48 protein-coding genes and 1 tRNA gene (2 of these 49 only partly in view) are annotated in these 57,671 nt (G+C 62.8%); 34 read left to right on the top strand and 15 right to left on the bottom strand.

The genetic code is table 11. From position 1 onward, the window contains the following. Positions 1 to 812 carry the 5' portion of an ROK family transcriptional regulator gene (locus tag M2281_RS03545; RefSeq protein WP_280819716.1) on the bottom strand. 334 nt of this gene lie to the left of the window's left edge, so only the first 812 of its 1,146 coding nucleotides appear in the window; its start codon is at positions 810 to 812; its stop codon lies beyond the left edge, outside the window. A 330-nt stretch (positions 813 to 1,142) separates the two neighbouring features. Between M2281_RS03545 and M2281_RS03540 the strand changes: the two genes are divergently transcribed. The 14 genes from M2281_RS03540 (at position 1,143) to M2281_RS03475 (ending at position 22,549) form a co-directional block, all read left to right on the top strand. Then, positions 1,143 to 2,120: a sugar ABC transporter substrate-binding protein gene (locus tag M2281_RS03540; RefSeq protein ID WP_280821099.1), complete on the top strand. Its 978-nt coding sequence runs from the start codon at positions 1,143 to 1,145 to the stop codon at positions 2,118 to 2,120. 92 nt (positions 2,121 to 2,212) lie between these two features. Beyond that, entirely contained in the window at positions 2,213 to 3,295 is a 1,083-nt protein-coding gene (locus M2281_RS03535) for an ABC transporter permease (protein WP_280819715.1), read from the top strand. Beyond that, on the top strand, positions 3,295 to 4,077 hold the full coding sequence (locus M2281_RS03530) for an ATP-binding cassette domain-containing protein (RefSeq protein ID WP_280819714.1): 783 nt from the start codon (positions 3,295 to 3,297) through the stop codon (positions 4,075 to 4,077). The genes M2281_RS03535 and M2281_RS03530 overlap by 1 nt, the downstream gene beginning before the upstream one ends. Before the next feature lie 112 nt (positions 4,078 to 4,189). Next, positions 4,190 to 6,658 (top strand): glycogen/starch/alpha-glucan phosphorylase, encoded by a 2,469-nt coding sequence (locus tag M2281_RS03525; RefSeq protein WP_280819713.1) that lies wholly within the window; start codon positions 4,190 to 4,192, stop codon positions 6,656 to 6,658. Positions 6,659 to 6,748: 90 nt separating this feature from the next. Further along, on the top strand, positions 6,749 to 8,941 hold the full coding sequence (gene glgB, locus M2281_RS03520; RefSeq protein ID WP_425537660.1) for a 1,4-alpha-glucan branching protein GlgB: 2,193 nt from the start codon (positions 6,749 to 6,751) through the stop codon (positions 8,939 to 8,941). Between the two features lie 15 nt (positions 8,942 to 8,956). Continuing rightward, positions 8,957 to 10,222 carry a glucose-1-phosphate adenylyltransferase gene (gene glgC, locus M2281_RS03515; RefSeq protein WP_280819709.1) on the top strand — a complete coding sequence of 422 codons (1,266 nt, stop codon included), beginning with the start codon at positions 8,957 to 8,959 and terminating at the stop codon, positions 10,220 to 10,222. A gap of 9 nt (positions 10,223 to 10,231) precedes the next feature. Next, on the top strand, positions 10,232 to 11,683 hold the full coding sequence (gene glgA, locus M2281_RS03510; RefSeq protein WP_280819707.1) for a glycogen synthase GlgA: 1,452 nt from the start codon (positions 10,232 to 10,234) through the stop codon (positions 11,681 to 11,683). Further along, on the top strand, positions 11,680 to 13,308 hold the full coding sequence (locus M2281_RS03505) for an alpha-D-glucose phosphate-specific phosphoglucomutase (RefSeq protein ID WP_280819706.1): 1,629 nt from the start codon (positions 11,680 to 11,682) through the stop codon (positions 13,306 to 13,308). Before glgA ends, M2281_RS03505 begins: the two co-directional genes overlap by 4 nt. Continuing rightward, entirely contained in the window at positions 13,305 to 15,320 is a 2,016-nt protein-coding gene (gene glgX / locus M2281_RS03500) for a glycogen debranching protein GlgX (protein WP_280821098.1), read from the top strand. Before M2281_RS03505 ends, glgX begins: the two co-directional genes overlap by 4 nt. Further along, positions 15,320 to 16,954 carry an alpha-glucosidase family protein gene (locus tag M2281_RS03495; RefSeq protein WP_280819705.1) on the top strand — a complete coding sequence of 545 codons (1,635 nt, stop codon included), beginning with the start codon at positions 15,320 to 15,322 and terminating at the stop codon, positions 16,952 to 16,954. The genes glgX and M2281_RS03495 overlap by 1 nt, the downstream gene beginning before the upstream one ends. A 271-nt stretch (positions 16,955 to 17,225) precedes the next feature. Then, positions 17,226 to 18,818, top strand: a complete 1,593-nt coding sequence (locus M2281_RS03490) for a peptide ABC transporter substrate-binding protein (protein ID WP_280819704.1) — start codon at positions 17,226 to 17,228, stop codon at positions 18,816 to 18,818. A 69-nt stretch (positions 18,819 to 18,887) separates the two neighbouring features. After that, a complete protein-coding gene (locus M2281_RS03485) occupies positions 18,888 to 19,811 on the top strand; it encodes an ABC transporter permease subunit (protein WP_280819703.1) in 924 nt (307 codons plus the stop codon). Beyond that, positions 19,804 to 20,922, top strand: coding sequence for an ABC transporter permease (locus tag M2281_RS03480; RefSeq protein ID WP_280819702.1), 1,119 nt, complete (start codon positions 19,804 to 19,806; stop codon positions 20,920 to 20,922). The genes M2281_RS03485 and M2281_RS03480 overlap by 8 nt, the downstream gene beginning before the upstream one ends. A 4-nt stretch (positions 20,923 to 20,926) precedes the next feature. After that, positions 20,927 to 22,549 carry an ABC transporter ATP-binding protein gene (locus M2281_RS03475; protein ID WP_280819701.1) on the top strand — a complete coding sequence of 541 codons (1,623 nt, stop codon included), beginning with the start codon at positions 20,927 to 20,929 and terminating at the stop codon, positions 22,547 to 22,549. 27 nt (positions 22,550 to 22,576) lie between these two features. On the opposite strand, the gene M2281_RS03470 is transcribed toward M2281_RS03475, so the two are convergent. Next, entirely contained in the window at positions 22,577 to 22,834 is a 258-nt protein-coding gene (locus M2281_RS03470) for a hypothetical protein (protein ID WP_280819700.1), read from the bottom strand. Positions 22,835 to 22,932: 98 nt separating this feature from the next. Beyond that, a tRNA-Pro gene (locus M2281_RS03465) sits at positions 22,933 to 23,009 on the bottom strand. Between the two features lie 204 nt (positions 23,010 to 23,213). Between M2281_RS03465 and M2281_RS03460 the strand changes: the two genes are divergently transcribed. Both M2281_RS03460 and M2281_RS03455 read left to right on the top strand, forming a co-directional pair. Continuing rightward, positions 23,214 to 24,734: a phosphomannomutase/phosphoglucomutase gene (locus M2281_RS03460; RefSeq protein WP_280819699.1), complete on the top strand. Its 1,521-nt coding sequence runs from the start codon at positions 23,214 to 23,216 to the stop codon at positions 24,732 to 24,734. Between the two features lie 15 nt (positions 24,735 to 24,749). Continuing rightward, positions 24,750 to 26,984 carry a mannose-1-phosphate guanylyltransferase/mannose-6-phosphate isomerase gene (locus M2281_RS03455; protein ID WP_280819698.1) on the top strand — a complete coding sequence of 745 codons (2,235 nt, stop codon included), beginning with the start codon at positions 24,750 to 24,752 and terminating at the stop codon, positions 26,982 to 26,984. Positions 26,985 to 27,065: 81 nt separating this feature from the next. Here M2281_RS03455 and betB read toward each other — a convergent pair whose 3' ends face one another. Genes betB through betI form a run of 5 tightly spaced genes read right to left on the bottom strand, consistent with a single transcriptional unit; the run spans position 27,066 to position 33,330 of the window. Beyond that, on the bottom strand, positions 27,066 to 28,529 hold the full coding sequence (betB, locus tag M2281_RS03450; RefSeq protein WP_280819697.1) for a betaine-aldehyde dehydrogenase: 1,464 nt from the start codon (positions 28,527 to 28,529) through the stop codon (positions 27,066 to 27,068). 38 nt (positions 28,530 to 28,567) lie between these two features. Further along, a complete protein-coding gene (gene betA, locus M2281_RS03445; RefSeq protein WP_280819696.1) occupies positions 28,568 to 30,220 on the bottom strand; it encodes a choline dehydrogenase in 1,653 nt (550 codons plus the stop codon). Continuing rightward, on the bottom strand, positions 30,213 to 31,217 hold the full coding sequence (locus M2281_RS03440) for a threonine/serine dehydratase (protein WP_425537659.1): 1,005 nt from the start codon (positions 31,215 to 31,217) through the stop codon (positions 30,213 to 30,215). The genes betA and M2281_RS03440 overlap by 8 nt, the downstream gene beginning before the upstream one ends. Further along, a complete protein-coding gene (gene betC, locus M2281_RS03435) occupies positions 31,214 to 32,740 on the bottom strand; it encodes a choline-sulfatase (RefSeq protein ID WP_280819695.1) in 1,527 nt (508 codons plus the stop codon). Before betC ends, M2281_RS03440 begins: the two co-directional genes overlap by 4 nt. Next, a complete protein-coding gene (gene betI / locus M2281_RS03430) occupies positions 32,737 to 33,330 on the bottom strand; it encodes a transcriptional regulator BetI (protein ID WP_280819694.1) in 594 nt (197 codons plus the stop codon). Before betI ends, betC begins: the two co-directional genes overlap by 4 nt. Positions 33,331 to 33,541: 211 nt before the next feature. Between betI and M2281_RS03425 the strand changes: the two genes are divergently transcribed. The 5 genes from M2281_RS03425 to greA all read left to right on the top strand — a co-directional run bounded on the left by M2281_RS03425 (position 33,542) and on the right by greA (position 37,647). Continuing rightward, positions 33,542 to 34,708, top strand: a complete 1,167-nt coding sequence (locus M2281_RS03425; protein WP_280819693.1) for an acetyl-CoA acetyltransferase — start codon at positions 33,542 to 33,544, stop codon at positions 34,706 to 34,708. Beyond that, positions 34,705 to 35,433, top strand: a complete 729-nt coding sequence (locus M2281_RS03420; protein WP_280819692.1) for an SDR family NAD(P)-dependent oxidoreductase — start codon at positions 34,705 to 34,707, stop codon at positions 35,431 to 35,433. Before M2281_RS03425 ends, M2281_RS03420 begins: the two co-directional genes overlap by 4 nt. Before the next feature lie 38 nt (positions 35,434 to 35,471). Then, entirely contained in the window at positions 35,472 to 35,966 is a 495-nt protein-coding gene (locus M2281_RS03415; RefSeq protein WP_280819691.1) for a hypothetical protein, read from the top strand. A gap of 81 nt (positions 35,967 to 36,047) precedes the next feature. After that, on the top strand, positions 36,048 to 37,052 hold the full coding sequence (locus tag M2281_RS03410) for an asparaginase (RefSeq protein ID WP_280819690.1): 1,005 nt from the start codon (positions 36,048 to 36,050) through the stop codon (positions 37,050 to 37,052). Between the two features lie 121 nt (positions 37,053 to 37,173). Continuing rightward, positions 37,174 to 37,647 (top strand): transcription elongation factor GreA, encoded by a 474-nt coding sequence (gene greA, locus M2281_RS03405; protein WP_280821096.1) that lies wholly within the window; start codon positions 37,174 to 37,176, stop codon positions 37,645 to 37,647. Between the two features lie 10 nt (positions 37,648 to 37,657). Here the strand turns inward: greA and M2281_RS03400 are convergent, their stop codons facing one another. From M2281_RS03400 to M2281_RS03385, 4 genes are all read right to left on the bottom strand, one after another. After that, complete coding sequence (locus M2281_RS03400) at positions 37,658 to 38,044, bottom strand: type II toxin-antitoxin system death-on-curing family toxin (protein ID WP_280819689.1); 387 nt, start codon at positions 38,042 to 38,044, stop codon at positions 37,658 to 37,660. Next, positions 38,041 to 38,271, bottom strand: coding sequence for an AbrB/MazE/SpoVT family DNA-binding domain-containing protein (locus tag M2281_RS03395; RefSeq protein ID WP_280819688.1), 231 nt, complete (start codon positions 38,269 to 38,271; stop codon positions 38,041 to 38,043). The genes M2281_RS03400 and M2281_RS03395 overlap by 4 nt, the downstream gene beginning before the upstream one ends. Before the next feature lie 65 nt (positions 38,272 to 38,336). Further along, complete coding sequence (scpA, locus tag M2281_RS03390) at positions 38,337 to 40,463, bottom strand: methylmalonyl-CoA mutase (RefSeq protein WP_280819687.1); 2,127 nt, start codon at positions 40,461 to 40,463, stop codon at positions 38,337 to 38,339. A gap of 2 nt (positions 40,464 to 40,465) precedes the next feature. After that, a complete protein-coding gene (locus M2281_RS03385) occupies positions 40,466 to 41,902 on the bottom strand; it encodes a methylmalonyl-CoA mutase subunit beta (protein ID WP_280819686.1) in 1,437 nt (478 codons plus the stop codon). Positions 41,903 to 42,198: 296 nt separating this feature from the next. On the opposite strand from M2281_RS03385, the gene M2281_RS03380 reads away from it, so the two are divergent. Beyond that, a complete protein-coding gene (locus M2281_RS03380) occupies positions 42,199 to 43,713 on the top strand; it encodes a helicase HerA-like C-terminal domain-containing protein (protein WP_280819685.1) in 1,515 nt (504 codons plus the stop codon). A 78-nt stretch (positions 43,714 to 43,791) separates the two neighbouring features. Here the strand turns inward: M2281_RS03380 and M2281_RS03375 are convergent, their stop codons facing one another. Then, a complete protein-coding gene (locus M2281_RS03375; protein ID WP_280819684.1) occupies positions 43,792 to 44,538 on the bottom strand; it encodes a L,D-transpeptidase in 747 nt (248 codons plus the stop codon). Positions 44,539 to 44,750: 212 nt separating this feature from the next. Next, positions 44,751 to 45,419 (bottom strand): haloacid dehalogenase type II, encoded by a 669-nt coding sequence (locus M2281_RS03370; protein ID WP_280819683.1) that lies wholly within the window; start codon positions 45,417 to 45,419, stop codon positions 44,751 to 44,753. A gap of 154 nt (positions 45,420 to 45,573) precedes the next feature. Here M2281_RS03370 and M2281_RS03365 point away from each other — a divergent pair, with 154 nt between their 5' ends. The 4 genes from M2281_RS03365 to M2281_RS03350 all read left to right on the top strand — a co-directional run bounded on the left by M2281_RS03365 (position 45,574) and on the right by M2281_RS03350 (position 48,772). Next, a complete protein-coding gene (locus M2281_RS03365) occupies positions 45,574 to 46,452 on the top strand; it encodes a branched-chain amino acid aminotransferase (RefSeq protein ID WP_280819682.1) in 879 nt (292 codons plus the stop codon). A 168-nt stretch (positions 46,453 to 46,620) separates the two neighbouring features. Further along, complete coding sequence (locus M2281_RS03360) at positions 46,621 to 47,217, top strand: superoxide dismutase (protein ID WP_280819681.1); 597 nt, start codon at positions 46,621 to 46,623, stop codon at positions 47,215 to 47,217. A 151-nt stretch (positions 47,218 to 47,368) separates the two neighbouring features. Next, on the top strand, positions 47,369 to 47,809 hold the full coding sequence (locus tag M2281_RS03355; protein ID WP_280819680.1) for a c-type cytochrome: 441 nt from the start codon (positions 47,369 to 47,371) through the stop codon (positions 47,807 to 47,809). 9 nt (positions 47,810 to 47,818) lie between these two features. Next, complete coding sequence (locus M2281_RS03350; protein ID WP_280819679.1) at positions 47,819 to 48,772, top strand: cytochrome c; 954 nt, start codon at positions 47,819 to 47,821, stop codon at positions 48,770 to 48,772. 103 nt (positions 48,773 to 48,875) lie between these two features. Here the strand turns inward: M2281_RS03350 and M2281_RS03345 are convergent, their stop codons facing one another. Next, positions 48,876 to 50,996 (bottom strand): S9 family peptidase, encoded by a 2,121-nt coding sequence (locus M2281_RS03345; RefSeq protein ID WP_280819678.1) that lies wholly within the window; start codon positions 50,994 to 50,996, stop codon positions 48,876 to 48,878. Between the two features lie 299 nt (positions 50,997 to 51,295). On the opposite strand from M2281_RS03345, the gene M2281_RS03340 reads away from it, so the two are divergent. The 8 genes from M2281_RS03340 to M2281_RS03305 form a co-directional block, all read left to right on the top strand. Further along, positions 51,296 to 53,662, top strand: coding sequence for a putative monovalent cation/H+ antiporter subunit A (locus M2281_RS03340; protein WP_280819677.1), 2,367 nt, complete (start codon positions 51,296 to 51,298; stop codon positions 53,660 to 53,662). Next, positions 53,650 to 54,069, top strand: a complete 420-nt coding sequence (locus tag M2281_RS03335) for a Na(+)/H(+) antiporter subunit B (protein ID WP_280819676.1) — start codon at positions 53,650 to 53,652, stop codon at positions 54,067 to 54,069. Before M2281_RS03340 ends, M2281_RS03335 begins: the two co-directional genes overlap by 13 nt. Further along, on the top strand, positions 54,069 to 54,446 hold the full coding sequence (locus M2281_RS03330; RefSeq protein ID WP_280819675.1) for a Na+/H+ antiporter subunit C: 378 nt from the start codon (positions 54,069 to 54,071) through the stop codon (positions 54,444 to 54,446). The genes M2281_RS03335 and M2281_RS03330 overlap by 1 nt, the downstream gene beginning before the upstream one ends. Positions 54,447 to 54,448: 2 nt before the next feature. Beyond that, on the top strand, positions 54,449 to 56,023 hold the full coding sequence (locus M2281_RS03325; protein WP_280819674.1) for a Na+/H+ antiporter subunit D: 1,575 nt from the start codon (positions 54,449 to 54,451) through the stop codon (positions 56,021 to 56,023). Next, positions 56,023 to 56,496, top strand: coding sequence for a Na+/H+ antiporter subunit E (locus M2281_RS03320; RefSeq protein ID WP_280819673.1), 474 nt, complete (start codon positions 56,023 to 56,025; stop codon positions 56,494 to 56,496). The genes M2281_RS03325 and M2281_RS03320 overlap by 1 nt, the downstream gene beginning before the upstream one ends. Beyond that, on the top strand, positions 56,493 to 56,819 hold the full coding sequence (locus tag M2281_RS03315; protein ID WP_280819672.1) for a cation:proton antiporter: 327 nt from the start codon (positions 56,493 to 56,495) through the stop codon (positions 56,817 to 56,819). The genes M2281_RS03320 and M2281_RS03315 overlap by 4 nt, the downstream gene beginning before the upstream one ends. Next, on the top strand, positions 56,816 to 57,175 hold the full coding sequence (mnhG, locus tag M2281_RS03310; protein ID WP_280819671.1) for a monovalent cation/H(+) antiporter subunit G: 360 nt from the start codon (positions 56,816 to 56,818) through the stop codon (positions 57,173 to 57,175). The genes M2281_RS03315 and mnhG overlap by 4 nt, the downstream gene beginning before the upstream one ends. A 292-nt stretch (positions 57,176 to 57,467) precedes the next feature. Further along, a protein-coding gene (locus M2281_RS03305; protein ID WP_280819670.1) for a MucR family transcriptional regulator crosses the window boundary here: on the top strand, positions 57,468 to 57,671 show its start. Its footprint extends 222 nt past the window's final position; only the first 204 of its 426 coding nucleotides appear in the window; it begins with the start codon at positions 57,468 to 57,470; its stop codon lies beyond the right edge, outside the window.

Here is a 57,671-nt window from a genome sequence, read left to right as displayed (position 1 = left end):
AACGAGGTGTCGACGCCGCGTGCCAGCAGCTTCCTCTCCAGGAGCGCCAAGGAGGCGGCCTCGATGAGTTGTATCGGGCGACCGTTCGGGCCGGGAACGGGCATGGAGCCGAGCGCGCCAGCATTGCCGGTTCGCCCCGCAAACAGCGTACCGTTCAGCACGACGCCGCCGCCGGCGAAGGTGCCGATGTAGAAATAGATGAAGTCTCTCAAGCCCCCCGTCTGCCCGAAGACCAGTTCCGCGCCGCAGGCCGAGGTGGCGTCGTTCTGCAGATAGACCGGAAAGTCCTGGCGCGCCTGGATATCGGCGCGAATGTCGGCGCGGCGCCACTCGTCCATGATCTCGCGCGGCGCGCCAGCGGTGTCGGCCCAGTTCCAGAGCTCGAAGGGGATCGCGATGCCGAGCCCGGCGATGCGGCGGTCCTGCTCGGGGGAGAGACCGGCGCGAATGCTGGCGATGCTGTCGAGTGCAAACCGGGTCGTCTCACGCGGTGTCGGATGGCGATAGGACAGTTTGCGCATTGACCGAATGTTGCCGAGGAAGTCGATGAGCACCACGTCTGCGCTGCGCCTGCCGATCTTCAGGCCGAAGAAATAGGCGCCTTCCGGGTTGAGCGCCATCGGCACCGACGGCTGGCCTACCTTGCCACGCACGGGCTTCTGCCTCACGAGAAGGCCGTCCTCCTCCAGCTTGCGCATGATGACGGACACCGTCTGGATGGAAAGCTGGGACATTCGTGCAATGTCGGTCTTGGCCAGGCTGCCGTGGCGGCGCAGCAGCGAGAGCACGAGCCGCTCATTGTGGTCACGCATGCCGCTCTGGTTTGTGCCGCGGGGAAAGCTGACTTCTTCCGTTCCGGTCTGAGGGGACCGGACATCACCGACTTCCACGGAAAATCCTCCTGAAATCCAGGGCGGATAATGCGCCAGTTGGCGGCATGGGTCAATAATAATTCAGAGTGATTTAATTATTGACAGCATGGGGGTGCTGGTATTTGCTGATTGGAGACGTCGAAGGCGGGAGAGAGGTGCCTCGATGTCGGTGGGATTTCGATCCATCGAGCCCGTTTCAAAGGGAGGAACACCGTGAGCTACAGAACTGTCCTGAAGTCCACCGTCTGCGGTGCTGCCGCAGCCGTGCTTATGAGTTTTGCTTCGTCCGCTTCCGCCGCCGACATCGGCGCCTGTCTGATCACCAAGACCGATACGAACCCCTTCTTCGTCAAGATGAAGGAAGGTGCCGTCGCCAAGGCCAAGGAGCTCGGCGTCAACCTGAAGACCTATGCCGGCAAGATAGACGGCGACTCCGAAAGCCAGGTCGCGGCGATCGAAACCTGCATCGCCGATGGCGCCAAGGGCATCCTGCTGACGGCTTCCGACACGGCCGGCATCGTGCCGGCGGTGAAGAAGGCGCGCGATGCGGGCATCCTGGTCATAGCGCTCGACACGCCGCTCGAGCCGGCCGACTCCGCTGACGCCACCTTCGCCACCGACAATCTGCTCGCCGGCAAGCTGATCGGCCAGTGGGCGGCAGAAACCCTCGGCGACAAGGTCAAGGACGCCAAGGTGGCCTTCCTCGACCTGACGCCGTCGCAGCCGACGGTCGACGTGCTGCGCGACCAGGGCTTTATGATCGGCTTCGGCATCGATCCGAAGGACCCGAACAAGATCGGCGACGAGGATGATCCGCGCATCGTCGGCCATGACGTGACGAACGGCAACGAGGAAGGCGGCCGCAAGGCCATGGAGAACCTTCTGCAGAAGGATCCGGGCATCAACGTCGTCCACACGATCAACGAACCGGCTGCTGCCGGCGCCTATGAGGCGCTGAAGGCCGTGGGCATGGAAAAGAACGTGCTGATCGTTTCCGTCGACGGCGGCTGCCCGGGCGTCAAGAATGTCGAGGCCGGCGTCATCGGCGCGACCTCGCAGCAGTACCCGCTGCTGATGGCGGCGCTCGGCATCGAGGCGATCAAGAAGTTTGCCGACACCGGCGAGAAGCCCAAGCCGACCGAAGGCAAGACCTTCTTCGACACCGGCGTGTCGCTCGTCACTGCCAAGCCAGTGAAGGGTCTCGAGTCCATCGACGTAAAGACCGGCCTGGCCAAGTGCTGGGGCTGATCTAGCCCGATCCGATCGGACAGTCTCCGATACGTGAGGGGCGGATTTTTCGCCCTTCACCCATGCACATGGTTTTCCGGGAGGAGAGCAGGATGAGTGACGCGTCGGCGAATGCCCGGCAGCCGCAGGAGTTCGAAAGAGTTCTTGCAGGCAGCGACACATCGGTTGCCAATTTCGATGGCGAAAACCGCTCCACGTTGGAAAAGGCGCAGCAGTTCCTGCATTCCAACCCCGCTGCGGTGCCGCTGATCGTGCTTGTTGTGTCGATTGCGGCCTTCGGGGTGATCATCGGCGGAAAATTCTTCTCCGCCTTCTCAATGACGCTCATTTTGCAGCAGGTGGCCATCGTCGGCATTGTCGGTGCGGCGCAGACGCTGGTCATCCTCACTGCCGGCATCGATCTGTCGGTGGGCGCCATAATGGTGCTGTCTTCGGTGGTGATGGGGCAGTTCACCTTCCGCTACGGGCTCCCGCCGTCGCTCGCCATTCTGTGCGGTTTCGGGGTCGGTGCAATCTGCGGGTGGATCAACGGCGCGCTGGTGGCGCATATGCGGCTGCCGCCATTCATCGTCACGCTCGGCATGTGGCAGATCGTTCTGGCCACCAACTTCCTCTATTCGGCGAACGAGACAATCCGCTCGCAGGATATCGAGGAGCAGGCGCCGATCCTGCAATTCTTCGGCAATACGTTCCGCATAGGCGGCGCGGTGTTCACCTACGGCGTCATCGCAATGGTGCTGTTGGTCGCCATCCTCTGGTATGTGCTCAACCATACCGCCTGGGGCCGCCACGTCTATGCGATCGGCGACGACCCGTCCGCGGCTGAGCTTTCTGGCGTGCGGGTCAGCCGGACGCTTGTTTCGGTCTATGTGCTGGCTGGCCTGATCTGCGCGCTTGCGGGCTGGGCACTGATCGGCCGCATCGGCTCGGTATCGCCCACGGCGGGCCAATTCGCCAATATCGAATCCATCACTGCCGTGGTGATCGGCGGCATATCGCTGTTCGGCGGGCGCGGCTCCATCCTCGGCATGCTCTTCGGGGCGCTGATCGTCGGCGTCTTTTCGCTGGGCCTGCGCCTCATCGGCACGGACCCCCAATGGACCTACCTGTTGATCGGAGCGCTGATCATCGTCGCCGTCGCAATCGACCAGTGGATCAGAAAGGTTGCAGGCTGATGGCACAGGAACCGATCCTCACTGCACGCGGTCTGGTGAAGCGGTATGGCCGCGTCACCGCGCTCAACAATGCCGACTTCGACCTCTATCCGGGTGAGATCCTGGCTGTGATCGGCGACAACGGCGCCGGCAAATCCACTCTGATCAAGGCGATATCGGGCGCCATCACTCCCGACGAGGGAGAGATCCGACTGGAAGGCAAGCCGGTGAACTTCAAGTCGCCGATGGAGGCGCGCGATGCCGGCATTGAAACCGTCTACCAGAACCTGGCCCTGTCGCCGGCGCTTTCGATCGCCGACAACATGTTCCTCGGCCGCGAGATCCGCAAACCCGGCCTGCTCGGAAAGTGGCTCCGCATGCTCGACCGGCCGGCCATGGAAAAGCGCGCTCGCGACAAGCTGAGCGAGCTCGGCCTGATGACCATCCAGAACATCGGCCAGGCGGTGGAAACGCTGTCGGGCGGCCAGCGGCAGGGTGTGGCCGTGGCGCGCGCTGCCGCCTTCGGCTCCAAGGTCGTGATCATGGATGAGCCTACGGCGGCGCTCGGCGTGAAGGAGTCGCGCCGCGTGCTCGAACTGATCCTCGACGTGAAGCGCCGAGGCCTGCCGATCGTGCTCATCTCGCACAACATGCCGCATGTCTTCGAGGTAGCCGACCGCATCCATGTGCATCGGCTCGGACGGCGGCTCTGCGTGATCGACCCGAAGGAATACACGATGTCGGACGCCGTCGCCTTCATGACCGGGGCGAAGGCGCCACCGGAGGAAGCCATGGCGGCGTGAATTTGAGCGCTCCTCGGTCGATTGAAAATCCGGGTGGATTGGGTAAGTTGTCGGGCGGGAGGATGCTTGGCCTTGCCGCGAGGACGGCTACCGACAGCGCTCGAGAGGCGACATGAAGCTTGCATCCGAATCCGGACTTCCATCGCAGAATTCGCAGACATCCGATATCGAGGCGCTGGCCGCCGAAATCCTCCAGGCCCTGAAATACAGGGTCGGCAAGGACGCGACCGTCGCCACGCAATATGACTGGCTGACCGCCGCGATCCTGGTCGTGCGCGACCGCATCATCGACCATTGGGTGAAGTCGACCAAGAAGGCCTACGAGCAGAGCGCCAAGCGCGTCTATTACCTCTCGCTGGAGTTCCTCATCGGCCGGCTGACGCGCGATGCCTTCTCCAATCTCGGCATGATGGAGGACATGCGCTCGGCACTTGGCTCGCTCGGTGTCGAGCTGGACGTGATCGCAACGCTGGAACCTGACGCCGCTCTAGGCAATGGCGGTCTGGGCCGGCTCGCCGCGTGTTTCATGGAAAGCATGGCGACAGTCGACGTGCCCGCGCATGGCTACGGCATACGCTACGCCAACGGCATGTTCCGGCAAGAAATCTCCGACGGCTGGCAGGTGGAACTGCCCGAAACCTGGCTCGACCACGGCAATCCTTGGGAGTTCGAGCGCCGCGAGCGCTCCTTCGAAGTGGGTTTTGGCGGCACGGTCGAACAGATCGCCGCAAAGGACGGGCGCCTGGAGCGGCATGTCTGGCGCCCGCAGGAGCGGGTGCTGGCCGTGGCCTATGACACGCCGGTGGTGGGCTGGCGTGGCAATCGCGTCAACACGCTGAGGCTCTGGGCCGGCATGCCTATGGACCCCATCCTGCTCGACGCGTTCAATGCCGGCGACCACATAGGCGCGCTGCGCGAAAGCAACAAGGCCGATGCGCTGTCGCGCGTGCTCTATCCGGCCGATTCCAGCCCCGCCGGGCAGGAACTGCGGTTGCGGCAGGAATATTTCTTCTCGACCGCCTCGCTGCAGGACATCATCCAGCGCCATCTTAGCCAGTATGGAGAGCTGCATTCGCTGCCCGAGAAGGCCGCGATCCATCTCAACGACACCCACCCTTCCGTCGCCGTGGCCGAGCTGATGCGGCTTCTGATGGACGTGCATGGCATCGATTTCGACACCGCCTGGGGCATCACCAAGGGCACCTTCGCCTACACCAACCACACGCTGTTGCCCGAGGCGCTGGAAAGCTGGCCGGTGCCGCTGTTCGAGCGGCTTTTGCCGCGCCATATGCAGATCGTCTACGCGATCAATGCGCAGCTTCTGCACGAGGCGCGCGCGACCGGGCTTTTCGACGGCGAGCAGATCGCCCGCATTTCGCTGATAGAGGAAAATGGCGAGCGGCGCGTGCGTATGGGCAATCTTGCCTTTGCCGGCTCGCATTCCGTCAACGGCGTGTCGGCGCTGCATACCGAGCTGATGAAGGAGACGGTGTTTGCCGACCTGCATCGGCTCTATCCGCCGCGCATCAACAACAAGACCAACGGCATCACGCAGCGCCGCTGGCTGTTCCAGTGCAATGCGGGGCTGACAGGGCTGATCCGCGAGGCGATCGGCGACAGCTTTCTCGACGACATCGAGGCGCTGACGGAGCTCGATGCCCTTGCAGGTGATGCCGCCTTCCGCGAAAAATTCGCCGCGGTGAAGCGCGCCAACAAGGAGCGCCTGGCTGCCGTGGTTTCACAGCGCCAGGGGATAAGGCTTGATCCGTCGGCGCTGTTCGACATCCAGATCAAGCGCATCCATGAATACAAGCGCCAGCTGCTCAACATCATCGAGGCGGTGGCGCTCTACGATCAGATCCGTTCGCATCCCGAGCGCGATTGGATGCCGCGAGTAAAGTTCCTCGGCGGCAAGGCCGCGCCCAGCTATCACAACGCCAAGCTGATCATCAAACTCGCCAACGATGTCGCCAGGGTCATCAACCGTGATCCGGCTGTACGTGGCCTGCTGAAAGTGGTCTTCGCGCCGAACTACAATGTCAGCCTCGCCGAGCTGATGATGCCGGCGGCCGACCTTTCCGAGCAGATTTCGACGGCCGGCATGGAGGCGTCGGGCACCGGCAACATGAAGTTCGCGCTGAACGGGGCGCTGACCATCGGCACGCTGGACGGCGCCAATGTCGAAATCCGCGAGCATGTGGGTGACGAAAACATCTTCATCTTCGGCCTGACGGCGCAGGAAGTGGCCGAACGCCGCAATGGTGGCTACGCGCCGCGCGCCGTGATCGAGGCTTCGCCGGAACTGTCGCAGGCGCTGGCGGCGATCTCCTCGGGTGTGTTCTCGCCTGACGATCCGAACCGCTATCGCGACCTGATCTCCGGCCTGTACGACCACGACTGGTTCATGGTCGCGGCCGACTTCGACGCCTATGCGGCCATGCAGCGGCAGGTCGATGCCGTGTGGGGCGACAGCCCGGACTGGAACGCTAGAGCAATCCGCAATGTCGCGCGCATGGGCTGGTTTTCGTCGGATCGCACTATTCGCCAATACGCCCGCGAAATTTGGAACGTGCCGGCATGATTTACGATTGCAAGAAAAGGCCGATGGAGTAGCGTTAAAGTTGAAGGGGAGGGACGCGGGGATATGAGGGGGGCGCGTGCCGGGATCGCAATGACGGAATTGCCGGGGGCAGCCACGGCCGCCGATGTCATAGCGATTGTCGCCGGCACCCATGACGATCCCTTCGCCGTACTCGGTGTCCAGCAGGCCGAGAAGGCATTCGTGGCCCGCTGCTTCGTACCCCATGCAGAGTTCGTCACCGCCTTCACGCTTGCGGGCAAGGAGGCGGGGGAACTTACCCGACGCGACGAAGCGGGCTTCTTCGAAGGCAGGTTGTCGATCCGCAAGCGCCAGCCGCTGAAATACCGCGCCCGCAATGCCAGCGGCGAGTGGTGGCTGACCGACCCCTATTCCTTCGGGCCGGTGCTCGGGCCGATGGACGATTACTTCATCGCCGAAGGCTCGCATCTGAGGCTTTTCGACAAGCTCGGCGCGCATCTTATCCAGCATGAAGGTTCGGAGGGCGTGCATTTCGCCGTCTGGGCGCCCAATGCGCGGCGTGTGTCTGTGGTCGGCGATTTTAATGAATGGGACGGCCGCCGCCACGCCATGCGCCGCAGGCAGGATATCGGCGTGTGGGAGATTTTTGTCCCGGATATCGGCGCAGGCCGCGCCTATAAATTCGAGATCGTCGGTCCGGATGGCGAGACGCGGCCGCTGAAGGCGGACCCGTTTGCCTTCCGCTCCGAGCTTCGCCCCGCTACGGCTTCAGTGACAAATGCGCCGCTGTCGCATCACTGGGGCGACCAGAAGCATTGCGATTTCTGGAGCAAGGCGGACGCGCGACGCCAGCCGATCTCGATCTACGAGGTTCATGCGGGCTCCTGGCAACGACGTGAGGATGGCTCGCTCCTGTCATGGGACGAACTCGCCGACCGGCTGATCCCCTACGTGGTCGGAATGGGCTTCACCCATATCGAGTTCATGCCGATCATGGAGCATCCCTACGACCCGTCATGGGGCTACCAGACCACGGGCCTCTACGCGCCCACCGCGCGCTTCGGCGAGCCGGAAGGTTTTGCGCGTTTCGTGGACGGCGCTCATCGCGCAGGTATCGGCGTTATTCTCGATTGGGTGCCGGCGCATTTCCCGGTCGATGCACACGGGCTCGAGCATTTCGACGGCACCGCGCTCTATGAGCATGCCGACCCGCGAAAGGGCTTTCACCCCGACTGGAACACGGCGATCTACAATTTCGGCCGCCGCGAGGTTGTGTCTTATCTCGTCAACAACGCCCTCTTCTGGGCCGAGAAATACCATCTCGACGGGCTGCGCGTGGATGCGGTGGCCTCGATGCTCTACCTCGACTATTCGCGCAAGGAGGGTGAATGGATCCCCAACGAGAAGGGCGGGCGCGAGAACCTGGAGGCTGTCAGCTTCCTCCAGCAGATGAACAAAGAGGTCTACGGCCGCAATCCCGGCGTGATGACGATCGCCGAGGAATCCACCTCCTGGCCGAAGGTGTCGCAGCCTGTCCATGAGGGGGGCTTAGGCTTCGGCTTCAAGTGGAACATGGGTTTTATGAACGACACGCTCGCCTATCTGGCGCGTGAGCCTGTCCATCGCAAACACCATCACGAGGACATCACCTTCGGGCTGGTCTATGCCTTCAGCGAGAATTTTGTCCTGCCGCTATCGCATGACGAAGTGGTGCACGGCAAAGGCACGCTGCTCCACAAGATGGCCGGCGACGACTGGCAGAAATTCGCGACGTTGCGTGCCTACTACGCCTTCATGTGGGGCTATCCGGGCAAGAAGCTCCTGTTCATGGGGCAGGAATTCGCCCAACGCAGCGAATGGAGCGAGGCGCGCGCACTCGACTGGCAGCTTCTGGAATACACACCGCACCGTGGCGTGCAGCAACTGATCCGCGACCTCAATCAGGTCTACCGCTCGCGGCCGGCGCTGCATGCGCGCGATTGCGAGCCGGACGGCTTTTCGTGGGCAGTCGTCGACGATCGCCAGAACTCCGTCTACGCCTGGCTACGCAAGGCGCCGGGTGAAGCGCCGGTCGCCGTCATCTCCAATTTCACGCCGGTTCCGCGCGAGGACTACCGGGTGCCGCTGCCCCAGGCCGGCCGGTGGCGCGAAATCGTCAATACCGACGCGTCGGACTATGGCGGGTCGGGCAAGGGGAATGGTGGGTTGGTGGAGGCTGTGGCGGGTGCCGATGGGGACATCCACGCCGGGCTGCTTCTGCCGCCGCTGGCCACCATAATGCTGGAATTCGTTCGGGAAGGGTGACTTGGGAGGGTTACGATGGACACGACGAAAAGACCGCAGCCACTGGCGCGCGATGCCATGGCCTATGTGCTCGCGGGGGGCAGGGGCAGCCGGCTGAAGGAACTGACCGATCGCAGGGCCAAACCCGCGGTCTATTTCGGCGGCAAGACGCGCATCATCGACTTCGCGCTTTCCAACGCGCTCAATTCCGGCATTCGCCGCCTCGGCGTCGCTACCCAGTACAAGGCCCACTCGCTGATCCGGCACCTGCAGCGCGGTTGGAACTTTTTGCGCCCCGAGCGAAACGAAAGTTTTGATGTGCTGCCGGCCAGCCAGCGCGTTTCCGAGACGCAGTGGTATGAAGGCACAGCCGACGCGGTCTACCAGAACATCGATATCATCGAGTCCTACGGACCGGAATTCATGGTCATCCTGGCCGGTGACCATATCTACAAGATGGACTACGAGTTGATGCTGCGCCAGCACGTAGACGCCAAGGCGGACGTGACCGTGGGATGCCTGGAGGTGCCGCGCGCCGAGGCGACGGGCTTCGGCGTCATGCATGTCGACGACAGCGATACCATCATCTCCTTCATCGAGAAGCCGGCCGACCCGCCCGGCATGCCCGACAAGCCCGATTTCGCGCTGGCCTCGATGGGCATCTATGTGTTCCGCACGAAATTCCTGCTGGAGCAACTGCGGCGCGACGCGGCCGACCACAGTTCGAGCCGCGATTTCGGCAAGGATATCATTCCCCACATCGTCAAGAACGGTAAGGCGGTGGCGCACCGCTTCGCCAAATCCTGCGTGCGCTCGACCGCGGAATCTGGGCCATACTGGCGGGACGTCGGCACCATCGACGCCTATTGGGAAGCCAATATCGACCTGACCGACGTGACCCCGGAGCTCGACCTCTACGATCGTGACTGGCCGATCTGGACCTATGCCGAACTGAAGCCGCCGGCAAAGTTCGTGCATGACGAGGACGGCCGCCGCGGCTCGGCGGTGTCCTCGCTGATAGCGGGCGACTGCATCGTGTCAGGTGCTGGGCTGAAGCGCAGCCTCGTCTTCACCGGTGCGCGCATCAATTCCTATTCCTCCCTGGAGGAGGTGGTGATGCTGCCGGACTGCGTGGTGGGCCGCAATGCCCACCTCAAACGGGCGATCGTCGACCACGGCGTGCAGATCCCGGAAGGCCTCGTCGTGGGCGAAGACCCGGAGCTGGACGCGAAGCGTTTCAGGGTGTCTGAAAAAGGCATTTGCCTGATCACGCAGGACATGATCGACAGGCTGAGTAATTAGGAATCATCAATGCGGGTGCTTTCCGTCACGCCGGAGATTTTTCCACTGGTGAAAACCGGCGGGCTTGCCGACGTGGCGGGCGCGCTGCCGCTCGCGCTGGCCGGGCAGGGCGTTTCCATGCGCTCGCTGGTGCCCGGCTATCCGGCGGTGATGGCGGCGTTCAACAAGAAGAAGCCGCTGCTCGCCTACCCCGACCTGCAGGGTGGCAAGGCGGCGGTCTATGCCGCCGAGACTGCCGGCCTCGACCTTCTGGTGCTCGATGCGCCGCATCTGTTCGACCGCGTCGGCGGGCCCTATGGCGATCCCACCGGCGCCGACTGGCCGGACAATGCGCGGCGCTTTGCGGCGCTGGGTATGGTCGGTGCCGATCTGGCCGGCGGCAGGCTGGCCGGCTATGCGCCCGACATCGTCCATGCGCATGACTGGCAGGCGGCGATGACGCTGGCCTATATGCGCTATGGCCGCGCGCCTTCGGTGCCCTCGGTCATGACCGTGCACAATCTGGCGTTCCAGGGTAGTTTTCCGGCCGGCATCTTTCCGCAGCTCGGCCTGCCCGACAGCGCCATGACGCTCGACGGCGTCGAATATTATGGCGGCGTCGGCTTTTTGAAGGCGGGCCTGCAGGCGGCATCCGCCATCACGACCGTCAGCCCGACCTATGCGCAGGAAATCCGCACCCCGGCCTTCGGCATAGGGCTCGACGGACTTATCAATCTGCGCGCCGGCGATCTGCACGGCATCGTCAACGGCATCGATGTCGAGATCTGGAACCCGGAGACGGACGGGCATCTGGCCGCGACCTATTCGGCAAAGACGCTGAAGGCGCGGGCGGCCAACAATCGGGCAGTGGAGGAGCGCTTCAATCTCGAACGCGATGCCGGCCCCATCTTCTGCGTGGTCAGTCGCCTGACCTGGCAAAAGGGCATGGACGTATTGATCTCCATCCTCGACCAGATCGTCGCCAGCGGCGGCAGGCTGGCCGTGCTCGGCTCGGGCGACCAGGGACTGGAGGGCGCGTTGCTGGCCGCAGCTGCGCGCCATCGCGGTCGCGTCGGCGTCGTCATCGGCTATGACGAGGCGCTGTCGCATCTCATGCAGGGCGGCTGCGACGCCATCCTGGTGCCGTCCCGCTTTGAACCGTGCGGGCTGACCCAGCTTTATGGCCTGCGCTATGGCTGCGTGCCGATCGTGGCGCGAACCGGAGGGCTCGCCGACACCGTGATCGACGCCAATGAAGCCGCGCTTTCGGCGGGGGTGGCTACCGGTTTCCAGTTCACGCCCGAAAGCGGCGATGCCTTGCTGCACGCGGTTAGGCGCGCGTTGAAAGCCTATTCCGACCCCGCCGTTTGGCAGTCGTTGCAGCTTCAGGGCATGAAAGCCGATGTTTCGTGGGATCGAAGCGCGGCCAGATACGTTGAACTCTATAATTCACTGATTTCAAAACAGACGGCCGACCAATGAATATGACAATTGCCACCAGACCGTTCGACGACCAGAAGCCGGGTACTTCAGGCCTGCGCAAGAAGGTGCCGGAATTCCAGCAGCCGCACTATGTGGAGAACTTCGTCCAGTCGATCTTCGACGCCCTCGAGGGTTATCAGGGCAAGACGCTGGTGCTGGGCGGCGATGGCCGCTACTTCAACCGCGAGGTCGTGCAAAAAGTGATCGCCATGGCCGCCGCCAATGGTTTTGGCCGGGTGATCGTGGGGCAGGGCGGCATCCTGTCCACGCCGGCCGCGTCGAACGTCATCCGCAAATACAAGGCCTTCGGCGGCATCATCCTCTCGGCCAGCCACAATCCGGGCGGCCCGCATGGCGACTTCGGCATCAAGTACAATATCGAGAATGGCGGCCCCGCGCCGGAGAAGATCACCGACGCGATCTATCAGCGCAGCAAGGCGATCTCGCGCTACCTGATCGCCGACATTCGGCCCGTCGACATCGACAAGATCGGCAAGGTCGATGTGGCCGGCATGACCGTGGAGGTCATCGATTCCGTTGCCGACTATGCCGAGCTGATGGAAAGCCTGTTCGATTTCGACGCGATCAGGAAACTGTTCAAATCGGGCTTCAGCATGCGCTTCGACGCAATGCATGCCGTGACCGGGCCCTATGCCAAGGAGATTTTGGAAAATCGCCTCGGCGCACCGGACCACACGGCGCGCAACTACCACCCGCTGCCTGATTTCGGCGGGCACCACCCAGATCCCAATCTCGTCCATGCCAAGCACCTCTACGATGCGATGATGGCGCCTGACGCGCCGGACTTCGGCGCGGCTTCCGACGGCGATGGCGACCGCAACCTGATCATCGGGCGCGGCATCTTTATCACTCCCTCGGATTCACTGGCGATGCTGGCGGCGAACGCGCATCTGGCGCCGGGCTACAAGGCCGGGCTGAAGGGCATTGCCCGCTCCATGCCCACCAGCGGTGCGGCTGACCATGTCGCGGCCAGGCTGGGCATCGGCATCTATGAGACGCCGACCGGCTGGAAGTTCTTCGGCAACCTGCTGGACGCTGACATGGCGACCATCTGCGGGGAGGAAAGTGCGGGCACCGGCTCCAATCATGTGCGCGAGAAGGACGGGCTGTGGGCCGTGCTTCTGTGGCTCAACATCCTGGCCGTGCGCAGGGAGAGCGTGAAGGAGATCGCCGAACAGCATTGGGCGACCTTTGGTCGAAACTACTATTCGCGGCACGACTACGAGGAGGTCGAGGCCGATCGCGCCAACCGCATGATGGACGATCTGCGCGCCAGGCTGCCGAGTCTTGCCGGCACGATCGTGAACGGCATGAAGATCGAGAAGGCGGACGATTTCTCCTACCACGATCCCGTCGATGGCTCGACGAGCCAGCATCAGGGCATCCGGATACTGTTCGAGGGCGGCTCTCGCGTGGTGCTCCGTCTTTCCGGCACTGGTACCTCCGGCGCCACCGTGCGGCTCTATGTCGAGCGCTACGAGCCCGATCTGTCGAAGCACGGGATGGACACGCAGGTCGCGCTGGCTGACCTGATCGTGGCCGCGGACGACATTGCCGGCATCCACATCCACACCGGCCGCAACAAGCCGAGCGTCATCACCTGAGCGGGTCGTCGGTTCCGACTTATCCGCCTCGCTTCGGCGCCAAGCTTGGCGCCGATGGCGTCCGCTTTTCCGTCTGGTCCAGCGCGGCCAGCCGGCTCTGGGTCTCGATCTTCGATACGCAGGGCGAGCGCGAGCTGGGACGCATCGCCCTCGAACCACGGGGCGAGGGCGTTCATTCGGCCTTCGTGCCCGGCCTCACGGCGGGCGCGCGCTATGGCTTTCGTGCCGACGGCGACTACGCGCCCGAGCGTGGCCTGTGGTTCGATCCCGACAAGCTGTTAGTCGACCCTTACGCGCTCGCCATCGACCGCCCTTGCATCTATGACCCGCGGCTGACGGCAAGGCGCGGCGAGGGCGGTGACACTGCGCCGCTGATGCCCAAGGCGGTTGTGACGGAACTGCCCGCGCCACTCACGCCGCAACCGCCGCTGTTCAGGCCCGGCGGGCTGATCTACGAGGTGCCGGTGCGCGCTTTCACGCGTCTGCATCCGGATATTCCCGAGGCGCAGCGCGGTACGATCGGGGCGCTGGCGCATCCGGCCATCATCGAGCATTTGAAGAAGATCGGCGTTTCGGCCGTGGAACTGATGCCGATCACCGCCTGGATCGACGAGCGGCATCTGCCGCCGCTTGGGCTAACCAATGCCTGGGGCTACAACCCGGTCACATTCATGGCGCTGGATCCGCGCCTGGCGCCGGGCGGCATCGTTGAATTGCGGGAAACGCTGGCAGCTCTGCGCGCAGAGGGTATAGGTGTGATCCTTGATCTCGTTTTCAACCATACCGGCGAGAGTGACGAGCTTGGTCCGACGCTGTCGCTACGCGGGCTGGATGCGCGCGCATATTATCGCCACGAGGAGGATGGCCGGCTGGTCAATGACACCGGCACCGGCAACACGCTGGCTTGCGATCATCCCGTCGTGCAGGAAATGATCCTCGACGCGCTTCGCCATTTCGTGCGCTACGCCGGTGTCGACGGCTTCCGCTTCGACCTCGCGACCGTGCTTGGCCGAACCGCATCGGGCTTTGATGCCAATGCGCCCTTGCTTGCGGCCATGCGGACGGATCCGGACCTTGCCGACAGGGTGATGATAGCCGAGCCCTGGGACATCGGGCCGGGCGGCTATCGGCTGGGAGGGTTCCGGCCGCCCTTTCTGGAATGGAACGACCGCTACCGCGACGACATTCGCCGCTTTTGGCGCAGCGATGGCGGGGTAGGTGCGCTGGCGACGCGGCTCGCCGGTTCGTCGGATGTCTTTGTCGGCACTACCCAGACCCGAAGCGTCAATTTCATCGCCGCGCATGACGGCATGACGCTGGCCGATCTCGTCTCTTACGAGTGCAAGCACAACGGCGCCAATGGCGAGGACAATCGCGACGGCCACGACGAGAATTTGTCCTGGAACAACGGCGTGGAGGGACAAACCGCTGATCCAGAGGTGACGGAACGCCGGGCGCGCGACCTGCGCGCACTGCTGTCGGCGCTATTTGCCTCGCGCGGCACGATCATGCTGACCGCTGGCGACGAGTTCGGGCGCACCCAGCGCGGCAACAACAACGCCTATGCGCAGGACAACGAGATCACCTGGCTCGATTGGAGCAACAGGGATCTTGCGCTCGAAGAGCATGTCGCGGCGCTTGCGGAACTGCGCATAGGCGTGCCGGCGCTTTCGGCAATTGAGTTTCTGACCGCCCGGCCGCTTCCTGATCGCGATGTGCCGGATGTGGAGTGGTTTTCGGAGGCGGGAACGCCGCTTGAGGCAGCGGATTGGGAGAATCCTGAGCGTCGGCGTCTGACGATGCTTCTTGACGCTGGTGACGATAGTGGCTCGCGGCTCGCGATCCTTTTCAATGCCGATCGCCGCGCTACGGTGTTCGCACTGCCGTCGCACAGCGGGTTTATATGGAACGCGTCGCTGCCGGTCGACACAACTGCAGTGGAAGGTGGCTTGCTTGTGCCCGGCCGCTCGGTTGTATTTGCACGGGAAAGCGCGGTCGAAGGAGAGCGGTAATGATCGAGGCGAGTGATGCCAACTGGTGGCGCGGCTGCGTCATCTATCAGGTCTATCCGCGCTCGTTTCAGGACACCACTGGCGACGGCAGCGGCGACCTTAGGGGCGTCACGAAGCACATGGCCTATATCGCTTCGCTCGGCGTCGATGCGATCTGGCTTTCGCCCTTCTTCAAGTCGCCCATGGCCGACATGGGCTACGACGTGTCGGACTATTGCGCCGTCGATCCGATGTTCGGCACCATCGAGGATTTCGACGAACTTGTGACCGAGGCGCACCGGCATGGGTTGAAAATCATTATCGACCAAGTGCTGTCGCATTCGTCCGGCCGCCATCCCTGGTTCATCGAAAGCCGTGCGAGCCGCGACAACCCCAAGGCTGACTGGTACGTCTGGGCCGATCCCAAGCCCGACGGCACGGCGCCCAACAACTGGCTGTCGATCTTTGGTGGGCCGGCCTGGGAATGGGACTCGACGCGCCGGCAATACTATCTGCACAACTTCCTCGCCTCGCAGCCGGACCTCAATTTTCACAATTCGGAGGTGCAGGCGGCGCTGCTCGACACGGTGCGCTTTTGGCTTGATCGCGGTGTCGATGGTTTCCGGCTCGATACGGTGAATTTTTACGTCCACGACCGGCTGCTGCGCGACAATCCGCCAATGCCGCCGGGCGCTGCCAACGACGTTCCCGACACCAATCCCTATGGCTACCAGAACCACCTCTACGACAAGACCCAGCCGGAAAACCTGGAGTTCCTGAAGCGGTTTCGCAGCCTGCTCGATGAGTATGACGCCCGCGCCGCGGTGGGTGAGGTGGGCGACGGCACGCGCTCGCTTCAGACGGTCGCCGCCTATACCAGCGGCGGCGACAAGCTGCAGATGAGCTACACTTTCGACCTGCTGAGCCCGGAGTTTTCAGCAGCGCATGTGAGGAAAAGCGTCCTCGCTTTCGAGCAGGCAGTGAAGGACGGCTGGGTTTGCTGGGCCTTTTCCAACCACGATGTGGTGCGCCATGTCTCGCGCTGGGCAAAACCGGGCGAGGACACGGATGCGATCGCGAAGTTCGCCATATCGCTGCTCGCCTGCCTGCGCGGCTCGATCTGTCTCTATCAGGGCGAGGAGCTTGGGCTGACCGAGGCCGAGATCGCCTTCGAGGATCTGCGCGATCCCTATGGCATCCGCTTCTGGCCGGGCTTCAAGGGGCGAGACGGTTGCCGCACGCCGATGGTGTGGGAGGCCGGTGCGAGGAACGCCGGTTTTACAACTGGCAAGCCGTGGCTGCCGGTGCCGGCGGAGCACCTGTCCCATGCGGTCGATGTCGAGGAAGCCGATCCGGCGTCCGTGCTGTGGCGTTATCGAGCCGTGCTGGAATTCAGGCGGAAGCACCCCGCACTGATCGACGGTTCGATAGAATTCCTGGACGCGGAAGACGATGTTCTCGCCTTCCTGCGCCGATCCGATGGCGAGACGCTGCTTTGCCTTTTCAACTTTGCCGATACGCTGGCGCATTGGCCTCTGCCATCGGAGTTCAGGCGCGTGGAGACTGCCGACATGCCCGGCAGTGAGCCTGTGGTGATCGACGAAGACACGATTGCACTTCCTGCGCTGACGGCTTTTGTCGGCAGGCTGGCTTAGTCCCAGTTACTGCACCAATGTAACCCAAGGTTGCTTAGACGGTATTGGCAAAGGAGACCTTCGTGCCGAGCCGAATTCCTTCGGCTTACTTTGGGTGAGGGGGAGAGTCTGTTGAAATAAAAATTCTTGCTCGTTAGTGTCAGCGCCAGAACGGCGTCCTGGAGGGGCGTCGGCTCGCTCAACGAGGCCGAGGGAGGAGACTTCGGCCGAGGGGCGCCAAAGGCACTTGGTTTGTCATTTTGCGATGACGACAAGTTGGGAGAGAGACAAGATGCTCAAGAACTTCCTGAAAGCGACGGTATTTGCGGCCAGTGTATCGATGGCGGGCGGCATGATGCTGACGCCATCGCTCGCCGAGATGATCTATAACCGCGGCATGTCGGCCGAGCCTGAATCGCTCGATCCGCACAAGACCTCGACGGTTTACGAAGCCCACGTCCTGCGCGACCTGTTCCAGGGCCTGGTCATGCAGGACGAGAAGGCAAACCTCATTCCGGGCGCAGCCGAAAGCTGGACGGTCTCGGATGACGGCACCGTCTACACTTTCAAGCTTCGTGGCGACGGCGTCTGGTCCGACGGCACCCCGGTGACGGCCGATGACTTCGTCTTTGCCTTCCATCGCCTCGAAGACCCGGCAACTGCGGCCGAATACGCCTCGATGCTTTATCCGGTGGTCAACGCTGAGGAAGTGAACGGCGGGAAGGCGAAGCCCGAAGATATGGGCGTCAAGGCACTCGACGCAAAGACCCTTCAGGTTACGCTCAAGGCGCCTACGCCTTACTTCCTGGAAATGCTGACGCACCAGGCGACCTATCCGGTCAACAAGGCTTCGATGGACAAGCTGGGCGCCGATTGGATCAAGCCCGGTAACCTCGTCTCCAACGGCACCTTCACGCTTGCTGAATGGGTTCCCAACGATCACATCAAGCTGGTCAAGAATCCGAAATTCTGGGATGCGGGCAGCATCAAGGTTGATACCGTCAACTACATCATGACCGAGGATCGCTCGGCGGCGATGAAGCGTTTCGAAGCTGGCGAAATGGACAGCTACGACGATCTGCCGACCGAGCAGTTGGGCGACCTGAAGGCCAAGTTCGGCGATCAGATTCACGTTGGGCCGTATCTCGGCACCTACTACTTCGCCATCAAGACCGACAAGGAGCCGTGGAACAATCCGGAACTGCGCACCGCCATCTCCATGGCGATCGATCGCGATTTCATCGCCGAGAAGGTTTGGCAGAATTCCATGCTTCCCGGCTATTCCCTGGTGCCTCCGGGGATCGCTGGTTACACCTCGGCGGAGGCAACCTTCGCAAACGAATCGCAGATCGACCGTGAGGACAAGGCCAAGGAAATCCTGGCCAAGCTCGGTTATGGTCCCGACAAGCCGCTGAAGATGGAAATCCGCTACAACACGTCGGAGAACCACAAGAACACGGCCGTCGCCATCCAGGAGCAGTTCAAGCCGCTGGGCATCGAGGTGAGCCTACTCAACACCGACACCAAGACCCACTATGGCCACCTTCAGCGCAAGGGCGACTATGACGTCGCGCGTGCCGCCTGGATCGCGGACTACAAGGATCCCGAGACGTTCCTGGGCATCTCGCGCAAGGCCAGCGGCAACAACTACTCGAACTACGACAGCCCGAAGTTCGAGGAAGCGATGGACAAGGCGGCTGCTGCCGGCGGCAAGCCGGAAGAGCGTATGAAGGACCTGGCCGAGGCTGAACGCATCCTCATCGATGACGTCGGCCTTATCCCGATCCTGTACTACAGCTATCACAACATCGTTTCGTCGAAGCTTCATGGCTTCGATGACAATGTGATGGACATCCATCCTTCGCGCTTCGTCAGCAAGGACTAATTCCCGAGCCGAATCCCGCCGCTCCTCATGAGGGGCGGCGGGGTCGGTTCCCGACAGCGGGGAAAATCCATGCTGCTCTATGTCTTCCGGCGGTTACTGACCGCTATCCCGACGTTATTCGTCATCGTGACGCTGGCGTTCTTCCTGATCCGCGTGGCCCCGGGCGGGCCGTTCAATCAGGAGCGCGGACTAAGTCCGCAGATCCAGGCCAATCTCGAAGCCCAGTTCGGCCTCAACGATCCCCTGTGGATGCAATATCTGAACTATCTCAACAATCTGCTGCACGGCAATTTCGGACCGAGCTACGTCCTGCCCGACTTCACTGTGGGCGAGTTGTTCGCCAATGGCCTGCCGATATCGATACAGCTTGGCACCTCGGCCTTGATCCTGGCGCTGATGCTGGGCAGCACGCTCGGCGTGATTGCCGCGCTTAACCAGAACCGCTTGGCCGATTACAGCGTGATTGCGCTGGCGACCGCCGGCAGCACCATCCCCACTTTCGTCATCGCGCCGATCATCCAGCTGGTGTTCGGGCTCAGTTGGAAGCTGCTGCCCATTGGTGGCTGGGGCGATGGCGCGCTGATCAACAAGGTGGGGCCGGTTCTGACGCTGGCATTGCCGCAGATCGCGATCGTTGCGCGCCTGATGCGCGGTTCGATGATCGAGTCCTTGCGCTCGCACCATATCCGCACAGCACGCGCGCTCGGGCTTTCGGAATGGTCGGTGGTGGTAAAGCACGCGCTTCGTGGCGCGGTCCTGCCGATCGTCTCCTATGCCGGCCCGACCGCGGCGGCACTGCTGACCGGCTCGGTCATCGTCGAGACAATCTTCGCAATCCCCGGCGTCGGCCGATACTTCGTCGAAGCGGCGCTCAACCGTGACTACACACTGGTGATGGGAACGGTCGTCATGATCGCGATCTTCACCATCCTGTTCAACCTGATCGTCGACGTCCTCTATGCCTTCGTCGATCCGAGGGTACGCTATGACTGACGTTGCGATCGCCGCGCCCGTCGCCGGGCGTTCATTCTGGGGCGATGCCTGGGCTCGCCTCAAATCCAACAAGGCGGCCATGGTCAGCCTGTTCTACCTGGCTTTCATGGGGATCGTCTGTATCGTCGGACCCCACTTCGTGTCGCATGAGTACACCACCATCTATGCCGACTATGTGCGCACGCCGCCGAGCTTGTCGGCCTATCCCAAGGCCGACATGATCGAGGGCGCACTGCGCGACGCGGTCAAACGCATGCGCGTCGACATCGATGAATGGCACCAGGATGGCGACCGCGTCTTCGTGACGGTGAAGGCCTCCAAGCCGGTCGACGAGCGCAGCACGCGCTACATCGACCGCTCCGACACGTTCCACGACACCCGCATCGAAAACAAATCCGATGACGGGCTGAAGCTGACGATGAGTGCGGCGGTCACGCAGCAGTACTTCCTGTTCGGCACCGACAATACCGGGCGTGACCTGCTGGCGCGCACGCTGATGGCGGGCCGCGTCTCGCTGGCCATCGGCCTGTTGGCCGGTATCGTCGCGGTGGCGATCGGCGTGATCTATGGTGCCACGGCAGGTTTCATCGGCGGCAAGACCGACGAGGTGATGATGCGCATCGTGGATGTGCTCTATTCGCTGCCCTTCATCTTCTTCGTCATCATGCTCGTGGTGTTCTTCGGGCGAAACTTCGTGCTGATGTTCCTAGCGGTCGGCGCGGTGCTGTGGCTCGACATGGCGCGTATCGTACGCGGGCAGGCGCTGTCACTCCGCCGGCAGGAATATGTGCAGGCGGCCGAAGCGCTGGGCGTGACGCGCGGCGGCATATTAGTGCGCCACATCGTGCCCAATCTGCTCGGCGTGGTCGTCATCTACATGACGCTGCTGGTGCCGCAGGTGATCATCCTCGAAAGCTTCCTGTCCTTCCTCGGCCTCGGCGTTCAGGAGCCGATGACGAGCTGGGGCGTGCTGATTTCGACCGGCGCCAAGAACATCGGCTCAGCCAACTGGCTGCTGCTGTTTCCTGCCTTCTTCCTGGTCACCACGCTGTTTGCGTTGAATTTCGTTGGCGATGGCCTGCGCGATGCGCTCGATCCGAAGGACCGCTGAAGCCATGACGATCACTTCCCAACCCATCCTGTCAGTCAAGGATCTGCGCGTGCGCTTCCGCACGCTCGACGGCGAGATCGACGCGGTCAAGGGCATCAACCTGCACGTCAATGCCGGCGAAACGGTCGCCATCGTGGGCGAATCCGGCTCGGGCAAGAGCCAGACCATGATGGCTGCGATGCGCCTGCTTGCCTCCAATGGCGACGCGACAGGCGCCGTCGATTATCGCGGCACCAACCTGCTCGAACTCGACAGGTCGGCACTCAACGAGGTGCGCGGACGGAAGATCACCATGATCTTCCAGGAGCCGATGACCTCGCTGGACCCCCTCTACACGATCGGCAACCAGCTCATGGAGCCGATCCGCCGCCACCGCAAGCTCAGCGCGGCCGAGGCACGCAAGGAAGCGGTGCGCCTTCTGGAACTGGTGAAAATCCCCGATCCCGAACGGCGCATGAAGTCCTATCCCTATGAGATGTCGGGTGGCCAGCGCCAGCGTGTCATGATCGCCATGGCGCTTGCCAACGATCCCGACATCCTTATCGCCGACGAACCGACGACCGCGCTGGACGTGACCGTGCAGGCGCAGATCCTGGCGCTGCTTGCCGACCTCCAGCGCCGGCTTGGCATGGCCATCGTCTTCATCACCCACGATCTCGGCATCGTGCGGCGCTTCGCCGATCGGGTCTATGTCATGCGCTCGGGCGAGGTGGTGGAGGAGGGGAGCGCCGAAAAGGTCTTCGCTGCGCCCAAACACGACTATACCAAGATGCTGTTGGCGGCCGAGCCGACCGGCAGGAAGGCGTCGCCACCAAGCAGCGCGCCCGTCCTGCTCGAAGGCCGGAACGTCGAGGTGACGTTCAAGATCGGGGGTGGCTTTCTGGCCGGGGCGCCTCTCGTTCTGAAGGCCGTGGATCGTATTTCGCTGGCGCTCAAGCGCGGGCAGACCATCGGCATTGTCGGCGAATCCGGCTCAGGAAAGTCGACGCTGGGGCGGGCGCTTCTGCGGCTGCTGCCGAGCGAGGGGGGGATTCGGTTCGATCACCGCGACATCTCGGGAGCCGATACCGCGACCATGCGGCCGCTCAGGCGGGAGCTACAGCTGGTCTTCCAGGATCCGTTCGGCTCGCTGTCGCCGCGCATGACCATAGGCCAGGTTATCACTGAGGGGCTGCTGGTTCATGAGCCGTCGCTGTCATCGAGGGAGCGCGATCAGCGGGCGGTCGAGGCGCTGCGCGAAGTCGGGCTCGATCCGAATATGCGCAACCGCTATCCGCACGAATTCTCCGGCGGGCAGAGGCAACGCATCGCCATTGCCCGCGCGATGATCCTCAAGCCGAAACTGGTGGTGCTGGACGAGCCCACTTCTGCTCTGGACCGTTCGGTGCAGAAGCAGATCGTCGAGCTGCTGCGGCAGCTGCAGGTCGAGCATGATCTTTCCTACCTCTTCATCAGCCATGATCTGGCGGTCGTGCGCGCCATGGCCGACTACATCATTGTGATGAAGCAGGGAAAGATCGTCGAAGAGGGGCAGACGGACGAAATCTTCGACAATCCGCGCGAGGCCTACACGCAGGCGCTCATGAGCGCTGCAATCGACGTGAAGCGATTCCGCATGGCGGTTTGATGGAAGGCTGAAAAGCCGTCCCGGGAATCACCGGGGCGGCTTGATTCTCCCGACACCCATATCGACGGTAACGCTGCCGGATACCTTTACGTCGAAATCGCCGACCTTGAAGGTGCCCGGCTTTGAAGTCTGCTGCTCGTCCGGTTCGGGCTGCGGCGCCTGAACGATGGGATCGGGCTGCTTGACCCCGGGCAACGGCTGGCTGCCGTTCGCAAAAGCCTGCAAGGGCGCGATAGCACCTGCTGCGATGATGATTCCACAGAGGAAATGGAGTTTTGCGCTCATGGTGCGGCACCATAGCGGCAAGCTGTTCTGCGCGCTACTGACGAAACATAACACAAGTTTGTGAGGGCTCGATCGGCTCGGGAAGCGCCGGATTTTTCTGGTCGGAGTGGCAGGATTCGAACCTGCGACCCCCTGCTCCCGAAGCAGGTGCGCTACCAGGCTGCGCTACACTCCGTGACCAGACGGCGGGCTTATAGCCGTCGAAAAAAAACTCCGCAAGCGGCAAACTGGCTATCGAGTGAAGAAACTTCGCTTTTCTTTGCGTCAGCCCACACCTTTCGATTTTGTGCCAGCCGAAAGACGGATATGGAGGCTTAATGCGGCAGTAAGCCGTTGCTGCTATTGTAAAATCCGACCAGCTGAATTCGGAGCGGACCGCGTGACCTTCAAGATCGTTGGCGAGACCAAGCCCAACACATTTGCATTCGAGACCAGCGCGCTGGTGAAGCCGACTGGCTTTCGCGAATATGATGCACGCTGGTGGTTCGGCCATCCCGGCTCGGACAAGGTGCCGGAACTGAACCTCATCGGCGTGCAGGCGCTGGGCATGGGGCTCGGCACGCTGATCCACCGGCTGGGCGTTGGCCCCGACATCGTCGTCGGCCACGATTTCCGCAGCTATTCGCTCTCCATCAAGCTGGCGCTGACTGCAGGGCTGATGGCGGCGGGTGTACGCGTGAAGGACATCGGGCTGGCGTTGTCGCCCATGGCCTATTTCGCGCAGTTCGCGCTCGACACACCCTCGGTTGCGATGGTGACCGCCTCGCACAACGAAAATGGCTGGACCGGCGTGAAGATGGGCGCGGCGCGGCCGCTGACCTTCGGCCCGGACGAGATGAGCGCGCTGAAAAAGATCGTGCTCGAAGGCGATTTCGACCTCACCGGCGGCGGCGCCTATGAATTCGTGCCGGATTTCCGCAAAACCTATCTGGACGATCTGACCAAAGGCCACAGGATCTCGCGCAAACTGAAGGTCGTGGCCGCCTGCGGCAACGGCACTGCCGGTGCATTCGCCCCCGAGGCGCTCGAGCGAATCGGCTGCGAGGTGATTCCGCTCGATGTCGAGCTCGACCACAGCTTCCCGCACTACAATCCGAATCCCGAGGACATGCACATGCTGCATGCGATCCGCGACAAGGTGCTGGAGACCGGCGCGGATGTCGGCCTCGGCTTCGACGGCGATGGCGACCGCTGCGGTGTGGTCGACAATGAGGGCAATGAGATATTCGCCGACAAGGTGGGCGTGATGCTCGCCCGCGACATATCCGCGATCCATCCCAACTCGGTCTTCGTGGTTGACGTCAAATCGACGGGGCTGTTCGCCACCGATCCGGTTCTGCGCCGGAACGAGGCCCGCACCGACTACTGGAAGACGGGCCACTCCTACATGAAGCGGCGGGTGACCGAGATCGGCGCCATTGCCGGTTTCGAGAAGTCCGGCCACTATTTCTTCAACCCGCCGATAGGTCGTGGCTATGACGACGGGCTCGTCACAGCGATTGCCATCTGCGAGATGCTGGACCGCAATCCGGGACGCAGCATGGCCGACCTCTATCGCGACCTGCCGCTGACCTATGGCACGCCGACCATGTCGCCGCATTGCCCGGATGAGGTGAAATATGGCGTGGTCGACCGCGTTGTGGCCGATTTTGCGGCGATGAAGCAAAGTGGTGCCACATTCGCCGGCCAGAAGATCGTCGATCTCATCACCGTCAATGGCGTGCGCGTGGTGGCCGAGGACGGCACCTGGGGCCTCGTGCGCGCTTCTTCCAACAAGCCGGAGATCGTGGTTGTGGTGGAGAGCCCGGTGTCATCGGAGCGCCGGCGGGAAATGTTCAATGCGCTCGACGCAGTGCTGCGCCGCAGCCCGGAAGTGGGCGCTTACAACCAGACATTCTGAACGGGGGCAGTTGCCATGACAGAACGGATTGTCAGTTTCGTGATGAGCGGTGGCGTGGGCTCGCGGCTTTGGCCGCTGTCGCGCGAGGACAATCCCAAGCAGTTCCACGACCTGTCGGGCGACGGCTCGATGCTGGTCAAGACGCTGCGCCGGCTGAAGGCGCGGCCTCATGGTGAAACGCCTGTCTTCCTGATTGCCTCCGAGCGCCATGCCGGCCGCGTGCAGGACGACATCGCAGCAATCGATCTTGCCGGCGGCTCGGCGATCTTCGAGCCGGTTGGCCGCAACACCGCCGCCGCGGTTGCGATTGCAACGCTGCAGACGCTGGCGGCCTATGGCGACGGCATCGTGCTGGTGGTGCCGTCCGATCACCAGATTTCGACCGATGCCCAGTTCTGGGAGACCATCGAGAACGGCGTGCCCGCTGCTCAGGATGGCAGGCTGGTGGTGTTCGGCATCCGCCCGAACCAGCCGGAGACCGGCTACGGCTATATCGAGGTTGCAGGCAATGGCGCCGGCGTGAGCAATGTCTCGCGTTTCGTCGAAAAGCCCGATCTCGTAACGGCGCAGGCCTATCTCAAGGCGGGTAACTTTTTCTGGAACACCGGCATCTTCCTGTTCCGCGCGAGTACGATGCGCGAGGAATTCGCAAAGCATCAGCCGAAGATCTGGCAGGCGGCCGAGCGAGCCTTCAAGATGGCTAATGCGGACTTGTCTGGCCTCTACATGCCGCTGGAGCTCTATGAGGCCATTCCGTCGAACTCCATCGACTACGCGATCATGGAGCACGCGGCAGGCATTGCCATGGTGCCGGCGACCTTCCGCTGGAACGACCTCGGCTCCTGGCAGTCGCTGCTCGATGTCAGCCCCACAGACGGGCAGGGCAATGTCATTGTCGGCGACGTCGTCGCGATGGATTGCGAGAACTCATACATGCGCAGCGAAGGCCGGCTGCTTTCGGCGATCGGGCTGAAAGACATCGCCATCGTCGCCACCATGGACGCGACCTTCGTGGCGCCGGTCAGCCACAGCCAGGACGTCAAGAAGATCGTTGAACAGCTTGAAAAGAGCGGTCGCCTCGAAACCAAGTTCACGCCCTCGCACGACCGCGTGCTGGTGAGCGGCGCCTGGCGCAAGCGCGTGCAGCACTGGCTGTTCGAGGAGACGTTGCCGCTCTGGTCTACCGTCGGCGTAGACGATCGCCTGGGTGGCTTCCACGAGGCGCTCGGCTTCGACGGCAAGCCGCTGGTGAAGCCCAAGCGCATGCGCACCCTGGCTCGCCAGATCTATGCGTTCGCTGTCGCCAAGCTGCGCGGATGGGACGGCCCCGCCGATGCGCTGATCGCGCATGGCCTTGCCTTCATGTCCGGCAATGGGCGCACGGAGCGCGGCGGCTGGGTGCGGACGATGAATATCGACGGCAGCGTGGCCGACCCGGCGGAGGACGCCTACGACCACTCCTGCGTTCTGCTGGCGCTGGCCTATGCGCATATGTGCGGCAACCCGGACGCGTTGCGGCTCGGCGAGGAAACCCTCGCGTTCCTCGACAAGCATCTTGAGGACGAGCGGCTGACCGGCTTCATGGAAACGTCGGCGGGTGAGGGGCTGCGCCGCTCCAATCCGCATATGCATCTGCTCGAGGCGTTCCTCGCCTGGCATACAGCGACCGACGATCGCAACCATCTGCGCCGTGCGGCGCGGATCGTCGACCTGTTCCGCAACCATTTCTTCGATCCCGACAGCTGGACGCTCGGCGAATTCTTCAACGACGAGTGGTTGCCTGCTGCGGGCGAGAAGGGCACGTGGACCGAGCCTGGCCATCATTTCGAATGGGCTTCGCTGCTGGTCGACTTTGCCGCCAAGAGCGGCCAGAAGAACCTCACTGCCTATGCCCGCAAGCTCTATGCCTCGGCCGTTGCCAACGGGCTGAACCGGGCGACGGGGCTCGCCTATGGCGCCGTCTCGCGCCAGGGCATGCCGCTCGACCGCTTGTCGCGCAGCTGGCCGCAAACCGAAGCGATCAAGGCGGCCATCGCGCTCGATGGTGCCGAGGGACCCGACCTCAAGCCCGAGATCGAGGCGCGGGTGGGGCGGCTGTTCCGCTGGCATATCGACCCCGCACCGCTCGGCCTCTGGATCGACAGGATCGACGAGCGCGGCCGTTCGCTGGCGAGCGAAGTGCCGGCCTCGATCTTCTACCATCTCGTCTGCGCGCTGATGCAGTATCTGGACAGCACCAGCGAGAATTGAAAACGGCGGCATCTCTGATGCCGCCGTAAAAGCTTTTCTGAACAGTGTGTTGGAAGAGAAAAGAGATTCAGTTTGCGAGCCTCAATAGGGGCTCGCAACATCCCCCGTCTCGACATAGATCGACTTGACCTGCGAGTAATGGCCGAGCGCTTCGAGCGCGTTTTCGCGGCCAATGCCCGACTGCTTGTAGCCGCCGAAGGGCATTTCCACCGGCGTCAGATTGTAGGCATTGATCCAGCAGGTGCCGGCCTGCAGCTCCGAAATCACGCGATGCGCGCGCGCAATGTCCTTGGTGAAGACGCCGGCGGCAAGACCGAACTCGGTGTCGTTGGCGCGCTCGATCACTTCCTCTTCGCTGTCGAAGGACAGCACGCTCATCACCGGCCCGAAGATCTCCTCACGGGCAATGCGCATCTCATCGGTCACGCCGGTGAAGACGGTGGGCTCGACGAAGAAGCCGCCGTCAAAGCCCTGCAGCGAAGGCACGTTGCCACCGCAGGCGAGCTTCGCACCTTCCAGCTTGCCGATCTCGATATAGCCGACGACCTTGTCATGCTGTGCCTTGCTGACGAGGGGGCCCATCTGGGTCTCGGGATCGAGCGGGTCGCCGATCCGGATCTTCTTGGTGCGCTCGACGAGGCGCTCCACAAAACGGTCGTGCAGGGCCTTCTGGACGAAGACGCGGGTACCGTTCGAGCAGATCTGGCCGGTCGAGTAGAAATTGCCGAGCATCGCGCCGCCGATGGCGTTTTCGAGGTCGGCGTCGTCGAAGACGATGAGCGGCGACTTGCCGCCGAGCTCCATGGTGGCGTGTTTGAGCTTGGAGCCGGCGAGCGACATCACCTTGCGGCCGGTCGGCACCGAGCCGGTGACCGAGACCTTGGCAACGACGTCGTGGTCGACAAGCGCGCCGCCGACGTCACCATAGCCCTGCACCACGTTGAACAGCCCGTCCGGCAGGCCGGCCTCGGTGTAAATCTCGGCCAGCGCCAGCGCCGACAGCGGGGTGTTTTCGGAGGGCTTGAACACCATGGCATTGCCCATGGCGAGCGCGGGCGCGGACTTCCAGCCGGCGATCTGGATCGGATAGTTCCAGGCGCCGATGCCCACGCACACGCCAAGCGCCTCGCGCCGCGTATAGGCGAAAGGCCCGCCGAGATCGATGAAGTCGCCATTGTAAGCGCCGATGGCGCCAGCGAAATATTCAAGGCAGTCGGCCGCTGAGGGTGCGTCTGCGACGAGTGTTTCCTGGATCGCCTTGCCGGTGTCCAGCGTTTCGCGCCGCGCCAGCTCATCGTTGCGGGCGCGCAGGATGTCGGCGGCACGGCGCAGGATGCGGCCGCGCTCGACCGGCTTCAGCCGCGCCCAAGCGGGCTGCGCGGCACGGGCTGCTTCGATCGCCAGCTCGATCACATTGGGCGTGGCCGAATGCAGTGTGGCGATGGTTTCGCCGGTCGCCGGGTAGATCACTGGGATGGGCGCGCCGCGCTCGTCGTCGACGAAGCGGCCATTGATGTAGTGCGAGGCTTTGGGTTGAGCGCGCATAGTCGTCTCCGGAATCTATTTCGGCTTGATGCTCTAGCTTAACGGTCCGAAACCTGCCAGCGCGGGTTGATCCATGGCTCCTGATTGGACGGAGCGAGCGGGGTGCGACCGAGGATGTGGTCGGCTGCCTTCTCGCCGGTCATGATCGACGGGCCGTTGAGATTGCCGTTGGTGATGCGCGGGAAGATGGAAGAATCGGCCACGCGCAGGCCGTCGACGCCGATGACACGGCATTCCGGGTCCACCACCGCCATCGGATCGTCCGCGCGGCCCATGCGGCAGGTGCCGCAGGGGTGGAGCGCGCTTTCGGCATGGTCGCGGATGAAGATGTCGAGTTCGGCGTCGGTCTGCACGTGGCTGCCCGGCGAAATCTCCTCGCCGCGATAGGGATCGAAAGCTGCCTGGCCGAAGATCTCGCGGGTGAGGCGGATGCAGCGGCGGAACTCGGCCCAATCGTCCGGGTGCGACATGTAGTTGAAGCGGATGACCGGCTTTTCCTTCGGGTCCGGCGAGCGCAGCGTGACCGCGCCGCGCGATTTCGAGCGCATGGGCCCGACATGGGCCTGAAAGCCATGCGACTTTGCCGCGGCCTTGCCGTCATAGCGTACGGCCGCCGGGATGAAGTGATACTGGATGTCAGGATAGTCGATATTGGCGGCCGAGCGCACGAAGGCGGCAGCCTCGAAGTGGTTGGTGGCGCCCAGGCCGTTCTTGAACAGCATCCACTGCGCGCCGATCAGCGCCTTGGAGACGGGATTGAGGACGGAATTCAGCGTGATCGGCTTGATCGATTCCTGCTGAATGTAGAGTTCGAGATGGTCCTGCAGATTGGCGCCGACGCCGGGGCGGTCCGCGACGACCGCGATCCCATGATCCTTTAGGTGCTGCGCGGGGCCGATGCCCGACAGCATGAGGATCTTGGGCGAATTGATCGACGAGGCAGCAATGATAACTTCGCGCCGCGCCTTCACGACCTCGATCTTCCCGCGAGCCTCGATCTCGACGCCGATGGCGCGTTGATTCTTAATGACCACCTTTCGCGCGAAGCCATTGACCAGGCGAACGTTTTTCCGCTTCAGGGCGGGCCGCAGATAGGCATTGGCGGTCGACCAGCGGCGGCCGCGATGGATGGTCTGCTCCATCGGCCCAAAGCCCTCCTGCTTGGAGCCGTTATAGTCGTCGGTCAGTTCGAAGCCGGCTTGCTTGCCCGCCTCGATGAAGGCGGCGTAAAGCGGGTTGGCGCGCTTGCCGCGCTGCACATGCAGCGGCCCGCTGGTGCCGCGCCAGCCATCCTCGCCGCCGTGCGAATGCTCCATGCGCTTGAAGTAGGGCAGCACGTCGGCATAGCGCCAGCCCATGGCGCCTTGCTCGGCCCAGTGGTCGAAATCATGCGCATGGCCACGCACATAGACCATGCCGTTGATGGAGGAGGAGCCGCCCAGCACCTTGCCGCGCGGCGTGGCCAGCACGCGTCCGCCCAGATGAGGCTCCGGTTCGCTGGAAAAGCCCCAGTCGTAGAGCGGCATGTTGAGCGGTATGGAAAGTGCGGAAGGCATCTGGATCAGCGGCCCCATATCCGTGCCGCCAAATTCGATGACGATAACCGAATGCTTGCCGACTTCCGACAGCCGGTAGGCCATGGCCGAGCCTGCCGAGCCGGAACCAACGATGACGAAATCTGCCTCAAGCATCGGCAAGGTGCCTCATGTAATCATTCATGGAAACGTTTCCGCCGGTCGCGATGACCAGAACGGTTTTGCCGGCGAAGTCGAGGCCGCCATCGAGAAGGGCGGCGAGAGTTGCTGCGCCCGAAGGCTCGAGTACGAGCTTCAACCGCTCGAAGGCGATCTTCATGGCGTGGCGCACCGACGCGTCGTTGACTGCCATGCCGCGCACGCCGGCGGCGCTGACGGCGGCGAAGGGAGCCTCGCCCGGCTTGCGCGCCATCAAGCCGTCGCAGATCGAGGGCGAGACCAGCGGCATGGTTTCGATTGCGCCCTTGGCGAGCGAGGTGCCCATGCCGTTAAAGCCTTCCGGCTCGACGGCGATCACCTGCGTTTCGGGTGAGAGATAGTGGAAGGCGAGCGACACGCCGCCGATCAGGCCACCGCCGCCGACCGCGCAAAGCACGATGTCGGCCTTGGCGCCCTTGGCGGCCAACTGCTCGAGCGCTTCGAGGCCGATGCCGGCCTGGCCCGCGACGATCTCCGAGTCGTCGAACGGATGCAGCAGGGCAAGGCCTTCTTCTTTCGAGATTTCGCGGGCGCGCTCGGAGGCGACCTCCTCGCGGGGACGGCTGCCATGGTCGGTCAGCACCACGCGCGCGCCATAGCCCGCCGTGGCCTCACGCTTGGCGGCCGGCGCGTCGATTGGCATGACGATGGTGACCGGTATGCCGAGCGCCTGGCCGGCGGCGGCAAGGCCTTGCGCGAAATTGCCGGACGAATAGGCGACCACGCCACGCTTCGCTTCCTCCTGCGACAGCTGCTTCAGACGCCAATAGGCGCCGCGCACCTTGAAGGAGCCGGCCCATTGCAGCGACTCCGGCTTGACGAAGACGCGGGCAGCACCCGTCATCGCCGTAAGCGGGCGCGATTCCAGAAGCGGCGTCAGCTGGGTCACCTGCGAGGTGACGGCATAGGCGCGCTTGATATGGTCGAGAGTAGGGACGATCGGGGTAGCCATCATTCACCTCGCGGAAAGCGTTTCTGCTCTTCGAGCACGTTGAGATCCATGTGGTTGCGCATGTAGCGTTCGGAAGCCTGCCTAAGCGGCTGGAAATCCCACGGGAAGTAGGAGCCGTTCCGAAGCGCCGGATAGACCACCCAGCGCCGTGCCTGGCTCTGGCGCACCGCCCTGTCGAAGGCCGCCAGGTCCCAGCGCGCCCGGACCCTTTCCATGAAGCTGGCGACCAATGCGGCATTGGCCGTATCGGCGGCGAGGTTGGTGAGTTCCAGCGGATCCGATTCCAGATCAAAGAGTTGCGGCGGATCGATCTCGCAATGGACGAACTTGTATTTGCCGTCGCGGATCGCCACCAGCGGGGCATAAGAACCCTCGGCGGCGTATTCCATCAGTACCGGTTCGCTGCGCGGCCGGCCCTCTATCAGAGGCTTCAGCGACTGCCCGTCGGTCCACGGCATGATGTCGGCGATGTCGATGCCGGCGAGGTCGCAGAGCGTCGGGCAGATGTCGAGGTTCGAGGTCGGCGCCTTGATCAGGCCGGGCGTGACGCCCTTGCCCGCCACCATCAGCGGCACGCGGGCAGAGCCTTCGAAGAAGCACATCTTGAACCACAGGCCTCGCTCGCCGAGCATGTCGCCGTGGTCGGAGCAGAACAGGATGATGGTGTCATCCAGCATGCGGGTGCGTTCGAGCACCGAGATCAGCTCGCCCACCTTGTCGTCCAGATAGGATATGTTGGCGAAGTAGCCTTGGCGCGAGCGGCGCACCTGCTCGGACTGGATGTCGAAGCTGTCGTAGTCGCTGGCGAGATAGAGCCGCTGGGAGTGCGGGTCCTGCTTCTCCTTCGGGATGAAGCCGACCTCCGGCTCCAGCGCGGAGCAGTCTTCGTAGAGGTCCCAATATTTGCGGCGCGCGACATAGGGGTCGTGCGGATGGGTGAAGGAGACGGTCAGGCACCACGGGCGGCGCTGCGGATCGTCCGAGACGCGGGCGAAGTCGTAGAGCTTCTGCGCGGCGTGGAAGGCGACCTCGTCGTCATATTCCATCTGGTTGCTGATCTCGGCGACGCCTGCGCCGGTGACCGAGCCGAGATTGTGATACCACCAGTCGATGCGCTCGCCCGGCTTGCGGTAGTCGGGCGTCCAGCCGAAATCGGCCGGGTAGATGTCGGTGGTCAATCGCTCCTCGAAACCGTGCAACTGGTCGGGGCCGACGAAATGCATCTTGCCTGACAGGCAGGTGTGATAGCCCGCCGCACGCAGATGATGCGCGAAGGTTGGGATCGACGAGGTGAACTCGGCGGCGTTGTCATAGACCTCGGTGCGCGACGGCAGCTGCCCGCTCATGAAGGAGGCCCGGCCCGGCGCGCAGAGCGGCGAGGCGGTGTAGTTGTTGCGGAAGCGGGCCGAGCGGGCGGCCAACGCCTTGATATTCGGCGCGTGCAGGAAGTCGGCCGGACCGTCCGGGAACAGCGTCCCGTTCAACTGGTCGACCATGATGATCAGTATGTTGGGGCGGCCGCTCATGAGGCTGTCTTGTGCTGCTGGAGTTTCGTTTCGAGATAATCTTCGATCACCGCCACCGCGCTTGCCGCGTTCGGTGCACCGTCCTTGAGGGCGCGGCGGATGTAAAAACCGTCGATAAGGGCCGCGATGCCTTCGGCGACCCGGTCGGCTTCACTGCGCGGCATCAGTGCGCAAAGTCCGCTCATCAGGTTCGAATGCAGGCGGCGGGCATAGACGCGGAGCAGGCGCCGCAGGGCAGGCGACTTCTGCGCTTCGACATAGAAGGCAAGCCAGGCGGCAATGGTCTCGGCCTGGAACTGCTTGTCGGAAAAGTTCACTGCGATGACGGCCAGCACGCGCTCGCGCGGGCCCGTCGAGCCGGGCAGGGCGGCGCGCAGGTCGGTGCCGAGTTCCGACAGGAGATACCGCATGGTGGCCTGCAGCAACTCGTCCTTGGCGCCGAAATAGTGGTGCGCCAGCGCCGACGAGACGCCCGCGCGGCCGGCAATCTCCGACATGGTGACGTCCAGCGACCCACGCTCGCCAATCGCAGAGATCGTTGCGTCGATCAGCGCCTTGCGGCGCACGGGTTCCATTCCGACCTTGGGCACTTAAATTCCTCCAACGGCAAGCCTATTTTTAATTAACTGATCAATCAATAAAAATCCCGTCACCCGGTTTGGTGGTAGCGACAATTCACAATGAGGCGACGGAACCACGACCCTGTTGCCGGCCCGCGCCTGGCGCATTATGTTCATGATTGAACAGTTACGCTTGCATTCTTAGTATGCTAGGAATGTCCCCCGGAATTCGGAGAGTCTCATGACTGCTTGTATCGTCGGATGGGCGCATTCGCGCTTCGGCAAACTCGAAGGCGAAACGCTCGAAAGCCTGATCACCAAAGTGGCGGCCGAGGCGCTCGACCACGCGGGTCTCGGTCCGGACGACGTCGACGAGATCGTGCTGGGCCATTTCAACGCCGGCTTCTCGGCTCAGGATTTTACCGCAAGCCTCGTGCTGCAGATGGATGACCGGCTGCGCTTCAAGCCCGCGACGCGCGTGGAAAACGCCTGCGCGACCGGCTCGGCAGCCGTGCGGCAGGGCATTCGCGCTATCGATGCAAAGGCGGCACGTGTCGTTCTGGTAGTTGGCGCCGAACAGATGACGACGACGCCGGGACCGGAGATCGGCAAGAATCTCCTGAAAGCTTCCTATCTGCCGGAAGAAGGCGACACGCCGGCGGGCTTTGCCGGCGTCTTCGGCAAGATCGCGCAGGCCTATTTCCAGCGCTATGGCGACCAGTCGGACGCGCTGGCGATGATCGCGGCCAAGAACCACAAGAACGGCGTCGAAAACCCTTATGCTCAGATGCGCAAGGATCTCGGCTTCGAGTTCTGCCGCACCGAGAGCGAAAAGAACCCCTTCGTTGCCGGCCCGCTGAAGCGCACCGACTGCTCGCTTGTATCGGACGGCGCAGCGGCGCTGGTGCTGATGGACAGCTCCGACGCGCTGTCGATGCGCCGGGCGGTAGCCTTCCGGGCCAACGAGCATGTGCAGGACTTTCTGCCGATGTCCAAGCGCGACATCCTCGCCTTCGAAGGCTGCGAGCAGGCATGGAAGCACGCGTTGAAGAAGGCGGGCGTAACGTTGGACGACCTCTCCTTCGTCGAGACGCATGACTGCTTCACCATCGCCGAGCTGATCGAATATGAGGCGATGGGGCTGGCCAAGCCGGGCGAGGGCGCGAATCTTGTGCTGGAGGGCTTCACCGCCAAGGACGGCAAGCTGCCGGTCAATCCTTCCGGTGGCCTGAAGGCCAAGGGCCATCCCATCGGCGCCACTGGTGTTTCCATGCATGTGCTGACCTCGATGCAGCTGACCGGCGAGGCCGGCGGCATCCAGGTGCCCGGGGCAAAGCTCGGCGGCATCTTCAACATGGGCGGCGCTGCGGTCGCCAACTACGTCTCGATCCTGGATCGCATCAGATGAGGCATTCGGCTGTCGTCACCGGAGGCGCATCGGGTATAGGCATCGCCATTGCTCGCCGGCTTCTGGATGACGGCTGGCCGGTGGCGATCATCGACATCGACGAACAGGCGTTGATCGCGGCCGAGGATCTCTTCGCCGACGAGAACGCCATCTTCATCCAGGCGGATGTTACCGACGAAGACGAGCTCGACGCCGCCTTCGACGAGGTGGTGGACCGGCTCGGCTTGATCGGCGGGCTGGTCAATGCGGCGGGCATTGCGCGCGATGCCATGGCCGAGGAAACCAGCGCCGAACTGCTGCGCGAGCTTCTCGACGTCAATCTGGTTGGCGCCTTCATCGCGGCCAAGGCGGCGCTGGAGCGGATGGGGCAAGCCCTATCGGTCGTCAATATCTCCTCGGTTTCGGGTATGCGCGCCAATCGCGGCCATCTGGCTTATGGTGCTTCCAAGGCCGGCGTGAAGCTGATGTCGGAGGTGTTGGCGCTGGAATTCGGCAGCCGCGGCGTGCGGGTCAATTGCGTCGCGCCCGGACCGACGGACGACGCGGGCTCCATCGAAGCCCGGCGGCTGTGGGTCGGCCGCGTGCCGCAGGCGCGCTACGGCGAGCCCGAAGAAGTGGCGGCCGCGGTAGCTTTCCTTCTGTCGCCCGAGGCAAGCTTCGTCAACGGCCATACGCTTGCCGTCGACGGCGGCTTTCTGGCTGCGGGAGTGACTGCCGAGGCCTAGATCTATCTGCCGCTGGCCGGCTTGGGAGAGGGGATCGAATGCGACTGAACGCCATCTTCACGGCCATGTGCTTCACGGTCTGCGGGTTGTCCAACGCCCTGGCAGCCCAGTCCGCCGCCGAGCTTGCCAAAGCCTTCTGCCAGACGCGGGTGGAGGATAATGCGGCAGGCGTCCGCAATCTGCTCACGCCGTCGTTGCGAGACGCGGTCGCTGAGGCAGAGAACCGCAACGATGCCATCGCCAAGGCCAATCCGGACGACAAGCCGCCATTCGGCGACGGCATTCCCTATCAGACCTATCCCGACCTGGCGCCGGTCTGCGAGCCGGGGGCGATCACCGACACGGGTGGCCGCACCCTGGTTGAGGTGAGCTACAAGTTTCCCCAAACGCCCGAAGCCGGCTGGACTGATCGCATAGCGGTGGTATCCACGCCTGATGGGTGGTTGGTTGATGACGTTCTGTATGAAGCGCCCGCCGACCAGACCGAGGCGCTAACTTTGCGAATGGTTCTGGAAAGCGCCTTCGAAGACTGAGGCCACCCGTATTTCCTTTGCATCGTCTCGCTTTGCGGCTATCAAGTCGGCCGCAATCGCAAGTTTCGAGGTCAATACTCCATGTCGAATCCGGTTCTGGTCGAAGTCCTGCGCGGCGATATCGTTGAGAGCAGGCATCGCGGCGCGATCGCGGTTTTCGATGCGGACGGCAAGGCCGTTCTGGAAATCGGCGATACGCAGCGGCCGACCTTTCCGCGCTCGGCGGTGAAGTCGATCCAGGCGCTGCCGCTGGTGGAAACCGGCGCTGCGGATGCCTATGGCTTCGGCAACAAGGAACTGGCGCTGTCCTGCGCCTCGCATGATGGCGAGGCCGGGCATGTGGAACTCGCCAGCGCCATGCTGGCCAAGGCTGGGCTGGATGAGCAGGCGCTGGAGTGCGGAACGCACTGGCCGTCGTGCCAGCAGGCGACCATCGACCTGGCGCGCAGCGGCGGCACGGCAAATGCCCTGCATAACAATTGCTCGGGCAAGCATTCGGGCTTTTTGTGCGCCTGCTGCCATGCCGGCATCGAGCACCGCGGCTATGTAAACGCCGGACACCAGTATCAGCAGATGCTGTGCGAAGCGCTTGAGAACGTCACGGGTGCGGCGCACAACGCTGACAATCGCGCCATCGATGGCTGTTCGATCCCGACCTATGCGGTGCCACTGCGCAACCTCGCGCATGGCTTTGCTCGGATGGCGACTGGTGTTGGGCTCGGAGAAGAACGCGCCAAGGCGGCCCGGCGTCTGTTTGCTGCCTGCATGGCCGAACCGTTTTATGTGGGAGGCACTGAGAGCTTCGACACCCTTCTGATGCGCAGCGCGGCCGGCCGGCTGTTCGTCAAGGTCGGTGCGGAAGGGGTGTACTGCGCGGCGGTGCCCGAACTCGGCCTCGGCATCGCACTGAAATGCGATGAGGGCGCTTTCCGCGCGGCGGAAGTGATGGTCGCAGCGGTCATGGCGAAGCTTTTGGCCGGCGACGAGGCGCTGACCGAGAAACTGCGCGAGTTCATAAATCCGGTCCTGACCAACCGAAACGGCATGGTGGTCGGGGGTTTGCGGCCTACGGCAGCGCTGGCCTAGTGCATTTTCTCGGCCGCCAAAGCTGCGGCTCGGTTGCCGCAGCAAGCATGCCGGCGGTTGCGTGCTCTCACCACCTATTGGAGAGCTTGTGCGAAGTATTGCCAAAGCATAAGCTCTCATGATGAGCAGAGCTTTTACCCGCGAAGAAGACAGTGAGAAAGCGATCGCAGACATTGGCGAACGGCCGGTCAGCGAACACCGCAACCTCGTGACCGAGCATGGCCTGGCCATGATCGACGCCAATCTCGCCGCGCTGCGCGAGGATCTGGCGGAGGCAGAGCGCGAGGGCAATCGCGAACGCATCGCCCTGGTTTCGCGAGACCTTCGCTATTGGGCGTCCCGCCGCGAGACAGCGGAACTGTCAGTTCCCGAACCCGACAGTGACGTGGTTCGCTTCGGCATGACGGTGACGATCGAGGACGAGGACGGCCAGTCCAAGACCTGGAAGATCGTCGGCGAGGACGAGGCGGAGCCCGCCAAGGGGACCATCTCGCATGTGTCGCCCATGGCGGTGGCGTTGTTCGGCAAGGGCGTGAGGGATACCGCCACCGTCAACGGCAAGGAATGGGAAATCACCGAGATGAAGGTGGGCTGATCCCGAGGGATCAGCTGGATATCGGTTGCGTGTAGTCGCGAAAGAAGGCTGCCACGCCGACTTCGTCAATTTCGCCGGCGGCCACCATCACTACAAGCTGTATAATGTCTTCTTGCTCAGCCTCGAGGCTGAGGCCATTGAAATAGAGAAAAAGGTCGGCCGCGGCAAAGCCCGTCCGCTTGTTGCCATCCACGAAGGGGTGGTTTTTGACGATCCCGAACAGATAGGCGGCTGCAAGTTCGCACAGATCAGGCTCGCCATAGGCCTCCTTCTCCAGAGATCGTGCAAGAGCCGATTCCAGCATTCCTTCATCGCGAATACCAGCGGCACCACCGTGAAGACGCAATTGTTCCGCGTGCATCGCCTCAACGAATTCCCGCGAGTGGAATTCGGTCATTTGGCGAGTGCCCGGTAGGCAACCTCGTATTTCTTCATTCGCTCACGTGCGATTTTCATCTTGCGCTCGAATTCCTCAGGCGCGTCAGAGGCGGGCCGAAGTTTCAGGTCGTTCCCTTCCTCGATCAGCACGAGCGTGTCGCCGGCACGAAGGTTGTGCCGGTCGAGCACTTCCTTGGGCAGGATCACGCCCTCGGAATTTCCGATCTTTCGCACCACGACATTCATCGCTGCCTCCGTCATTGTTATAACGGAAGATATAACACTCGCGGCACCCTGCTACAAGCAGAGGCCTAGTTCGGCTGGATCAGCCTCTCCAGCAGCCGCTCCGCAGCTTCTGGAATGACCGTGCCGGGTGGGAAAATTTCGGTGGCCCCTGAGCTGAGCACGGCGTCATAGTCCTGCGGCGGGATCACGCCGCCGGCGACGATCATGATGTCCTGGCGGCCGAGCCGTTTCAGCGCGTCGCGCAGTTCGGGGATCAGCGTCAGATGGCCCGCTGCCAGCGACGACGCTCCGACGATGTTGACATCGTTTTCGGCCGCGAGCTTGGCGATCTCTTCGGGCGTCTGGAACATGGCGCCCACGGTCACGTCGAAGCCGAGATCGGCAAAGGCGGTGGCAATCACCTTCTGGCCGCGGTCGTGGCCGTCCTGGCCCATCTTGGCGACCAGGATGCGCGGCTTCGAACCGGTCTTTTTCTCGAAAGCTTCGACCAGCTTCTGCACGCGGTCGGCAGTCGGGTTCTCACCCATCTCGGCGCGGTAGACGCCGGAGATGGTCTGCACGGTCGCAACGTGGCGGCCGAAAGCCTTTTCGAGCGCAGACGAGATTTCGCCGACGGTCGCCTTGGCGCGCGCAGCGCGGATCGCAAATTCGAGAAGGTTGTCATTACCCTGCGCGGCCTTGGTCAACGCGTCCAACGCGCTTTCGACCGCGGCAACGTCGCGCGTACCCTTGAGCTCCTGCAGTTTGGCGAGCTGGCGGGCGCGCACCTCGGCGTTGTCGACCTTGAGTACGTCGACCTCGATGTCCTGCTCGGGGCGGAAGGCGTTGACGCCGACAAGGGCTTGCTCGCCGGTGTCGATGCGTGCCTGGGTGCGGGCGGCGGCTTCCTCGATGCGCAGTTTTGGAATGCCCCGCTCGGTCGCGGCTGCCATGCCGCCAAGGCTCTCGACCTCCTCGATATGCGCAAGCGCGCGCATGGCTAGATCGTACGTCAGCCGTTCGACATAGGTCGAGCCGCCCCACGGGTCGATGATACGGGTCGTGCCCGACTCCTTCTGGAGGATCAGCTGGGTGTTGCGGGCGATGCGAGCCGAATGGTCGGTCGGTAGCGCCAGCGCTTCGTCGAAGGAATTGGTGTGCAGCGACTGGGTATGTCCCTGTGTCGCCGCCATCGCCTCGATCATGGTGCGCATGATGTTGTTGTAGGGATCCTGCGCGGTGAGCGACCAGCCAGACGTCTGGCAATGGGTGCGCAGGGACAGCGAGCGCTGGTCCTTCGGCGAAAAATTCTTCTGCATCAGGCTCGCCCAGAGCAGGCGGGCGGCGCGCATCTTGGCGACTTCCATGAAGAAGTTCATGCCGATGGCCCAGAAGAACGACAGGCGGGGCGCGAACTTGTCGATGTCGAGGCCGGCGGCCACGCCGGCGCGGGCATATTCGATGCCGTCGGCAATGGTGTAGGCCAGCTCCAGGTCCGCCGTCGCCCCCGCTTCCTGCATGTGGTAGCCGGAAATGGAGATCGAGTTGAACTTCGGCATGTGGTGCGAAGTGTAGGAAAAGATGTCGGAAATGATCCGCATCGAGGGTTTTGGCGGATAGATATAGGTGTTGCGCACCATGAACTCTTTCAGAATGTCGTTCTGAATGGTTCCGGCGAGATCCTTCTGCGCAACGCCCTGTTCTTCCGCCGCCACGATGTAGAGCGCCATGATGGGCAGCACCGCGCCGTTCATGGTCATCGATACGGTCATCTGGTCGAGCGGGATGCCGTCGAACAGCTGCCGCATGTCCAGGATGGAATCGATCGCCACGCCGGCCATGCCGACGTCGCCGGCCACGCGCGGATGGTCGCTGTCATAGCCGCGATGGGTGGCGAGATCGAAGGCGACCGAAAGGCCCTTTTGGCCGGCAGCCAGATTGCGTCTGTAGAAGGCGTTGGACTCTTCAGCGGTCGAGAAGCCCGCATATTGCCGGATCGTCCAGGGCTGCTGGACATACATGGTCGGGTAGGGGCCGCGGATATAGGGCGCGATGCCGGGATAGCTGTCGAGATAAGGCAGGTCGGAGAGGTCATGTGGGCTGTAGCGATGCTTGACCGCAATGCCCTCCGGCGTGTGCCAGATCTCCGCCTCGGTGCCAGCCTGCTCGGGGCACGGATCGGACCAGCCGAGCTTGGAAAAGTCGGGAATCATGCTCAGGCTCCGATCAGTTCATCAAGCCGTGCGGCGGGCAGGTGCTGGCAGAAAACCGTGCCGTCGGCCGGTGCGGGGCGGCGCGGGGCGGCAAGCGTCTCGACTGGCCGCTCGGCGGCCAAGGGATAAACGGTCGTTCCGACCAGCGCGCGTTTGCCTTCGCGGTATTCGGCCACGCGGCGATCGCGCGCCTCGAAGACGCGCTTCTGGACATTGCCCTTGGCGAGGCTGTGCAGCAGGCCGCCTTCCGTCTCGATGAGCTGGAATTCGGTCCAGGCAGCCTCGCAAAGCTCGGCGGTGAGGGCTTCGACGCCGCCCGAACCGGAAGCCGGGTCGGCGACGAAACCAAGATGGCTTTCGCGAGCCATGATCAGCTGTGTGTTGCGGGCGACGCGCCGCGCAAAGGCATCGGGCAGGCCATGTGCAATCGTGTGCGGCAGGATAGACACCGAATCCGCCCCACCGACCGCTGCGGCGAAGCTTGCCAGCGTCGTGCGCAGGATGTTGGTCTCGGGATCCTTCAGCGTCATCATCCGGTAGGACGTCTCGGCGTGGATCGTTGCCGGGCTGGGCTGGATGGAGCAGCTTTGCTGGACACGGGCCCAGAGCTTTCTTAGCGCCCTGATCTTGGCCATTGAAAAGAACTGGTCCTGGTCGACGCTGAGCGAGAAGCCGATATGCGGTGCTGCATAGACCAGCGCCTGCCGAGCGTCCTCGAACAGGCGCAGATGCGCAACAGCCGAGGCCAGCATCACGCCCAGTTCCTGCGCTTCGGTGGCGCCGGCATTGTGCAGCACGCGGCCATCCGCCTCCAGCAGTACGCCGGGCACGCCAAGCGCGAAGAAATGCGCCAGCGATTGCGGCATCGAGGCCTGCAGCGCCTCGATCGACATGCGCAGCCGCCCGGTGCCGGCAAAGATGGCCGCCGGATCGATGCCGAAGGACAGGTTGAGCCTTGATGGATCGACGCGGCGCTTGGCGAGGATGGCCACCAGCCAGTCCGCCATGGCGCGGCTCGAGGGGTGCACGTCGACGCGCAGATAGGTGCGGTTGAGGGCTACGCCTTCGAGAACCGTTTCGAGCACTTCTGCCGAGGAGGGGAGGCCGTAGCCGAAGGAATTGGGAGCCCCCTCGAACACCAGCGCAAGACCGGTCGCGCCTTGCTCGATCTCATGCAGCGCCTGGGCATTGGCGCGAACGGGATCGGTGTCGTCGATGCGCTGGGCTATGATCCAGGGCGTGTCGGGATTCTTCCTGGCCAGGAACTCGGCGGTCTTCGGCCGATCGTAGAGCGGCTCGATGCGCAACCCGTCGTCGGTGTGCGAAACCAGAGTTTCCTCGAAAGACGCGCCAGCCAACGCTTTCTGCGCCAGGGCCAGCCACCGGTCCCGATCGCTTGGGGGAAATTTGACATCGCTGAAAACGTTTCGCGCGTCCATCCTGGCTCCTCTAACCTGACCGATCCAGACAAGCTGAACTTACGGTCGCCGCCTCCCTGCCGCAATGCAACATAGGTTGGGCACGGCGACAAAATATGACACGGAAATGCACGCCATTGCATGACCATGACATTCCATCTTTGGATTGCCAAACCAACCGAGCGACTGCAACCCTCAAACGGTGAAATCGTTCGATCGCCGTTGTCGCGCTGTGCTCGCGCAACTATACCATTCAAATGGCTTTGGGCTGCGCAGCGCTTCCCTGGTCGACTGTGGAATCCGGAGATAGAGAAAATATGGCACAGGAAGACAGACTTTTCATCGGTGCCAGTCGCAAGCCAAACGACAGCTATCAACGGCGCGAAGATCTGCTCCTGAAATACGGCAATCGCCACGGGCTGATCACCGGCGCGACCGGCACTGGCAAGACGGTGACGCTGCAGGTCCTGGCCGAGGGCTTTTCAGAGGCCGGCGTTCCGGTGTTTTGCGCCGACGTGAAGGGTGATCTGTCGGGAATCGCCTTGCCGGGCGAGCCGAAGGACTTTTTGCTCAAGCGCGCCGAGGCGGTGAAGCTGGAGCCATACGAGTTCCGCGAGACGCCGACGATCTTCTGGGACCTGTTCGGCGAGCAGGGGCACCCGATCCGGGCCACGATCAGCGAGATGGGGCCGCTCTTGCTGTCACGTCTGATGAACCTCACCAACGCGCAGGAAGGCGTGCTGAACATCGCTTTCCGGATCGCCGATGAGGAAGGGCTGCTTCTGCTCGACCTGAAGGACCTTCAGTCGATGCTGGCCAATATGGCCACGCGCGCCGACGAACTTTCGGCACGCTACGGCAATGTCAACAAGGCCTCGGTGGGAGCTATCCAGCGCTCGCTTCTGGTGCTGGAACAGCAGGGCGGCGCCAACTTCTTCGGCGAGCCGGCGCTGCGGATTCCGGATATCATGCGCACGGCTCGGGACGGGCGTGGCATGGTCAACGTGCTCGCCGCCGACAAGCTGATGACCAATCCGCGGCTTTATTCGACCTTCCTGCTCTGGCTGATGTCCGAGTTGTTCGAGCAGTTGCCGGAGGTCGGCGACCCCGACAAGCCGCGTCTCGTCTTCTTCTTCGACGAGGCCCATCTGCTGTTCAACGAGGCACCGAAGGCCCTGCTCGAGCGTATCGAGCAGGTCGTGCGACTGATCCGCTCGAAAGGCGTGGGCGTCTATTTCGTCACGCAAAATCCGCTCGACGTGCCCGAAACGGTGCTGGCTCAGCTGGGCAACCGTATCCAGCACGCGCTGCGCGCCTATACGCCGCGCGAGACCAGTGCGGTGAAGACGGCCGCCGATACGTTCCGGCCCAATCCCGATTTCAATACGTTCCAGGCCATCACCAACCTCGCCACCGGCGAGGCTCTGGTCTCCACGCTCGAGGAAAAGGGCATCCCGTCGATGGTGCAGCGGACGCTGATTCGCCCGCCATCCTCGCGCATCGGTCCGCTGACGCCCGAGGAACGGCGGCGCGTGATGGATGCGAGCCCGGTTGCCGGCCAGTACGAGCAGATGATCGATCGCGAATCGGCGTTCGAAATTCTGCAGAAGCGGGCCGGTCAGTCGGCTCAGGGCAGCGCGCCGTCAAATGGCGGCGGGTGGACGCTGCCGGACTTCGGCAACAACCGCAACGGCGATCAGCGTACGAGCCAGCCGCGCCCGTCGAACCGACAGACGGTGACGGAAGCTGCGGTGAAGTCGGTGGTGAGGTCGGTGGGATCGACCCTCGGCCGCGAACTCGTGCGCGGCATTCTCGGCATTCTCAGGAAGTAGAAACAAAAATCGCGGCGCCGGTTGCCCGGGCCGCGATCTGTTATTCCTCATCCCTGTATCGGGATCGCGAGGCGTGGCTCAGACCACGCCGCCGCCAACGCTGCCCGTCACTACGATCGGCGTCTTGTTGGGGACGCGATCGTAGAGATCGATGATGTCCTGGTTCATCAGGCGCACGCAGCCCGAGGAAACGGACTTGCCGATCGAGAACCACTCCGGCGAGCCGTGCAGGCGATAGAGCGTGTCCTGGCCATCCTTGAAGATATAAAGGGCGCGCGCACCGAGCGGGTTCATGAGGCCCGGCTGCATGCCGCCATTGGCCGCGCTGTACTTCTGCAGTTCCGGCTGGCGGCCGATCATTTCATCCGGCGGCGTCCAGGTCGGCCACTTGCGTTTCCACTGGATGACGGCGCGGCCCGACCATTCAAAGCCGGCACGGCCGAGGCCGACGCCGTAGCGCATAGCCTCGCCACCCTCGCGCACGAGATAGAGGAAGTGGTTGGTGGTATCGACCACGATGGTGCCCGGGCGCTCGCCAGTCGGGTCCTGCACGACCTGACGCAGGAAGCGCTTGTTCATCTTCTTGATCGGAATAGCGGGCAGCTGGAACCCTTCATCTTCCAGCGGGCCATACATCATGGCGTAGTCGCCGAAGGCCGGGTCGACGCTGGCCTGGGGCGCGTAACCTACTGGCCCGCCGCCCTCGACATAGTTGGACCGCGAGACTGTACTGCAGGCGGAAACTGCAAAAGAAGCGGCACTGACGGCTGCCGCCCCCAGAAATTTGCGACGGCTAAGCCGGGGGGAAAAAATCGAGTCGGTCATGGATGCCCTTCTAATTCCGAATGCCGAATTGAATAACTAACGACATTGCAAAAAACCGTGAACGCTCCGCGAGCGGCGCGTTGTCCCTCCCTCATAAGATTGGGCGCGATAGATGGTTCCGAATCTGGCGTCAGGGTGATGAAAGAAAGGCAATGGTGTGACCGCCAAGTCACTGTGATATTTGGGTCACTTTTTGTGGACCAGGGGTCAGGCTAGTCCCGCTCGTCGGTCAGCAGGCCGTTGAGCGAAGGCAGGATCAATCCCGGCTGCAGGTCGCGATATTCGTCCGGCTGGTTGGTCCGGTTGATCCAGACGGTGCGAAAGCCGAATCGCGTGGCCCCGGCAACGTCCCAGCGGTTGGACGACTGGAACGACACTGCGTGCGGATAGAGCCGCCAGCCGGTCGTGACCATGTCGTAGACTTCGGGGGCGGATTTGAAACGGCGAACGGCGTCGACCGAGAAGATGTCGTCGAGAACCTGGTCGAGGGCGGCCGATTTGACGGCTGCCTCCAGCATCGCCGGCGAGCCGTTGGAGAGGATGGCAAGCCGTGCTCCACTGTCCTTCAGCGACTTGAGGACAGCGGGAACCTCCGGGTAGCAGTCGAGATGCCAATAGGCGTCGAGCAGTTCCTGGCGCAGGTTGCGGTCGGCGGAAGGCACTTTGAGGAAGGCGAAATCCAGCGCCTGCTCGGTCAGTTGCCAGAAGTCGACATAAGATCCCATGAGCGAGCGCACCCAGGAATATTCGAGCTGCTTTGCCCGCCAGATGTCAGACAAAAGCTGCCCGTCCGGGCCGATTGCGGCGGCATGCCGCCGGACCGCCGCATGCACGTCGAACAAGGTACCGTAGGCGTCGAAGACAAAGGCGGTGTGGTGCATGGGACCTCTCGTCCGCCATCAAGGCGCAAACGCAACGCAAACCACCTTATTGCGCACAACCGCTGGCATCAACATTTCCGGCGGGCGGCCGGTTGACGGGGGCGACCAAAGCGTCTTCCATGCCGGCTCCAAGGGTCAGAAGACGGATAATCCCATGTCACTTGCAGCTGCAGCGCAGACCAAAACCTGGACCTATGTCGACGGCGATTGGTACGAAGGCAACGTTGCCGTCATCGGGCCGCGCAGCCATGCCATGTGGCTCGGCACCACGGTTTTCGACGGTGGCCGCTGGTTCGAGGGCGTGGCTCCCGACCTCGAACTGCATTCGGCGCGGGTCAACAGGTCGGCGACGGCGCTCGGCCTCGAACCGACCATGACCGCCGATGAGATCATCGGGCTCAGCTGGGACGGCTTGAAAAAGTTCGACGGCAACACGGCAGTCTACGTCCGTCCGATGTATTGGGCCGAGCATGGCGGCTACATGGGCGTGCCGGCCGACCCGGCCTCGACGCGATTCTGCCTGTGCCTCTACGAGTCGCCGATGCAGCCGCCGTCCGGCTTTTCGATCACGGTCTCGCCCTTCCGCCGTCCGACCATCGAAACCATGCCCACCAATGCCAAGGCGGGCTGCCTCTACCCGAACAATGCGCGCGCCATTCTCGAGGCCCGCAAGCGCGGCTTCGACAATGCGCTGGTGCTCGACATGCTGGGCAATGTTGCCGAGACCGGCTCGTCCAATATCTTCCTGGTCAAGGACGGGCATGTGTTCACCCCGGCGGCCAACGGGACGTTCCTTGCCGGCATCACCCGCTCGCGTACCATTTCGCTGCTCGCCGACTACGGCTTCCGCACCACCGAGAAGGTACTGACCGTCAGCGATTTCATGGAGGCCGACGAGATTTTCTCGACCGGCAACCACTCGAAGGTCATTCCGGTGACCAGGATCGAGGGCAGGGAACTGCAGCCAGGTCCGGTCGCCCGGAAGGCGAGGGAGCTCTATTGGGAGTGGGCGCATTCCACGCCGGCGGTGTGAGCATTTTATTGTCGAAATGCCCCAGGTGACGGCAGGAAACAGGCTGCCACTTTTCGTGATGATGCTCTAGAAGGAGCGGACGACGACCGGGGGTTGTTCGGGAACGATTTAAACATATTTGTGTCCGGTACGACGCGACCGGCGATTGCCAACGAGGGAGTATGACCGATGGCTTTTGAACTGCCCGCCTTGCCCTATGACTACGAAGCGCTTCAGCCCTTCATGTCGAAGGAAACGCTCGAATACCACCACGACAAGCACCACAAGGCCTATGTCGACAACGGCAACAAGCTTGCTGCCGAAGCCGGCATGGAAAACCTGTCGCTCGAGGAAGTGGTCAAGCAGTCCTTCGGCAAGAACGCAGGCCTCTTCAACAACGCTGCCCAGCACTACAACCACGTCCATTTCTGGAAGTGGATGAAGAAGGGCGGCGGCGGCAACAAGCTGCCGGCTGCGCTGCAGAAGGCCTTCGACAGCGATCTCGGTGGCTACGACAAGTTCAAGGCCGATTTCATCAACGCCGGCGTCACGCAGTTCGGTTCGGGCTGGGCTTGGGTGTCGGTGAAGAACGGCAAGCTTGAAATCTCCAAGACGCCGAACGGCGAGAACCCGCTGGTTCACGGCGCGACCCCGATCCTGGGCGTCGACGTGTGGGAGCACTCCTACTACATCGACTACCGCAACATGCGCCCGAAGTACCTCGAGGCCTTCGTCGACAACCTCATCAACTGGGACCACGTCCTGGAACTCTACGAAAAGGCCTAAGCCTTCTCGATAGGAAAAACCCCGGCCTGGCCGGGGTTTTTTGTTTTCGGCAGAGGGTGTCGCCGATAACGAAACCGTGAAGAGCATGTCAGGACGTTTTCGTCCAACTTCCGCCTTCCAGGCAGCTGATTTGCAACTCGGAGGTTATTTGATGAGACGACTGATACTTGCCATCTCTGCTGTAGCACTTGCCGCGACGGCAGCTCTTGCGGACCCGATTTCTGAGCGCCAGGCGATCATGAAGTCGAACGGCAAGACCCTGAAGAGCATTTCCGCAATTGCCAAGGGTGAGCAACCCTTCGATGCCGACAAGGTGCTGGTTGCCCTGAAGGCGCTGAACGACGATGCCCAGAAGTTCGACGTTCAGAAGCTGTTTCCGGACGGAAGCCAGACCGGCGGCGACACGACCGCTTCGCCGAAGATCTGGGAGGACACGGCCGGTTTCCAGAAGGCCGTGGACAAGTTCAAGGCCGACACCGCTTCGGCCGTCTCTGCCTCGCCCGCCGATCTGGACCAGTTCAAGATCGAGTTCGGCAAGGTGGCGAAGAACTGTGGTTCATGCCACGAGGCTTTCCGCATTAAGAAGGGGTGACACTGCCCGATGGGTGTCGTTGCCAGACTCGCCGTTGGTGCGGTTGCGCTGTGCGCTCTCGGGGGTGCCACGTTCTGGTACCTGACCGCGCCGGTGCGGCTCGACCCGATCCGGCTGGCCGGGTTGGGGACGGGTGACGCCGCCAAGGGCGAGCGCATCTTCTGGGCAGGGGGCTGCGCCTCCTGCCACGCCCGGCCGAAGGCGGAGGGTGACGCCAAGCTGGAATTGGCCGGCGGCGTCGAACTGAAGACGGCCTTCGGCACCTTTGTGGCCCCGAACATCTCGCAGGATCCGAAGGATGGCATCGGCGGCTGGTCGGAGGAGGATTTTGCCAACGCCGTCATGAAAGGCGTCTCGCCTTCGGGCGAGCATCTCTACCCTGCCTTTCCCTACACCTCCTATGCGCGCATGAAGGTAGGCGATGTGGCCGATCTCTACGCCTACGTGAAGACGCTGCCGGCCGTGACCGGCAAGGCCCCTGACCACTCGCTGCATTTCCCCTTCAACATGCGGCGGGGGCTGGGCCTTTGGAAACTGCTCTATCTCGACGACGATCCGGTCGTGACCTTCCCCGAGACCGCGCAGGAACCAGTGCTGCTTGGCCGCTATCTCGCCGAGGGGGCCGGCCATTGCGGCGAGTGCCACACGCCGCGTCAATTCACCGGCGGCACGGACGACGGCAAATGGCTGGCGGGCGCCGCTGCGGCGGAAGGCGACGGCATCGTCCCGAACATCACCTCGGGGCAGGGCGGCATCGCCGCGTGGTCCGAGGCCGACATCTCCAACTATCTCGAAACCGGCTTCACCCCGGACTTCGATTCGGTCGGCGGCACGATGGTAGAGGTCCAGAAGAACATGGCCAGGCTGACGCCCGAGGATCGCGCCGCGATCGCCGCCTATCTGAAGGCGATACCGGCGCACGCGAACGGCTACCCGCCGCGCAAGGCAAAGCCTGGGACCTAGAGCCCGGTCCCGAAAAGTTGCAGACTTTTCGGGTAAAATCATGAATCAAAAACAAAGCCTTGGAGCGAGAATCTCACTCCAAGACCCGTAAGTTTTGCGACGGTCAGGGTTTGGCCGGTTCGACCGATACCTTCCCGGTGACCTTCAGCGCAAAGGCGTAGATGTAGGCAATCTCCTCGAGCCGCGAGAAGCGGCCGGAGGCGCCCGCGTGGCCGGCATCCATGTTGATCCGGAACAGCACCGGATTGGAGTCGGTCTTCAGCTTGCGCAGGCGCGCGACCCATTTGGCCGGTTCCCAATAGGTGACGCGCGGATCGGTGAGGCCTGCAACTGCCAGGATCGGCGGATAGTGCATCGCCTCGACATTGTCGTAGGGCGAATAGGCCGAAATCGTCTTGTAGTCGGCTTCCGAGGCGATCGGATTGCCCCATTCGGGCCATTCCGGCGGCGTCAGCGGCAGGGTGTCGTCGAGCATGGTCGTCAACACGTCGACGAAGGGAACTTCGGCGATGATGCCGCCGAAGGCTTCGGGCGCCATGTTGGCGATCGCGCCCATCAGCATGCCGCCGGCCGAGCCACCCTCGGCGACGATGCGGTCGTGCGAGGTGTAGCGCTCCGCCACCAGATGCCGGGCCGCGGCGATGAAGTCGTGGAACGTGTTGGTCTTCTTTTCCCGCTTGCCGTCTTCGTACCAGGCATAGCCCTTGTCCTTGCCGCCGCGGACATGAGCGATGGCATATACGAAGCCGCGATCGGCCAGCGAAAGGCAGTTGGTGTTGAACGAGGCAGGAATGGTGATGCCGTAGGAGCCGTAGCCGTAGAGAAGGCAGGGCGCGGAACCGTCGAGCGGCGTGTCGCGGTGGTAGATCAGCGAGATCGGCACCAGTTCGCCGTCATGCGCCGGCGCCATCAGGCGACGGGTGACGTAGTTTTCGGGGTTGTGGCCCGAAGGCACTTCCTGCGTCTTCAGCAGCACCCGCTCGCGCGTGCGCAGATTGTAGTCGAAGAGCTGGCTGGGCGTCGTCATCGAGGAATAGGAGAAGCGGATGACGTCGGTGTCGTATTCATAGGAGCCGGAAAGGCCGAGCGAATACGCTTCCTCCTCGAAGGCGATCATGTGCTCTTCGCCGCTGTTGCGGTCGCGAATGACGATGCGGGGAAGGCCGTCCTTGCGCTCCAGCCTGACCATGAAGTCCTTGAAGCCGAGCACAGAAAGGATCAGGCGGCCGGGCTCGTGAGGAACCAGGTCCTTCCAATTGGCGCGGACCGGGTCGGAAACCGGCGCCGTCATGATCTTGAAATCGGTGGCGCCGTCGGCATTGGTCAGGATGAAGAAGATGTCGCCGCCTTCCTCGAGGTCGTATTGCAGGCCCGTCTGCCGCTGTGCCACGAGCAGCGGCTTGGCCATCGGGTCGGCCATGCTGAGCAGGTGGTATTCCGATGTTTCGTGGTCGTTGATGCCGATGAAGATCCAGTCCTTGCGGCGCGAGCCGGCGACATTCATGAAGAAGCCGGGATCGGTTTCCTCGTGGATGAGACGGTCCTCGGCGGGATCGGTGCCAAGCGCGTGGAAGAATATCTTCGAGGGGCGATGGTTCTGGTCGAGACGGGTGTAGAAAAAGCCGTCATTGCCGGCATTCCATACGCCACCGCCGCCGGTGTCCTCGATCTGGTCCACAAGATCCTTGCCGGTGGTCAGATCGCGAACATGCAGAGTGAAAAACTCGGAGCCCTTGTCGTCGAATGCCCAGAGCAGGCGGTCATGGTCTGAGGAGTGATCGAGCCCGCCGATGCGGAAATAGGCCTTGCCTTCGGCTTCCAGGTCGCCGTCGAGGATGATTTCCTCCGGCCCGCCGTCGCGCGGGGTGCGGAAATAGCGCGGCTGCTCGCCGCCCTTCTTGAATGAGGAGCCGTAGGCGTAGGGGCCGTCCTTCATCGGCACGGAGGAGTCGTCCTCCTTGATGCGCCCCTTCATCTCCTGGAACAGCGCCTTCTGCAGCTCGACCGTGTCGGCCATCAAGGCGGTCTGATAGATGTTCTCTGCGTTCAGATGGTCGCGGATCGCCGGCTCGAGCGTCGTGGGATCGCGAAACACTTCCTGCCAGTTGTCAGCCCGCAGCCAGGCGAATTCGTCGACGCGGGTAACGCCGTGCCGCGTGTCTTCCGTCGGTCGCTCTTCGGTGGTCGGGGGCTGAATCTGGGGAAACGTACCGGTATTGGTCATTGCATCTCGCTCGGATTGAACTGTCGACCGTCGAATGAACACGGCGACGCAGTCGGGTTCAAGAGTTGTTTGTCCTATGGCTGCCGGAAATAGGTGCTTCAGGAAATAGGCCGAACCGCGGCGCTGTCGATGGCGCCAATAGCGGCCAAGTTTTGACAATGTCATGTGCGAGCAGTCGCTGCGACACTGAGGAACTGTGGATAGGCCTGTAAAGACTTGCCGATAAGGCTTGGCCTGCTTATTCCAATATCCTTATATCCTGCCGACATGTGACGAGGTTGCTCGCATCGGCCCGTAGAGTGGAAACGGGGGACCGGCCGCTGACATTTTTTGCGCTGATACTGCCGTTTCTGGCTGCCGCTGCGGCCCCCATCTTGACGCGCATATTGAAGCACAATGCAGCGTGGGTCCTTGCGCTCGCACCACTTTGGATATTCTCGCACTTTTGCGGAATGCTGGGCGCCATTGCCGGCGGCGGCACGGTGACCGGCGGCTTCGACTGGATTCCGAGCCTCGGCGTTCGCTTCTCCTGGTACATGGACGGGCTTTCGCTGACTTTCGCGCTGCTGATCTCCGGTATCGGCACGCTGATCGTGCTCTATTCGGGCGGCTATCTGAAGGGGCACGAACATCAGGGGCGCTTCTTCTCATTCATCCTGATGTTCATGGGCGCGATGCAGGGGTTGGTCGTTTCCGACTCCTTCCTGATGCTTTTCGTCTTCTGGGAACTGACCTCGATCACTTCCTTCCTGCTGATCGGCTTCGACCACCGTCGCGAGGCGGCACGTCGGGCGGCGCTGCAGGCCCTGGTGGTAACCGGGCTGGGCGGCCTTTCGCTGCTGGCGGGCCTGCTGGTCGTCTGGTCGGTCACGGGACAGAATGCGCTGTCGACGCTGCTCGCGTCAGGCAATGTCCTGCGGGAAAGCCCGCTTTACCTTCTTGCGCTGGTGCTGATGCTGGGCGGCGCCTTCACGAAGTCGGCGCAGTTTCCGTTCCACTTCTGGCTGCCAAATGCCATGGAGGCGCCGACGCCCGTGTCGGCCTATCTGCACTCTGCCACCATGGTGAAGGCCGGCGTCTATCTGGTGATGCGGCTTAACCCGGTGATGGGCGACACCATCGCCTGGGAAACGATCCTGCCGCTGTTCGGCGGCACGACCCTCTTTGTCGGCACGCTGCTGGCAGTTCGCCAGACCGATCTCAAGCTGATGCTGGCCTATACGACTGTCGGTTCGCTCGGCCTTCTGGTGATGCTTACGGGCTTTGGCTCCGAGGTCGCGGTCGAGGCGGCGGTGCTCTATCTGATTGCGCATTCCATGTTCAAGGGCGCGCTGTTCATGGTGGCGGGGCTGGTCGACCATGAAACCGGCACACGCCACATTTCCTCGCTCAGCGGCCTGCGCGGGGCGATGCCGATAACCTTCACTGCCGGTCTCTTGGCTGCGCTTTCGATGGGCGGCGTGCCGCTGTTCTTCGGCTTCCTCGCCAAGGAAGAAATCTATGCTGCGCTGGCGGTCGGCGGCGGCTGGGCAACGCTGGCATTGCTGGTGGCGCTGATCGGAAATGTGCTGATGTTCGCGATAGGCTTCACCGTCGGGCTGAAGCCGTTCATCGGGCCGATGGGCAATGCGCCGAAGAAGGCGCATGAAGGCCCGGTTCTGCTCTGGCTCGGTCCGCTGGTTCTTGCATTGTCCGGTTTTGCGGCGGCGCTCTATTCGCCGCTCGTGCATCACCTGTTTTCGAGCCCGATGGCGCGCGCGGTCGCCGGCCTATCCTTGACGGTCGACATCTCGACCCTGCCGCATATCGGCGTGCCGCTGTTCCTGTCGGTGCTGACGATCGTGCTGGGCATCTGGGCCTACAGGAGCCAGGCGAAATTGCGCGCAGGGATGGTTTCGCTGCTTGCGGCTATCGGCTGGGGGCCGGACCGTGGCTTCGACCAGGCCATGCGCGGTCTCGTTCGTCTCGCTGTTCGCGTGACGCGGATCGTCCAGAACGGCAAGCTCGATTTCTATCTGACGGTCGTCTTCATCGCCGTGGCGCTGGCGCTTCTTGTGCCGATGATCATGTTCGGCGAGCTGCCGTCCATGCCGGCCTGGCCTGACCTGCGCTTCTACGAACTCACCGTCATGGCAATTGCCGTGATCGGCCTTGGTGCCGTGGTCTATGCGAAGGACCGCCTGACCGCCATCGTCTCGCTCGGCATCCAGGGCTTTGCGGTGGCGCTTCTGTTCATGCTTCTGGGCGCGCCGGACCTGTCATTCACCCAGTTCATGGTCGAGACGCTGTCCGTGGTCATCCTTGCGCTGGTCATGACGCGCCTCAGGCTGGCGGTGACGGAGCGTCGTCCCCTGGGGCAGAAGGCGCTCGACATCATCGTGTCGACTGCATGCGGCGTGGCCTTCGCGCTACTGCTGCTCAAGGTGACCCAACTGCCGTTCGACGCTACGCTGAGCAGCTTCTTCGAGGCCCACTCGAAGGCGATCGCGCACGGCCGCAACATCGTCAACGTGATCATCGTCGACTTCCGCGGGCTCGACACGCTGGGCGAAATCTCCGTGGTCATGATCGCCGGTCTGTCGATCCTGGCGCTGATCCGCGTTCGCACAAAGGGCCACGAAAAGGTCAAAACGACCCGCCAGGAGCAGGCGCCATGCGAACACTGATCTTTCGCACAGCCGCGCCTTACCTCAGCAGCCTGATGCTGCTGTTCTCGGTTTTCGTGCTGCTGCGCGGTCACAACGAACCGGGCGGCGGCTTCATCGGCGGGCTCATTGCCGCGTCGGCATTTGCCATCCTCGGCATCGCCTATGGTGCGCCGGCGGTGCGCCGCGCGATGTTCTTCCACCCGATGGCGATCTCCGGTTTCGGCCTTTTCCTGTCGGCGCTTTCGGGGCTGCTGTCCTACGCCTTCCGTGTGCCCTTCCTCACCGGGCTCTGGACTTCGGTGCACATCCTTGGGGTCGAGGTCGACTTTTCGACGGTGATGTTCTTCGACATCGGCGTCTATCTGGTTGTTGTCGGATCGATCACCTCGATCGCGCTTGCGCTCGAGGAAAGGGAGGACGGCTGATGGAACCCGCATTCGCAGTTCTCGTCGGGCTGTTCTTTGCCGTCTCGATCTATCTGATGCTGTCCAAGCATGTGATCCGTATCCTGCTTGGCGTCGCGATCTTCGGTAATGCCGTGAACCTCCTGATCTTCACGTCGGGCAGGGTGATGCGCGAGGTGGCGGCCATCATTCCCGAGGGTGCAACCACTCTGACCGGGCCGGTCGCCAACCCATTGCCGCAGGCGCTGATCCTGACGGCGATCGTCATCTCCTTCTCGTTCTTCGCCTTCCTGCTGGTGCTGGCCTATCGCGCCTATCAGGAACTGGGCACCGATGACACCGACGGCATGCGCGTTGCCGAACCGGAAGGCGAGCCCCTTCCGCCGATAGGGTACTGACGATGGCGGGCGAAAGTGCAAAGGCGGTCGACGTGGCCGGCGCGATGATCATCGGGCCGGTGCCTGCCGTTGATTGGCTGATCGTGGCGCCTGTGCTGATCCCGCTGATCTTCGGCGCGCTGCTCCTGATGTTCCGCCACGAAATGCGCTGGCACGGCATCGTTGCCCTGATCGGACTGGCCGCGCTGGTCGGTGCAGATGCCGCGTTGCTGTCGCGGGTCCTGGAGCACGGGCCGCTGTCGATGACCATGGGCAGCTGGCTGCCGCCTTTCGGTATCTCCTTTACGGCTGATGCGTTGGGGGCGACCTTCGCGCTGACTGCCGGCATCGTCGCCTTTGTCTGCGCGATCTTCGCCCTCCGCGACATCGATGTTTCCGGCCGGCGCTACGGGTTCTACCCATTCCTGATGCTGATGATGACGGGTGTCAGCGGTGCCTTCCTGACCGGCGACATCTTCAATCTCTACGTCTGGTTCGAGGTGTTCGTCATCTCGTCCTTCGGCCTGCTGGTGCTTGGGTCGGAGCGCGCGCAGATCGATGGCGCCACCAAATATGCGATCCTCAATCTCGTCGGGACGACGCTGTTCCTGATTGCGACGGCCTATCTCTATGGCACCTTCGGCACGCTCAACATGGCCGATATCGCTCGCAAGGCGCCGACCATGAGCGAAGCCGCGCCGCTGATGACGCTGGCGACGCTCTATCTGCTGGCGTTCGGTATGAAGGCGGCGGCATTTCCGGTGAATTTCTGGCTGCCGGCTTCCTACCACACGCCACGCATCGTTGCGGCCGCACTGTTCGGCGGCCTGCTGACCAAGATCGGTATCTATGCGCTGCTGCGTACACTGGTGATGCTGTTCCCGGTCGAGCGTAGCATCCTAGCCGATCTGATCGGCTGGGTTGCGGTCGCAACGATGATCCTCGGCGTGCTCGGTGCGCTGGCGCAATCGGACACGCGGCGTGTCTTCGGCTTCCTGGTGATCTCCGGCGTCGGCGTGATGATGGCCGGGCTTGCACTCGGCACTGAGACGGGGCTTTCCGGCACGATCTTCTACGCCGTGCACTCCATGCTGATCATGACGGCGCTCTACCTGCTTGCCGGGGTGATGAAGGAGATGGGCGGCAGCTTCTCACTGCATGAGCTTTCCGGCCTCTATCGTGCCTCGCCATTGTTGACTGCGATTGCGCTACTCTTGGCGCTGGCCATTGCCGGTCTGCCGCCGGCATCCGGGCTTTGGCCGAAGGTGCTGCTGGTCAAGGCGGCTGTCGATGCGAACGCCTGGTGGCTGGCGGGAGCCATCCTGCTGACCGGCTTCCTGACGACGATCGCCATGGGCCGTATCTTCCTTTTCGCGTTCTGGCGCGACGCGCCAGCAAAGGGCGTGGCGCCAGTCATCGTTCCTGCGACGACGGCCCTGCCGGCGCTTGGCCAGGGCGTGCTGGTGGTGCTGACGGTGCCCATCGTGCTTCTGGGCATATTCCCCGAGCCCGTTATCCGGGTCGCGAACATGGCGGCCGCCGGGCTGCTGAACAGCTCGGCCTATATCAACGCGGTCTTTCCGGCGGGAGGCGGCTGATGGCTCTTTCGTTGGGCATTCTGTTGCTGGCCCTGGCCTGGGCGGCGATCACCGGTTCGTTCTCGCTTCCCAACTTGCTCTTTGGGCTGCTTTTGGGCGGCATCAGCCTCTATCTCGTCCGCGACCAGGTCGGCTCTTTCCGCAGTGCGGCCCGCATCGGGCGGGTGTTTTCGCTGGCAGTCCTGTTCGTGAAGGAGTTGATCCTGTCGGCCTGGCGCGTGGCCAAGCTGGTGTTATCGTCGAAGATGGATCTCAAGCCGGGCATCTTCGCCTATCCGCTCAAGGTCGACCGCGATTTCGAGATCACGCTGCTGGCCAATCTGATCACGCTGACGCCGGGAACGCTCTCGGTCGACGTCTCTGATGACAGGCGCGTGCTTTATGTCCACGCGATCGATTGCTCCGATCCGGACGCTGCGCGGCGCGACATTGCCGATGGTTTCGAACGCAAGATCATGGAGGCGTTCCGATGATCGACGGGGAAACCTTCCTGTCCTACTGCGTGCAGGTCTCGCTGGCGGTGCTATGCCTGTCCTTCCTGCTCACGGTCTTGCGCGTGCTCAAGGGGCCCACGCTTCCCGATCGAATTCTCGGTTTGGATATGCTTGTGGCGGTCGCCATCGGCTTCATCGCCGTTCTCGGCATCCGGACGGGCTTTTCATTTTACGTCGACATCGCCATTGCACTCGGGCTGGTCGGATTTCTCGCCACCGTGGCGTTTGCGCGCTTCGTGATGAGCCGCAAGCCGGAGGATGCGTCCTTGGCGCCCGGGGCAAAGGGAGAGACGAGAAGATGACGTTGCTGCTCGACTACGTCGCCGGCATCCTTGTCGTGATCGGCGCCATGTTCACCCTGGTCGCTTCGATAGGTCTGCTGCGCCTTCCGGACCTCTACACCCGCATGCATGCGGCATCGAAGGCAGGAACCCTGGGCTCCTGCGTGGTGCTGATCGCCCTGGCTGTTCAGACCCCGGATCTCGCCATCGCCACGCGAGCACTCGCAGGAGTGGTATTCTTTCTGCTGACGGCGCCGATCTCGGCTCATCTTCTGGCCAAAGCTGCCCATGCCGCAGGCTACCGTTTGTGGGAAGAGTCCGTGATGGACGATATTGCGGACGCGCCTCGACCAGTTCACAAAACTACTCAAAGTTGATTTTTGTAAAATCCAAGACCTATTTCAATCGATCATATGCTTTGCTTGTCTGCATTCTGGGTCGATCGGTCATCGAATGGCGCAGTAGCTCAAGTTTACATATGTGAATATTGGGTCTTAACCCCAGTCATGACACTAAATGACGAAATATTTAATTGACTTAATTAGGTGTGAAGTCCATTAAGATGTGAGACGCGAATCGTAATGGGCTGTCCCTGCGTTAACTCGCGCAAAGCCCCAACTCTACAAAAAAGGGGCGCCTTTCAAACTTACACTATGGGGCCTGAAGAAAATGGACGCTATCGAAACGCCGAACAGAAATCATGAGATGCTGATCGAATTGACAGCGGATGTTGTCGCCGCTTATGTCAGCAACAATCCTGTGCCGGTCGGCGAATTGCCTAATCTCATCGCAGATGTACATGCTGCTCTTGGCCGCGTCGGCGGCACCGTCGAGCAGCCGCCGGCTGACAAGCAGAAGCCGGCCGTGAATCCG

This window comes from Pseudaminobacter soli (ex Li et al. 2025) (assembly GCF_029892515.1).
Lineage (GTDB): Bacteria > Pseudomonadota > Alphaproteobacteria > Rhizobiales > Rhizobiaceae > Pseudaminobacter > Pseudaminobacter soli_A.
The sequence above is the reverse complement of the archived record's forward strand: the minus strand, read 5'-3'. Positions and strand labels throughout refer to the sequence as shown.

Excerpts from the sequence above, each read along its gene's own strand:
- M2281_RS03540 (WP_280821099.1), top strand. The coding sequence starts at position 1,143 with ATGAGTTTTGCTTCGTCCGCTTCCGCCGCCGACATCGGCGCCTGTCTG.
- M2281_RS03535 (WP_280819715.1), top strand. The coding sequence starts at position 2,213 with ATGAGTGACGCGTCGGCGAATGCCCGGCAGCCGCAGGAGTTCGAAAGA.
- M2281_RS03530 (WP_280819714.1), top strand. The coding sequence starts at position 3,295 with ATGGCACAGGAACCGATCCTCACTGCACGCGGTCTGGTGAAGCGGTAT.
- M2281_RS03525 (WP_280819713.1), top strand. The coding sequence starts at position 4,190 with ATGAAGCTTGCATCCGAATCCGGACTTCCATCGCAGAATTCGCAGACA.
- glgB (WP_425537660.1), top strand. The coding sequence starts at position 6,749 with ATGACGGAATTGCCGGGGGCAGCCACGGCCGCCGATGTCATAGCGATT.
- glgC (WP_280819709.1), top strand. The coding sequence starts at position 8,957 with ATGGACACGACGAAAAGACCGCAGCCACTGGCGCGCGATGCCATGGCC.
- glgA (WP_280819707.1), top strand. The coding sequence starts at position 10,232 with ATGCGGGTGCTTTCCGTCACGCCGGAGATTTTTCCACTGGTGAAAACC.
- M2281_RS03505 (WP_280819706.1), top strand. The coding sequence starts at position 11,680 with ATGAATATGACAATTGCCACCAGACCGTTCGACGACCAGAAGCCGGGT.
- M2281_RS03495 (WP_280819705.1), top strand. The coding sequence starts at position 15,320 with ATGATCGAGGCGAGTGATGCCAACTGGTGGCGCGGCTGCGTCATCTAT.
- M2281_RS03490 (WP_280819704.1), top strand. The coding sequence starts at position 17,226 with ATGCTCAAGAACTTCCTGAAAGCGACGGTATTTGCGGCCAGTGTATCG.
- M2281_RS03485 (WP_280819703.1), top strand. The coding sequence starts at position 18,888 with ATGCTGCTCTATGTCTTCCGGCGGTTACTGACCGCTATCCCGACGTTA.
- M2281_RS03480 (WP_280819702.1), top strand. The coding sequence starts at position 19,804 with ATGACTGACGTTGCGATCGCCGCGCCCGTCGCCGGGCGTTCATTCTGG.
- M2281_RS03475 (WP_280819701.1), top strand. The coding sequence starts at position 20,927 with ATGACGATCACTTCCCAACCCATCCTGTCAGTCAAGGATCTGCGCGTG.
- M2281_RS03470 (WP_280819700.1), bottom strand. The coding sequence starts at position 22,834 with ATGAGCGCAAAACTCCATTTCCTCTGTGGAATCATCATCGCAGCAGGT.
- M2281_RS03455 (WP_280819698.1), top strand. The coding sequence starts at position 24,750 with ATGACAGAACGGATTGTCAGTTTCGTGATGAGCGGTGGCGTGGGCTCG.
- betB (WP_280819697.1), bottom strand. The coding sequence starts at position 28,529 with ATGCGCGCTCAACCCAAAGCCTCGCACTACATCAATGGCCGCTTCGTC.
- betA (WP_280819696.1), bottom strand. The coding sequence starts at position 30,220 with ATGCTTGAGGCAGATTTCGTCATCGTTGGTTCCGGCTCGGCAGGCTCG.
- M2281_RS03440 (WP_425537659.1), bottom strand. The coding sequence starts at position 31,217 with ATGATGGCTACCCCGATCGTCCCTACTCTCGACCATATCAAGCGCGCC.
- betC (WP_280819695.1), bottom strand. The coding sequence starts at position 32,740 with ATGAGCGGCCGCCCCAACATACTGATCATCATGGTCGACCAGTTGAAC.
- M2281_RS03425 (WP_280819693.1), top strand. The coding sequence starts at position 33,542 with ATGACTGCTTGTATCGTCGGATGGGCGCATTCGCGCTTCGGCAAACTC.
- M2281_RS03420 (WP_280819692.1), top strand. The coding sequence starts at position 34,705 with ATGAGGCATTCGGCTGTCGTCACCGGAGGCGCATCGGGTATAGGCATC.
- M2281_RS03415 (WP_280819691.1), top strand. The coding sequence starts at position 35,472 with ATGCGACTGAACGCCATCTTCACGGCCATGTGCTTCACGGTCTGCGGG.
- M2281_RS03410 (WP_280819690.1), top strand. The coding sequence starts at position 36,048 with ATGTCGAATCCGGTTCTGGTCGAAGTCCTGCGCGGCGATATCGTTGAG.
- greA (WP_280821096.1), top strand. The coding sequence starts at position 37,174 with ATGAGCAGAGCTTTTACCCGCGAAGAAGACAGTGAGAAAGCGATCGCA.
- M2281_RS03400 (WP_280819689.1), bottom strand. The coding sequence starts at position 38,044 with ATGACCGAATTCCACTCGCGGGAATTCGTTGAGGCGATGCACGCGGAA.
- M2281_RS03395 (WP_280819688.1), bottom strand. The coding sequence starts at position 38,271 with ATGAATGTCGTGGTGCGAAAGATCGGAAATTCCGAGGGCGTGATCCTG.
- scpA (WP_280819687.1), bottom strand. The coding sequence starts at position 40,463 with ATGATTCCCGACTTTTCCAAGCTCGGCTGGTCCGATCCGTGCCCCGAG.
- M2281_RS03385 (WP_280819686.1), bottom strand. The coding sequence starts at position 41,902 with ATGGACGCGCGAAACGTTTTCAGCGATGTCAAATTTCCCCCAAGCGAT.
- M2281_RS03380 (WP_280819685.1), top strand. The coding sequence starts at position 42,199 with ATGGCACAGGAAGACAGACTTTTCATCGGTGCCAGTCGCAAGCCAAAC.
- M2281_RS03375 (WP_280819684.1), bottom strand. The coding sequence starts at position 44,538 with ATGACCGACTCGATTTTTTCCCCCCGGCTTAGCCGTCGCAAATTTCTG.
- M2281_RS03370 (WP_280819683.1), bottom strand. The coding sequence starts at position 45,419 with ATGCACCACACCGCCTTTGTCTTCGACGCCTACGGTACCTTGTTCGAC.
- M2281_RS03365 (WP_280819682.1), top strand. The coding sequence starts at position 45,574 with ATGTCACTTGCAGCTGCAGCGCAGACCAAAACCTGGACCTATGTCGAC.
- M2281_RS03360 (WP_280819681.1), top strand. The coding sequence starts at position 46,621 with ATGGCTTTTGAACTGCCCGCCTTGCCCTATGACTACGAAGCGCTTCAG.
- M2281_RS03355 (WP_280819680.1), top strand. The coding sequence starts at position 47,369 with ATGAGACGACTGATACTTGCCATCTCTGCTGTAGCACTTGCCGCGACG.
- M2281_RS03350 (WP_280819679.1), top strand. The coding sequence starts at position 47,819 with ATGGGTGTCGTTGCCAGACTCGCCGTTGGTGCGGTTGCGCTGTGCGCT.
- M2281_RS03345 (WP_280819678.1), bottom strand. The coding sequence starts at position 50,996 with ATGACCAATACCGGTACGTTTCCCCAGATTCAGCCCCCGACCACCGAA.
- M2281_RS03335 (WP_280819676.1), top strand. The coding sequence starts at position 53,650 with ATGCGAACACTGATCTTTCGCACAGCCGCGCCTTACCTCAGCAGCCTG.
- M2281_RS03330 (WP_280819675.1), top strand. The coding sequence starts at position 54,069 with ATGGAACCCGCATTCGCAGTTCTCGTCGGGCTGTTCTTTGCCGTCTCG.
- M2281_RS03325 (WP_280819674.1), top strand. The coding sequence starts at position 54,449 with ATGGCGGGCGAAAGTGCAAAGGCGGTCGACGTGGCCGGCGCGATGATC.
- M2281_RS03320 (WP_280819673.1), top strand. The coding sequence starts at position 56,023 with ATGGCTCTTTCGTTGGGCATTCTGTTGCTGGCCCTGGCCTGGGCGGCG.
- M2281_RS03315 (WP_280819672.1), top strand. The coding sequence starts at position 56,493 with ATGATCGACGGGGAAACCTTCCTGTCCTACTGCGTGCAGGTCTCGCTG.
- mnhG (WP_280819671.1), top strand. The coding sequence starts at position 56,816 with ATGACGTTGCTGCTCGACTACGTCGCCGGCATCCTTGTCGTGATCGGC.